Genomic DNA, 56388 nt, shown 5'->3' with positions numbered 1-56388 from the left:
CGGACATGATGACCTTTTGCGGCGCGCCCAGCTTGCCCAGCACGGTCTGCGCGACCACCTGGCCGAGCAGGTCGATGCGCTTGCTCATGGCCCGCAGGAAGCTGTTGGTGGTGCGGTCACGGTCATCGAGCTGGCGCAGCAGATGCTGGGATTCGAACTCGGCCACGTGCAGTTCGCTCAGCAGATCGAACAGCGTGGAGCTGTCGTTGTGCGCGTGTTCGTCCAGGGTACCGGAGGCTGGAATGCGTTGAATTTCCAGTGCGACGCTGTCCTCGATACGGTAGTATTCGCGGCGTTCTTCTTCATCTAGTGTCGGCATGGCGAACCCATGGTAGCGGCGGTTGTCAGAGTGATTGCGCTTGAATCGCGGCTCATTGATTCGAGTGTAAAGCCGCAGGCCCAGGCCCGCCACAAGGACGTTCCCATTCCTTTGAACAAGCCCTTACATGTTCAGACCTCTTTTTGTTTTCATCGGCACGCGTTACACCCGTGCAAAACGCCGTAACCATTTTGTCTCCTTCATTTCCCTGACGTCGATGATCGGGCTCGCCCTGGGCGTCGTGGTGATGATAGTCGTGTTATCGGTCATGAACGGCTTCGATCACGAGATGCGTACCCGGGTTCTCGGCATGGTTCCACACGCGACCATCGAATCCGGCGAGCCGATCAACGACTGGCAGAACCTCGCTGCGCGGGTCAAACAGAACCCGCAGGTCGAGGCCGTCGCGCCGTTCACCCAGATGCAGGGCCTGCTGACCAACAATGGCAACGTGCAGAAGATCCTGCTCAATGCCATCGACCCGGTTCAGGAACGCAAAGTTTCGATTATCGACGGCTTCATGAAACAGGGTCATCTTGACGATCTGGTGTCAGGCGGCTTCGGTGTGGTCATCGGCGACAAGGCTGCGGCCAAGCTCGGCGTGGGCATCGGCGACAAGGTGACGTTCGTGTCGCCCGAAGTCACGGTCACGCCTGCCGGGATGTTCCCGCGCATGAAGCGCTTCACCGTGGTCGGTATCTTCCACGTCGGCGCCGGGGAGCTGGACGGCTATCTGGGGGTGACCAACCTTCAGGACCTGGCGCGCCTGCATCGCTGGAAGCCCGATCAGGTGCAGGGCCTGCGCCTGAAGTTCACCGACCTGTTCAAGGCGCCGCGCACGGCCTACGAAATTGCCCAGAACCTGGGCGACCACCAGTACTACTCCCGTGACTGGACCCGCACCCACGGCAACCTGTACCAGGCCATCGGCATGGAGAAATCCATCATCGGCCTGCTGCTGTTGCTGATCGTGGCGGTGGCGGCGTTCAACATCATTTCGACCCTGGTGATGGTGGTCAACGACAAGCGCGGCGACATCGCGATCCTGCGCACCCTGGGTGCGACGCCGGGCCAGATCATGCGCATTTTCATGGTCCAGGGCACGGTGATCGGCGTGGTCGGCACGCTGGTCGGCGCTGGTGTCGGCATTCTTGCGGCGCTGAACGTCAGTTCCGCGATATCGGCGCTCGAAGGCCTGATCGGCCACAAGTTTCTCAACGCGGATGTCTATTTCATCGACTATCTGCCCTCGCAATTGATGACCGAAGACGTGCTGCTGGTGTGCGGCGCGGCGCTGGTCCTGAGTTTCCTCGCCACCCTGTATCCAGCCTGGCGTGCGGCGCGCACCCAGCCGGCAGAGGCGTTACGTTATGAGTGAGTCGGGCATGAGTGATAAAGCTGTTCTGAGTTGCCGCAACCTGGGCAAGTCCTACGAGGAAGGCCCTGAATCGGTAGTGGTGCTGTCCGGTCTGCAACTGGAACTGCATCCGGGCGAGCGCGTGGCGATCGTCGGCAGTTCGGGTTCGGGCAAGAGTACCTTGCTCAACCTGCTCGGCGGCCTGGACACACCCACCGAGGGCAGCGTCTGGCTGGCCGGTGAGGAGTTGTCGGCGCTGAATGAAAAGGCCCGGGGCCTGCTGCGTAACCGGGCGCTAGGTTTCGTCTACCAGTTCCACCACCTGCTGCCCGAGTTCACGGCGCTGGAAAACGTCTGCATGCCGCTGCTGATCGGCAAGACCTCGATCCCCGAAGCCCGCCAGCGCGCCACGGCGCTGCTGGAGCGTGTAGGGCTTGCGCACCGTCTGGCGCACAAGCCTTCGGAGCTGTCCGGTGGTGAACGCCAGCGTGTAGCGATTGCCCGCGCGCTGGTCAACCAGCCGGGCCTGGTGATGCTCGACGAGCCGACCGGCAACCTCGACTCCCACACCGCCCAAGGCATCCAGGACCTGATGCTGGAACTCAGCACCTCGTCGCGCACCGCGTTCCTGGTGGTGACCCACGACATGAATCTGGCGCGCCAGATGGACCGCGTCTGGCGTCTGGAAGAAGGCCGTCTGGTCGAGGCGTGATGTTTTCAGCCCCTTCGGGGGCTTCATTTTCAGCTACGGTGCTTCACCCATGTTCAGACCGTTATCCATCTTTATCGGCGCGCGCTACACCCGGGCCAAGCGGCGCAACCACTTCATCTCGTTCATTTCGATGACCTCGATGATCGGCCTTGCGCTGGGCGTCCTGGCCATGATCGTGGTGCTGTCCGTGATGAACGGTTTCCAGAAGGAAATGAGTTCACGCATCCTGGGCATGGTGCCCCACGCGGTGATCGATGGCGTCAAGCCGCTCGACGACTGGAAACCGGCCGCCGACGCCGCGTTGAAGAACCCGCAGGTCACCGCCGCCGTGCCATTCACGCAAATGGACGGCATGCTTTCCTACAAGGGTTCGATGCAGCCTATCGAGATCAATGGCGTAGACCCTGCGCTGGAATCCCAGGTGTCCATCGTCACCCAGCACATCGTTCAGGGCCGCCTGCAGGATTTGAAAGCAGGCGAGTACGGCGTGGTGATCGGTGAAATCACCGCGCGGCGCTTTCGCTTGAACGTTGGCGACAAGATCACCCTGATCGTGCCGGAAATCAGCAGCGATCCGGGTGGCATCACCCCTCGTCTGCAACGCCTGACGGTGGTTGGGGTATTCAAGGTCGGGGCCGAGCTGGACGGCTCCATGGCCCTGGTCAACGTGGCCGACGCCGCCACCATCAAGCGCTGGCAGCCCAACCAGGTGCAGGGCGTGCGCCTGGCCCTGACCGACCTGTACGCCGCGCCGCAAGTCTCGGCTGCTATCGCTGGCAACCTGGGCGCGGGCTACAAGGCCGATGACTGGACCCACACCCAAGGCAGCCTGTTCAGCGCCATGAAAATGGAAAAGACCATGATCGGCCTGCTGTTGCTGATGATCGTCGCGGTGGCGGCCTTCAACATCATCGCCACGCTGATCATGGTGGTGAACGACAAGGGCGCCGATATCGCGATCCTGCGCACCATTGGCGCTACGCCGCGGCAGATCATGGCCATCTTCATGGTGCAGGGCACCGTGATTGGCGTGGTAGGCACGCTGATCGGCGGCGTGCTGGGTGTGATTGCGGCGATCAACGTCAGCCAGTTGGTGGGTTGGGTCGAGCGCGTCACCGGACAGCACATCTTCACCTCGGACGTGTACTTCATCAGCAACCTGCCATCGCAACTGGAAGGCAGTGATGTGGTGATGATCTGCGCTGCGGGGCTGATTCTCAGCTTCCTGGCGACCATCTACCCGGCCTACCGCGCATCCCAAATCCAGCCGGCCCACGCGCTGCGCTACGAGTAAGCCTGCCGGTCAATGCCCCATCAGCCAGTGTTGATGGGGCCCCGGCAGCGTCCACAATCCGAACAGGATCACCAGCAGCCCGCCGGCCACCCGTACGCCACGCTTGCGCAGCAACGCAGTGGTGCGCTCGGCGGCAAGGCCGGTGGCCAACAGCACCGGCCAGGTGCCAATCCCGAACGCCAGCATCAGCAGTGCACTGTGCAGCGCATTGCCTTGGCTGGCCGCCCACAGCAGCGTGCTGTAGACGAGCCCGCACGGTAGCCAGCCCCACAGGGTGCCGAGCAGAAGGGCGCGGGGCATGCTCGACACCGGGAGCAAGCGGCTGGCGACGGGCTGGATGTAGCGCCAAAGCCAGCGTCCCAGGCCTTCGATGCGCGTCAGGCCGCTCCACCATCCCGCCAGGTACAGGCCCATGCAGATCAGCAGCAGGGCAGCGATGACTCGCAGCAGCATCGCGCCAGGGCTGTTGGCCACGGCCCAGCCGGCGAGGCCGATCAGCAGGCCCGCGCAGGCGTAGCTGAAAACCCGCCCCAGGTTGTAGGCCACCAGCAGGCGCAAGCGTCGGCTGCGTTGTTCGGCCGGGATCGCCATGGTCAGCGCACCCATCAGCCCGCCGCACATCCCCAGGCAATGCCCGCCACCCAGCAGGCCGAGGATCAGCGCGGAGAGGAGTTGGGGGAGGAGGTCAGGCATTGGGGTGGTCCAGGGTTTTGCGGGTGAATGTTCCGACGTCTTCGCGAGCAAGCTCGCTCCCACAGTGGATTTGCGTTGAGTCACAAAATTTTGCCGTGGCCGGGACCTGTGGGAGCGAGCTTGCTCGCGAAGGGGTAGGCGGGAGCGATGCGACAACCCAGTCCATCACCCGATTTTCTTCTCTTCCGGTTTGTGCATTTCCCTGCCCGACGCCTCATCCACCCCCGCCTTGTGCCCGGGGTCCTGGTCATCGAAAAGAATGCTATGGGCCGGGCTGTCCATGTCTTCGTACTGGCCGCTGTCCACGGCCCAGAAGAACACATAGATCGCCACTGCGACGATCAGCAGGGCCACCGGAATCATGATGTAGAGCGCGGGCATCGAACCTCCGGATCCTTCAGGCGGGCAGCGGGCGCGGGTGGGCGACCGGGGTGGGGGTGGCTTCTGTCAGCCCGACGCGGGTCAGGCGCAGCGCATTGAGCACCACGATCAGCGAGCTTGCCGACATGCCCGCTGCCGCCCACAGCGGCGTGACCCAGCCAAGTGCGGCGAACGGCAACATGAGGCCATTGTACAGCCCTGCCCACATCAGATTCTCGATGATGATGCGCCGTGTCCGCCGGGCCAGGGTGAAGGCCTGCACCAGCGCTGGCAGGCGGTTGGACAGCAGTACCGCATCGGCATTGGTTTTCGCAAGATCCGTGGCCGAGCCCATGGCCACGCTGATGTCCGCCGCAGCCAGCACCGGCACGTCGTTGACGCCATCACCGAGCATCAACACCTTGTGGCCCTGGGCCCGGAGTTGCTTGAGCCTCTGCAGTTTGTCATCGGGACGCAGGCTGCCTTGTGCGTCGTCGATCCCAAGCTGGGCCGCGACACTGGCGACCATGGGCGAGCTGTCACCCGACAGCAGCACAGTCCTCCAGCCTCGCTGTTTGCAGGCGTCGATCAGGGCGGCTGCGTCGTCGCGCAGGCGATCGTCCAGCACCAGCCACGCCAGTACCTGCTGATCGTCACCCAACAGCAGCCATTGGCCGGCTTGCTCAGGGGTTGGCGGAACCACACTGCCGCTCAGGGCACAGACAAAAGCCGGCTGGCCGATGCGCAGCAGGCGTCCGTCGACACGGCCTTCGAGCCCCAACCCCGGCGTATTGCTCACCGCCTCGGCGGTCAATGGCGTATGGCCGAACGCGCGGGCGATGGGGTGTTCGGACCGGCTTTCCAGCGCGGCCGCCAGTGACAGGCATTGATCGTTGTTCAGCGGCCCCAGACTGCGAATGGCCCGCAGTGTCAGGCGGCCCTCGGTCAGGGTGCCGGTCTTGTCGAAGATCACCGTGTCGATCTGATTCAACCCTTCAAGCACATGCCCCCGGGTCAGCAGCAAACCCTGGCCGTGCAGGGTGCCGGTGGCGGTGGTTAGCGCAACCGGCGTGGCCAGCGACAGCGCGCAGGGGCAGGTGGCGACCAGCATCGCCAGCACGATCCAGAATGCGCGGGCCGGGTCGATCTGCCACCAGATCAGCCCCACCACCACCGCAGCCACCAGCGATATCAACAGAAACCACTGCGCGGCCCGGTCGGCGATTTGCGCCAGCCGGGGTTTTTCCGACTGCGCCCGTTCCAGCAAGCGCACGATGGCCGATAGCCGCGTGCTTTCACCCAGGGCCAGGACTTCAACGGTCAGCACGCTGTCCACGTTCGAGGTGCCAGCCGTGACAACATCGCCCACGACGCGAGGCTGGGGCAGGTACTCGCCTGTCAGCACCGATTCGTCGATGCTCGACTGGCCGCTGATGATCCTGCCATCGGCGGGCAAGATCGCGCCCGGATGCACCAGCACCCGATCATTGAGGCGCAGTTCGCTGAGCAGGATGCGCTCGCTCTGTCCGCCTTCGTTCAAACGCAGGCAGGAGGCAGGCAGCAGGTTGACCAGTTGCCCGGTGGCCGCAGCGGTACGCTCCCGGGCGCGACGCTCCAGATAGCGCCCGGTCAGCAGGAACAGCGCAAACATGCCCACGGCATCGAAATACAACTCGCCAGTGCCGGTGATCGCGGTCCAGACGCCTGCGCCGTAGGCCAAGCCAATGGCCAGCGACACCGAGACGTCCATGGTCAACTGGCGGGTGCGCAAGTCACGCAGGGCGCCCTTGAAGAACGGAGCGCAGCTGTAAAGCACGATGGGGGTCGTCAGAAACATTGCGACCCAGCGCAGGATGGTGTGCATCTCGGGGCTGAGGTCGATATTGAATTCCGGCCAGGTGGCCATGGTTGCCATCATCGCCTGGAACCACAGCAGCCCGGCGACGCCCAACTGGCGCAGGCTACGGCGGTTTTCCCGGGCCAGACGTTCGGTGGCCTGGTCAGCCTGCCAGGGGTGGGCAGCATAGCCGATGCTGCGCAGCTCAAAGAGCACCTGACTCAGGGGTAGCTCGGCGTCGTTCCAGCGCAGATAAAGCCGATGGTTGGACAGGTTCAGCCGCGCTTCGACCACGGCGGGCAAGGTCCGCAAGTGTCGCTCGATCAGCCAGCCGCAGGCCGCGCAACTGATGCCTTCGATCAGCAGCGTGGTGTCGGCCAGGTCCTCGGCATGCCGAACGAAAGGCGCCTGCACATCGGGGCGGTCATAGAGCGCCTGTTCTTCGAGCAGTTGCGAAGGCAGGGCCTGAGGATTGACCGAGGCTTCGCTGCGATGGCTGTAGTAGCTTTCCAGGCCGCCCGCGACGATGGCCTCGGCCACCGCCTGGCAGCCCGGACAGCAGAACGGGCGGGACTCACCGAGTACGACGGCACTGAAACGATCACCGGGCGGAACGGGCAGGGCGCAATGAAAGCAGGGGGTTGGGGCGTTCACGTCATCACTTCTTTTCGGCACCCTGCAGCGGCTCGTCACCCAGGATCAGGTCCTTGTCACGGGTCACCGACTCTTCCTCGAACAGGCGCCATGTCTGGCTGTTCTCCACGCCCAGCAACTCGACGAAACGACGGCCTTCGACCCGGTCACTCATCTGCCCGACGTAGCGCCCCGGTTGTGCGGGGTTGCGGGCCAGGATGATCTTGCGATCCTTTTCCGGCTGGGTGGGGGAGATCAGGTTCAGCACCAGGGTCTCCGGCTGGCTGTTGCCGGTCAGGCGCAGGTCGGCCTCGCCGGTGAGGTCATCCAGGGTCACGGTGGCGCGCAGTTTCAGGGTTTGCGCCAGCAGTTCGCGGTCCAGGGAACGGTTGATGCCTTTGCCTGCTTCGTAATAGTTGTCGTTGACCAGGTTGTCCGGGTTGTCCACGGCGATGGTCACCATGGCCACGGTCAGGCCTACCGAACAGGTCAGCATGCCGATGATGATCCAGGGCCAACGATGTCGGTACCAGGGGTTTGCAGCAGTCGCTACGCTCATGTGTGACGTCTCTCAACGAACTTGTGGGCCGATGAATCGGCTCTTGGCTTGTACTTCGGTGCCGCTGTTTTCAATGTCCTTGAGGATGAAGTGGATCTCGTTGGTGCTGGACGGCAGTCGCTCTGGCGACACCGACAGCTCCACCGGCATGGTGAATATCTCGCCGGCGGCCACCTTGATTTCACGCCGGCCCTGCAGCTTGAGGTCTGAAAGCCCGGTAGCGTCGAGTACGTAGGTGTGGTCGATCTGATCCTTGTTCATGATCTTCAGGCTGTAGACGTTCTCGATTCGCCCTTCGGCGTTCTCACGGTACAGCACGCGGTCCTTGCTGACGTCGAAACCCACCAGCGAGCGCATGAAGAACGCCGCCGTCAGCACGCCGATCATCACCAGCAGCACCGCCGCATAGCCGATCAGGCGCGGGCGCAGCTTGTTGGTTTTCTGTCCGGACAGGTTGTGTTCGGTGGTGTAGCTGATCAGGCCGCGAGGGTAGTTCATCTTGTCCATGATGGTGTCGCAGGCATCGATGCACGCGGCACAGCCGATGCACTCGATCTGCAGGCCGTCGCGAATGTCGATGCCGGTGGGGCAGACCTGGACGCACATGGTGCAGTCGATGCAGTCACCCAGGCCCTGGGCCTTGTAGTCCTGGTCTTTCTTGCGCGGGCCACGTTGCTCGCCGCGGCGTGGGTCGTAGGACACGATCATGGTGTCCTTGTCGAACATCACGCTCTGGAACCGCGCGTACGGGCACATGTAGATGCACACCTGCTCGCGCAGCCAGCCGGCGTTGCCGTAGGTGGCGAGGGTGAAGAAGCCGACCCAGAAATACGACCAGCCATCGGCCTGGCCGGTGAAGAAATCGACGGTGAGTTCGCGGATCGGCGAGAAGTAGCCGACGAAGGTAAGCCCCGTGACCAGCCCGATCAGCAGCCACAGGCCGTGCTTGGCCGACTTGCGCACGAACTTGTCGGCGCTCATGGGCGCCTTGTCCAGTTTCATGCGCTGGTTGCGGTCGCCCTCGGTGACCTTCTCGCACCACATGAACACCCAGGTCCACACGCTTTGCGGGCAGGTGTACCCGCACCACACGCGCCCGGCGTACACCGTGATGAAAAACAGCCCGAAAGCGCTGACGATCAGGATGCCCGACAGCAGGATGAAGTCCTGCGGCCAGAAGGTGGCGCCGAAAATGTAGAACTTGCGCTCCGGCAGGTTCCACCAGACCGCCTGATGACCGCCCCAGTCGAGCCAGACCGTGCCGAAATACAGCAGGAACAGCACGATCCCGCCGCCAATTCGCAGGTTGCGGAAGATCCCGGTGAACGCCCGGGTGTAGATCTTCTCCCGGGAGGCATAGAGATCGACGGTGTCACTCTCTTGCTTGGTCGGCGGAGTGACGTTGTGAACCGGTATTTGCTCGCTCATTGCGGCGTGCTCATCAAACCATCACGTGGCTATGGAAAATGCCTTGGCCAGTACGTGCCGGCCAGGGTCATTGCTTGTTGTTGTGCCGTTCATGATACCCCTGTGACTCTAGTCCAAGGCAGCGGTGTCTGGTCGCTCGGGGCATGGACGGTGTTGCGCGTTGATGCAGGTCAAAAGTGGCAAGGTCATTCGGAATGCGGCGGGCACTCGAACTGCCGCTACGAAATTCCAACTCCGTAGGGAGCGCGCTCTTCGTTCAACTGACTGAGCCAGGGGTTCAGCACTGCAGCGCCGCTCCCCGAGAAGTCGGCGGTGTTGCGGGTGACCACCGTCATGCCATGCACCAGGGCTGTGGCGGCGATCATTGCATCGTATTCGCTGCGAGGATCAGGAACGTGCAGGCGGGCGCATCTGGTGGCGACGGACGCATCTACAGGCAGAATTCGCCCCGCGAAGGCTGGAAGCAAATGATGCTCCATCCAGCTCCTGAGCAATCCCGACTGAGCCGGGTCGCGTCTCTCAAGCCGAAGAATGCCGGTCTCAAGCTCAAGGACCGTGACCGCGCTGATGTACAGGCTGGGCGCCGGGATCTGCCGGGCCCATCTCAATACATTTGGCGCTGCCTTCTGATTCTTTCGCAGCTCGGAAACCACGTTGGTGTCGAGCAGGTACATCAGGACAGATCCACTTCACGCGGCAATATCGGCGCGCGTCGTGACTCGAAGTCGATGTCTTCGATGCCGGGCATTGCGAGCATGTCGACGATGCTGAGCGAGCCGCCGGCGAGTTTCTGGTAATCCTCGATGGTGAGCAGCACATGCGCCGGACGACCCCGGTCAGTGATAAAGACCGGGCCCTCTTTCGTCGCCTTCTTGGCGCCGCTGGTATCCTGATTGAACTCGCGACTTGAAATAGTGGTGATCACAGGCGATAGCTCCTTGCTGTTGTAGCAATGTTTCTACGTTTCGATTTTATGGATGTTATGCCTGTCACGACCATCTCTCAACAGCGAATGTGTAACCAAAGAAAAACCCCGTCAGTTGACCCTGACGGGGCCTCCAGATGCATCATTCCTACTCCTGCGCGTCCGCCGGCTTATTCCCATGGGACAGGCTATACACATACGCCGCCAGCAGATGCACCTTGTCATTGCCCTGCAGCAATTCCTGGGCAGGCATCTGGCCCTGGCGGCCGTAGCGGATGGTCTGCTGCAACTGCGCGAAGCTTGAACCGTAGATGAACGCGCCCGGGTGGGTCAGGTCAGGTGCGCCCATGGCGGGAGTACCCTTGCCTTCGGGGCCGTGGCAGGCGACGCAGTTGCCCGCGAAGATTTTCTGCCCGTTGACTGGGTCTGCCTTGGCGTCGTCTGGCAGTTTGCGCCCATCCAGTTTCGTCAGCACGAAGGCCGCGACGTCCCGCACACCCTGATCGCCGACCACTTCACCCCATGCCGGCATGACCGCATGACGGCCACCCATGATGGTGGTCTTGATGGTCTGCGGATCACCGCCCCAGCGCCAGTCGGCGTCGGTCAGGTTGGGGAAGCCGTAGGCGCCCTTGGCGTCCGAGCCGTGGCACACCGAACAGTTGGAGGCGAACAGCCGGCCACCCATTTTCAGGGCTTGCGGATCCTTGGCCACATCTTCGATGGGCATGGCCGCGAATTTCGCGAAGATCGGACCAAAACGCGCATCCGACCGAGCCATTTCCTTTTCCCATTCGTGCACGCCGGTCCAGCCCGGCTGGCCGTTGGAGAAGGCGATCTTCTTGTCGTTGTCGACGTAGTCGTAGCCCGGCAACAGGCCCTTCCAGTTGCCCAAGCCGGGGTAGAGCGCCAGGTAACCGAGGGCGAAGATGATGGTGCCGATGAACAGCATGAACCACCACTTGGGCAGCGGGTTGTCGTACTCCTCGATGCCGTCGAAGGAGTGGCCGACGGTCTCGTCGGTGGTGTCGGCGCGCTGGCCCTTGCGGGTCGCCAGCAGCAGCCAGGTCAGGCAGAAGATCGTGCCCAACGACAGTACGGTGACGTACAGGCTCCAAAACGTAGTCATTCTTTGTTGCTCCTGGAAGCTTGCGCTTGCTCGAGGTGCTTGATGGCCTCGGGGTCGTCGGCAAAGGGCAGCAGGGTCGCGTCGTCGAATTCAGCCTTGCGCCGGGGGCTGAACACCCACAGCGCCAGGCCAATGAAGGCCACCATCACCACGACGGTGCCCAGGCCTCGAATCATTCCGATATCCATGGCGATCACCGTTTGCTCTTGATGATGGTGCCCAGGCCCTGCAGGTAGGCCACCAGCGCATCCATCTCGGTCTTGCCCTTGACCGCGTCACCGGCCTTGGCGATGTCGTCGTCGGTGTAGGGCACGCCGAGGCTGCGCAGCACTTCCAGCTTGCGACCGGTCAACTTGCCGTCGAGCTTGTTTTCCACCAGGAACGGATAGGCCGGCATGATCGACTCCGGCACCACGTTGCGCGGGTTATACAGGTGTGCGCGGTGCCAGTCGTCGGAGTAGCGTCCGCCCACCCGCGCCAGGTCCGGCCCGGTGCGCTTGGAACCCCACAGGAAGGGGTGATCCCAGACGCTTTCGCCGGCCACCGAGTAGTGCCCGTAGCGTTCGGTTTCGGCGCGGAACGGCCGGATCATCTGCGAGTGGCAGCCCACACAGCCGTTGGCGATGAACACGTCGCGGCCTTCGACTTCCAGTGCCGGACGCGGCTTCATGCCTTCGACCGGCTTGTTGGTCACGTCCTGGAAGAACAGCGGGACGATCTGCGTCAGGCCGCCCACTGCTACCGCGATGACCATGAAGATCGACAGCAGGCCGATGTTCTTCTCAAGTGATTCGTGCTTGATCATCAGTGCGCTCCCACGACAGCGATCTGGGCGGCTTCTTCGGCTTCCTCGGTGTTCGACGCACGCACGGTACGGAACACGTTGTAGGCCATGAACAGCATGCCGCTGGCAAAGAACGCACCGCCCAGGGCGCGAACGATGTAACCCGGATGGCTGGCTTGCAGCGCTTCGACGAACGAGTAGGTGAGGGTGCCGTCATCGTTGATCGCACGCCACATCAGGCCTTGGGTGATGCCGTTGACCCACATCGAGGCGATGTAAAGCACGGTACCGATGGTCGCGAGCCAGAAGTGGGTGTTGATCAGCGCGATGCTGTGCATCTGCGGACGCCCGTAGAGGCGCGGGATCATGTGGTAGACCGCGCCGATGGAAATCATCGCCACCCAGCCCAGCGCACCGGCGTGAACGTGGCCGATGGTCCAGTCGGTGTAGTGCGAGAGCGAGTTGACGGTCTTGATCGCCATCATCGGCCCTTCGAACGTCGACATGCCGTAGAAGGCCAGCGACACCACCAGGAACCGCAGGATCGGGTCGGTCCGCAACTTATGCCAGGCGCCGGAGAGGGTCATCATGCCGTTGATCATGCCGCCCCAGCTCGGCGCCAGGAGGATGATCGACATCACCATGCCCAGCGACTGCGCCCAGTCCGGGAGCGCGGTGTAATGCAGGTGGTGGGGGCCGGCCCAGATATACAGGGTGATCAGCGCCCAGAAGTGCACGATGGAAAGGCGGTAGGAGTAAATCGGACGCTCGGCCTGTTTCGGCACGAAGTAGTACATCATTCCCAGGAAACCGGTCGTCAGGAAAAAGCCCACGGCGTTGTGCCCGTACCACCACTGGATCATCGCGTCAGTGGCGCCCGAGTAAGCCGAATAGGACTTGAACAGGCTCACCGGCAGCGACATGTGGTTGACGATGTGCAGCATCGCCGTGACCACGATGAAGGCCCCGTAGAACCAGTTGCCGACGTAGATGTGCTTGGTCTTGCGCTTGACGATGGTGCCGAAGAACACCGCCGCGTAGGTGATCCAGACGATGGCCAGCAGGATTGCGATTGGCCACTCCAGCTCGGCGTATTCCTTGGTGGTGGTGTAGCCCATCGGCAGGGTGATGATCGCGCCGATGATGACCGCCTGCCAGCCCCAGAAGTGAAACGCCGCCATGCCGTCGCTGATCAGGCGCGTCTGGCAGGTTCGCTGCACGACATAGTAGGAGGTGCCGAACAGCGCGCACCCGCCGAAGGCGAAGATCACGAGGTTGGTGTGCAGCGGGCGAAGGCGTCCGAACGTGGTCCATGGCAGACCAAGGTTCAAGTCAGGCCACACGAGTTGTGAGGCGATGAAGACACCGAGCCCCATGCCAAGGATCCCCCAGACCACCGTCATGATGGCGAACTGGCGGACTACCTTATAGTTATAAGCAGTCGGACTGATTGCTGTGCTCATTCTAAGGTTCCACGGTTTGGGTATTTTATTAGTGTGGTAACGGCCGCAACATCGAATAAAGCGTAGACGTTTTGCCGCGCAACAAGCGCAAGACGAGGTCGACGCAAACACGGGATGCGGTTTTTTCGCGACTCGCTGCGCTTGGTTGCGCCAGGCAGAGTTGCCGGAGTGGGCCGAAAGGGCGGGAAAACAGGGCGAGTGAGGCGGCGCGCGTGAATGCCGAAAATTGTATACAGCCCTTCGGGTGACATACCGGGCCGCGCGGTCTGCCTGCAAGAGGGTGTGGAGGTCGTGCACAATCCTTTCACTGATCCTGTGGCCAGCTGTTGCCGGACCACCGTGCACGCAAGCTTAGACGCGAACGGCTCGCGATGGAAGCCACAAGAGCAAGAAGTTTGACACCTCGCCGGGTGCAGGGGGGTAATCACCGCGCCACCTTGCGGGGCGCGGTGAGCATCGACTTCTGGCCTACGCTGAAACGTTTCTCTACCTGCTTTCCCTGTACTTCGGTAGAGTGTTTCTACGCCAAAAGTTGTATACAAATGCCGATGACAATTGCACTTTTTGACTGCCCAAAAATTTGGCCCGAGCTGGCAGGTCAGGCCGGCGATCGTCACGGTTGATCGACCGGCACCGGAAAAATCGATGCAATCCGACGATGAATCCGCCCGGTTGCGTGCGGGTTGGGGCGCCCATGGCGTCGGTGCTTTTTTCCGAAAGTCCTGGCAGGTTAGTTTCAGGAAGCTGAACCGCGGCTGTCGCCCAGGAAAGTCCGGCGCGGCTGTCTTTTGCCTGGAACGCTTGGGCATAATGGCGCCCTGCAATCAAGTCCATGGGTCGAGACAAGCATGAACAACGGACACGCGGCGAGTACTGACGCCGATCAATGTGCGCAACTGGCGCAGGTGCAGGGCTGGTTGTGGAATGCTCCGGCAGAGGTCGCCGGCAACCAACCGGCCACCCTGATCCTCGCCCATGGCGCGGGTGCTCCCATGGACAGCGAGTTCATGAACGACATCGCCCAGCGCCTGGCCGCACTGGGTGTCGGCGTGTTGCGCTTTGAATTTCCCTACATGGCGCAGCGCCGGATCGACGGCGGCAAGCGTCCGCCCAACCCCAAACCGAAGCTGCTGGAGAGCTGGCGCGAGGTCTACGGGGCCGTGCGACCGCTCATCAAGGGCCGCCTGGCCATCGGCGGCAAATCCATGGGCGGGCGCATGGCCAGCCTGCTGGCCGACGAGTTGCACGCCGATGCGCTGATCTGCCTGGGCTACCCGTTCTACGCCGTCGGCAAATCGGAGAAACCCCGGGTCGAGCACCTGGCCGAGCTGCACACACCGACCCTCATCGTCCAGGGCGAGCGCGACGCGCTGGGCAATCGTGAAGCGGTTGAAGGCTATTCGCTGTCACCGGCCATCGAAGTGCACTGGCTGCCCACCGCCAACCATGACCTCAAGCCATTGAAGGCAGCGGGCGTCAGTCATGCCGCCTGCCTGCAGGAAACCGCCGAGCGCATCGCCAGTCGTCTACTCGGCTGATGCCTCGGCTGCAGCGGCCTTCGTGCACCAGACATCGAACTGACCGTCGGCGATCAACAGCCCTGCCGACGGCATGTCGATGTGAAAGGTGCCGCGCAGGTGACCCGTCTGCACGTCGCATTCGAGCAGGGTGACCGAACCCTTCTCGAAGTCCTGCGAATGATAAAGCTGCGCAAACTGCCGGGGCGTGACGTGATAGATCGCCGACAAGCGCTCGTCCCGCACCAGGTCGTAAGTGCCGGGTTCCAGGCTCTGATCGATGAACATGCCCAGCACCGTGCGGCGGTGGGCCACCTTGCCCACCGCGTGAATCTTCCAGATCTTGTGGCTGCGCTTGCCCGTCAACTCCGGGCGCAGGCAGGAAAAGGCAGATAACTGCCTTGGGGTGAACGGCTTGCCGTTGATGGTGGCGCTGAGTTCGCAGGCTGTGTTGCTCGCGCTGTGAGTCGGTGTGCCGGTGGAGCCTTTCATGGGCGTCGCTCCCTTGTCGCTTTTATATAGGCGCCTGGCACTGCTGGCCAGGTCGTGTCGAAGAGGGCGCAATGCCGCAGGCACAAAAGGCCTGCGGCATTGCGCAAGGCCAGTCGTCAGCGAATGCCGATGGCCGAAATCACGCTGTAGGTGTAGCCATCCAACTCCATGCCGCTACCCAGGGCTTTCTGGTAATAGGTCTTGCCAAACGGCGACAGCTTGGCCAGGGTCGATGACCAGTACAGGTCCTTGACCAAGGGCCAGTTGGCCGCCCACATACCGTGAATCTCCCGCAGTTCCTGGATCGACGGCAGCCGGGCCTGATTGTTGCCAGCCTGTGCGCCTGCCTGACCGAAATTGCCCTTGCCCAACTCGATGCAGTGGATCACCCCCGTGACGGTCACCGCGTAGGACAGCGACTGCCCCGCAGCATCGGCCACGGTAATGGTGGTCGTGCCCTTGCCGCGGACGCTGACCAGCCCGGCTTCACTGACCTGGGCCACCCGCGGATCGGCCGAGGTGTAGGTATAGGGCGCCGTCCCGCCGCTCGCCTGGCGCTGAACCGTGGTGCCGCCTGGCATCGTCGGCAGCGCGTCGGGGCGCGAGGGCACCAGGTACACCTTGCCGCCCAGCGTCACCGGCGAGGTGTCCAGGCTCAGCGGGTTCTGCACCCGCAACGTGCGGCGCTCGGAGTCGCGTACGTTGCCGCCACGGCTGACCTGATAGCTCAATGTCGCCTGAGCGCCGGCACTGGCGGTAATCAGCGCCTTGGGCAACTGGAACACCAGTTCAGTGCCGCCCGTGGCCTCCTGCTCGGCGGTTTCAAAGCGCGAGGCACCTTCCCAGATCACCTTGACCCGATCACCGGCGCGTACCTCATAACGCGCCCGCACCGTCGCACCGGCCTCTGGAATCAGCCCCGGATTCACCACACCGTCCTCCTGCACGGTGTCCATGGTCGGCGCCGGAAGCACCGATGCGCTCATCACCCGCACCGAATAAACCTCCGAATCCTGCGAGGTGCCATTGGCCCGGATTACCTGATACGACACCGCCACCGTCTGGCCGTCATTGGCATCGACCAGCGCACGGGCGAACACCACCGACAGCGCCTTGCCGGCATCGTCCTGGGTAATGGACTTCTCTTTCTGGTCGCTGCCGTTGGGACCGTTCCAGCTCAGGTTGACGGTATCCCCCTGGCGCAGATTGGCTGAATCCGCGATCACCACCGTGGCGCCGTTGGGTGCGTTGGCGGGGTCAAGGATGTCGTTTTCGGCTTCGAGGATGGTGGGCAGGGGGAGGGGACCGCTCTGGTTGGCGCTGACGGGCAGCATCAACGAAGGCGAAGTGAAGAACGCACGGCTGAAGGTGTTGACGGTGTAGTGGATCGCCACCGAGCCACCCGTGAGCAGGCTGACCTTGTCGTCCGGAATGAAGAAGTCCATCGGCATGCCGGCAGCACCTGCGGCGACGGTCTTGAGTTCATCGAACATCACATTGGCGCCGCTTTCGGTCTTGCCCATCCAGTACAGATGAACGTCGTTGCCCTCTGCCATGAAGTAATACACAGGCACCTCGACGCGAACGTTGAGCGAGGCCGGATCCAGCACCCCGCCGTTCTGTTCGGCAACCGGCACCCTGGGCAGCGGCAACTCCATGGGCTGGCCGATGATTTTCAATTGCAGGCTCTTGGAGCGCAGCGTCACGCCGGCCGCCTTTGTCACCTTGTAATACAGGCGAGCCCGGCCTTGCGCGATTGGCTGGAACTGCGCATTGGGCACCACGAATTCGTAGAAGCTGCCTGCGCCGGGAATGGTCTTGCTCGCGGTGTAGGTCTCAAGTGCCATGCCCTCGGCCGTGCTGCGTTCCATCGACAGCACCAGCTCATCGCCAGGTCGAATGTCCGGATGGGCGATGACCAGCACCTGCACATCGGCACCGGCCAGTTGGTCGAGATCCAGTTCCATCCCCGGCGCTTGCGGGGTGATCGGCGCGGGCAACGTGGACTCTCCCGCCTCGACCGCCACATAGGTCGGCAGGGACCAGCGCGACCAGTTGTTGACGATGTCGCGGATTTCGTAGCGCACCTCCAGCATGTCCGAGTCGCCGGCGCGCTCGATGATCTCTTTGCTGACCGGGATGACCAGTGGCTGACCGACTTGCTGGGCGTCGGTGATCTCGGTGCGGATGATTTCGCCATGCCAGGACAGCGCGATCCGGTCACCCACGAACATGTTCATGTAGGCGGCAATTTCCACCGTCACGCCTTCAGGCGAGGTGATGATTCCTTCCGGAAAGACTTTCGGCGTGGCCAGTCGCTCGTTTTCCCAAGGGGTGGCCGGATTGGTGTCAGTGCCGCCCGGGATGGTCAGCTTGACTGGCACCACCGCAGGGGTGGACGTGTTCTTCTGCCCGCCGATGGGTTTGGTTACCTCATAGAAGAGGGTGATGTTCGTTTCGTGGATGAACTTCTGGTCCAGCGGCAGGACCACGAAATTGAAGAAACCGGGTGACAGGTCTTCTCGCTTCACCGTGTAGTTGAAGGCCAGTGCGTCATCACAAAAAAGGTCGATGATGTCGCCTTCGGCAATTTCAAGATAGGGCCCGACGCGCACGGAGAGTGGCACCTGGGGGTCGAGTGTGTCGGCATGACCGATACCGCTGGGGTCATGCAGGTTCTGCATCGCCGGAGCGGGCAGCAGTGCTCGAATCGCATCGTTCATGACAGTGTCCTTGTCTTCATGTAGACGGCGGGCCCGCAGGCCCGCCTGGGGTTTAGCGGCAGCCCTGCCCGGGAATGGACATGGTGATGATCACGTTGGTGGTGATCGAGTTCACGATCACCCCGTTCGGACCTTCGACGCGGTAGTAGGCCTCGCCGCGGCCTTCGCAGATCAGGCGCAACTGCTGGGCCGAGACGCGGAAGATGTAGCCCTGTTGCTGCTCCAGCTCATCCATGACATGGGTGAACTCAAGACTCGCGCCCGGCACCGGTGTATCGGGGTTGCCCCGGGCGTAGCCATGGAACACGATGCTCACGCGCGGGTACTTGTCGGCGTTCAGGTACGGGCGAATGAAGATCGGCGTGCCGTCAGGGCTGTTGACCGGGCTGATGGCATTGTTCTGATTGGCGTTGGTGAACACCGGGCCAGCCAGGCCACCGGGACCACCCGGCAGATCGCCCACGGAGCGCACGATCACCGGCTGCGTCGGTGAACGCGACGTGTTGGGGTTGCCGGCGTGGCTCACCGTGTAATAAACCCGGATCGCGTCGCCGGTGCCTTCGGCCGTCATCAACGCATTGGGGATGGTCAGCAGCAGGTCGCGGCCGACATCGCTGGAGCGCAGGGTGTAGGTCACAGGCGTTGCTTGCGAACCCCAGTACAGGCGGAACACATCGCTGATGGCGAACTCGTCGCACCAGCCGATCACGGCATTGGCTTCCAGCAGGAAGTCGTCCTCGTCGATGACGTTGTCCTGGTTGTCCGGGTTGTCGCTGGTGCCACGGATGATCGGCAGGGCCAGCGCCTCGTTTTCCGGGGTTTCAGGGTCCGGATCCTGAGGGCCGGGCAGGGTCAGGTTGACGTACACCGGCAAGCCCAGCGACGTACCCACCAGCCTGCCGCCGCGACGCACTTCGTAACGCAACTGCACATCGCCGTCGCCTGCCAGGGCGATATGGGCGTACGGCACGTTCAGGGTGAACACCGGGTCCGAGGTTTCATCGCCGGGTTGCAGCGGCACTTCCGGCAGGGCATTCGCACCCCAGTACAGGGTGATCCTGTCTCCAGGCTGCGGGCTCGGGTACTGCGGAATGTCCACCGCCACCTTGGCACGGGCATCGGCGTCGTCGATCACCCCATCCTCCGACTGGCGGCACAGCGGTGCCGGGTAGTCGTCGGGCACCTGCGTGAGGTACAGCTGGAAGGTCTTGGACAGGGAGTTGATCGAGACATTGCCGGCTCGGTCGGTCACGGTGTAATAAACCGGCTCTTCCACATCACCCAGGCTTTCCAGAAAAGCGCGGGTGAAGTTGAGCAGCACGTGATCCTCACCCACTTCCGTGACGGTTACCGTGTGCTCCGGACCCGCCACCGAGCCCCAGAAGGTGCGGATCTGGTCGCCCCAGGCCATGCCCAGATAGCCTGGCACGTCGGCCACCAGCACGTTGCCCATGCCGGTCAGTTCGTCGGAGGTCAGCATGCCGTCGTGGGTTTCCGGCGGAAACACCATCCCTGCCAGCAGAATGCCACCTGGTGCAGTGCGGTCGACGATTAGGGGGACTGTCGGGGAAGCTGAGTACTGCCCCCCGACATCGTTGATGGCCGCATAACCTGCGGTGTACAACCCGTCGTTGGCCAGCAGCGCCGCGGGAATTTCCAGGGTCAGAGGGTCGCCCGGCTGTTCGGTGTCGATGGGTTGTTTTGCACCGACCAACAGGCCGTTCCACATCAACTGGTATGAGTAGCCCTGAGCCGCTTCAGCCCAGGCAACGAAGTGCATGACCACCGGCTGTTGCAGATCTTCGAGGGTGAGCAAGCCGTCAACAGGGTCGGCAACCGGCACGGTGGGCTGGGGCAAGTCACGCGGCAAGTTGCGAGTGACGAGGGAACTTCTAGTTGAATGACACATGGTATTTCTCCAATTAACAGGCAGCCGGGATCCTTGTTTGAACGGGCTGCTGCAGGTTTATGAATAACCGAAGTTATCGGTTATTGAGTGGTGTAGCGATGAATCCGATCCGCGTATTAACTTGGTTTTACAAAGTTTCTCGTTGTGCGGAATTATTTTTAACTAATAGTAGTTGTGAGTGGCTGTCAATAGCTGTGTGCGGTAAATATCTATTGTTTTTTTATTTTTTTTATTGCAAGGTCAGGAGCAGCTGATTGGGGGTGAGCGCCGGTCTACATACACTTCACTGATCAATGAAGTGGCACTGCCGTAATCATTTCTGATGCGGTAACGGGTTTTCAAACGTCCGGTTGTAATCCGTTCCAGGAATATAGTCGGAATGTTTAAATGGATGCCGTTCATGAACTGTTGTTCATCTACGGTTGTTGAAAGTATCAACGCAGCGGATTCAATGGGCTGGCCTTCGATGAAGCTATCAAATCCTTGCAGGCTCAACTCGATTCGGTCGCCAATTCGCATATTTCGATAGGGCTGTATCAGTACCGTTGCGCCTTCGACGATGGCGGGAAGCCGCAAGGTGTGGGTTTCATCGGCCTCATTGAACAGCGCGCCTTGCAGCCCATTCTCGCCGCCGGGCAACTGCGCCTGGCGCACCACCCTGACCAGTTGCGTGGCGGAGTGTGAAAGGTTCGGGTTACCGGCATGGGTGACCGTGTAATGCACGGGGATGGCCCGCCCCACGCCTTCGCCGACGATCAGCCCGTTGGGCATGCAGATCACCAGGTCCGCTGCGGCCTCTATGTCGTTCTGGTCCAGGGTGCGCACCACCGGCAATGGCCAAGATCCCCAGTACAGCTGGATCCGGTCACAGGGCTGGAACCCTGTTTGCCAGGCGATGACCACAGCGGCGTCGAGCAGGTAGTCCTCTTCGTCGAGGAAGTTGGCCTGCCGATTGGGGTGGTCACTTTTGCCATGCACCTGAGGAGCCGCCAGCTGTTCATTGACCAGCGTTTCGGGCATCGGGTCCTGGGGGCCGGGCAGGGTGACGAACACGTTCACCGTTCGGCCGGGGGAGGTGGCGCGATTCTGCCCCTCGCGCCGCACCTCGTAGCGCACCTCGACGGCACCGTCACCAGCGGCCATGACCGTGGCGAACGAAACCGGAATCGAGGCCACCACCTCCAGCGCTGTTGCGGCCTCGCTCAACACCACGCCCGGCAGCGCCAGCCCGCCCCAGCTCAGCAGGATCACGTCACCGGCCTGGGCATTGCCATAGTGGGGAATCAGCACGTCCACACCGTGGCGAACTTCGTTATGCGTCAGCAATCCGTCGACCGCCTTGGGCACGAGCGGTGCCAGCAGATCATGGGGATGGTTGCGCAGTTGCAGCCGGAGGTGGGCAGGTTCCGAGACGATCGACAGGTTGCCCGCGCGGTCAGTGACGGTGTAGGTCACCGCGATATCGCCGTCGACCAGTTGCTCCAGAAAGCTGCGCTCGAAGTTGAAGGTAATGTCACTGCCACCCACTTCTTCGGCGGTGAGCACGCGCACCGGGCCCGGTTGATCGCCCCAGTAGGTGCGCACTACATCGCCCCATTTGGCGTCGAAGTAGCTGGCAAGGCGAGCGGTCAGGATATTGCCTGCGGCGGCCAGTGCTTCTTCGGTCAGAGGCAGTTGATGCGGGGCAAATAGGAGTGGAGCAAGGAGGTCGCCGCCGGGTGGGGTGCGATCGACAATGAGTGGTACAGTGATAGAAGCTGTCAAATCTCCCCCAATGTCATTGATGGCAGCGTAGCCAATCTGATAAACACCATCTTTCGCTAGGTATGAACTTGGTATTTCCAGCGTCAATGGGTCTCCAGGCTTTTCAGTCAAGATGTGGATTTTCATTCCCACAATCAAGCCGTTAACCATTAGTTGATAGGAGTGTTCTGGGACCGCTTCTATCCATGCAGGAAAATTTAGAGTGATCGGTCGAGTGAGTGTCTCAAGCGTCAGTAAACCATCGATGGGGTCTGCTTGAGGGATGGTGGGCGTGGCCAGTCCATAGTAGCGTGATCTTTCGTTCACGTTGTCGGTCGTTTCTTTTTTCATAAAATAATCCTCGTTAAATTGGTCAGGTCGCGTGGGAATGCCGAAATTTGATAACTCACTCTTTGTCTGAATGTTCTGTATGTATGTGCACCGCTTTTCATAAGCCGGTGGTACATATGTATATTCTTGCCGGGCCCAATACCAGAGGGTTTTAACGGTAGAGAAATGTCCTACGCCCCTATCGGACCGGCCATGGCTATTTGTAGGGCGGATGAAGCGTCTGTAGGAACCAGACCACTTTTTGGCGAGAGCAAGGGGGGGCGGGTGCCGGACTCTTCAGGTCGCCGTACCCTGTCCATGATTTCACCCTGCCCGCTCTTTTTAAGGGAGGGTTCTCTAGGTGAAAAACAGAAGCAGAAAACGCGGTGGCGTCGCAACGCATTGGCAACTGGCAGGAGTGCTGTGTGGAGTTTCGCTGGCGGCTCAGGGGATGGCTGACAGTAAAATCGTCGGTGCTTTGCCGGGGGCGATTGAGGTCCCTGCGAACACGGTGGTCAATATCGATCAGGCCACAGGGCTGGAGTATCACCTGATGGGCGGGCAGGCGACCCTTAACCTGCTGCCTGGGTCGAGTGTCAATAACGTGGTAACTCACCCTGGATCCACCCTTACCATACGCGGGGGTATCGTTGACCAGCAAATCGACGCTTCGAGCGTTGGAGCTGCTGTGTTTCTCAGGGGTAGCCGGCTCAATGCGGATGACGCCACGATCATAAGCCGGGTGAAGCCTGGCTTGCTTCTTCACGAAGGGATTGATGTGGGCTCTTTGGCGACGATCAAAAATAGCCTCATAGCTGGCGTAGGTGCAGGCGTCCATGTGGGCAACAGCGAATTGACGCTGGTGAATTCCGAAGTCTTCGGTATGGCTGATGGCAATGGATCCGGCGCGGGCATTGTGGCCGCAGCGGCCAAACTGGCCATCGCGGGTAGCAGTCATGTAGAAGGGGAATCGGTTGGCCTTTCCGTAGTTGGGCCAGGCAAGCTGCCTGGCGCGGGCACTGAGAGCGGGCCGAGCGTTATTGTGGTTGATGATTCCCGAGTGACCGGCGTAACTGGCCCTGCCATATCCCTTCAGGCCAACCGGACTTCCCAACCCAAAGCCACCATCACCCTGCAAAACAGCGCCGAACTGCGCTCCGGCAATGGCAACCTCGTCGAAGTCCACGACAAGGGCGAGCTTGACCTGATCGTCGACGACAGCCACCTCAAGGGCGATCTCTTCGCCGCCGAGGGCGCGCGGATGGATGTGGTGCTGCAAAACGAAGCGCGGCTTTCCGGCAATGTGCACAACCTCAACAGCCTGACCATCAACTCCGATGCCCGCTGGCGCCTGATGGACGACAACAGCGTGCCGACCTTGAAGCTTGGGGCTGGGCGGGTGAGTTTTCGCGGCGATGGCTTTAATACCCTGACCGTGGGCGAGCTGTCCGGGCGCGGGGTGTTCGACATGCGCATCAACCTGGACAACGCCACAGGTGATCTGCTCAACGTCACCGGCCAGGCCAGCGGTTTCCACCACGTCAACATCGCCAACACCGGCGCCGAGGTGGTGCCGGAAAACTTCGAGGCGTTGCGCATCATCCACACCGAAGGCGGCAACGCCGACTTCGAACTGGGTGGCGGGCGTGGCCGCGCCGACCTCGGCGTCTATTCCTACGCCCTGGAGCAGCAAGGCAACGACTGGTTCATTGTCGGTTCCGGCAAGACCATCAGCCCCTCGACCCAGAGCGCCCTGGCGTTGTTCAACGTCGGGCCTACGATCTGGAACAGCGAACTGACCACCCTGCGCAGCCGCATGGGCGAGGTGCGCGGGCGGGAGGAGGGCGGTGGCTGGATTCGCAGTTACGGCAACCGCTTCAAGGCGTCGCTGGATTCGGGCGTGGACTACCAGCAGAAGCAGCACGGGCTGTCGTTCGGTGCCGATGCGCCGGTGCCAGTGGGTGACGGGCAACTGCTGGTGGGTCTGATGGGCGGTTACAGCAAGTCCAGCCTGGACCTGAGCCGCGGTACGTCCGGCGAGGTGGACAGCTACTACCTCGGCGCTTATGGCACCTGGCTGTCTAACGATGGCTACTACCTGGACGGCGTGCTGAAGGTCAACCAGTTCCATAACAGCTCGAAAGTGGCGATGAGCGACGGCGAGAAGGCCAAGGGTGACTACAGCAACCGGGCTGTGGGTGGCTCGGTGGAATTCGGCAAGCACATCAAGCTGGCCGATGACTACTTCGTCGAGCCCTATGCGCAGTTGTCCGGCGTGTGGATCGACGGCAGCAGCTACACTCTGGACAACGGCCTGCAGGCCAGGACCAGCCAGACCCAATCGGTGCTGGGCAAGGTCGGTACTTCGGTCGGGCGGCAGTTCACGCTCAAGGACGGCGGCGTGCTGCAGCCTTACGTGCGGGTGGCGGCAGCCCATGAGTTCTCCCGCAACAATGACGTGAAGGTCAACGACCAGCGTTTCGACAACGATCTGTTTGGCTCGCGGGCCGAACTGGGCGCTGGCGTTTCGGTGTCGCTGTCCGAGCGTCTGCAGGTGCATGCCGACTTCGATTACATGAAGGGCAAGCATGTCGAGCAGCCGTGGGGCGCGAACGTCGGGTTGCGCCTGGCGTTCTGACCCCCTGATGGAGCGTTGAAGTGAGCCCCGGCGACAGCGATGTCGCCGGGGTTTTTGCTTTGCGGCTACTGGATGCGCTTGCGGCGGCGGATGGCGCGGGTGCGGTCCGGCGGGGGTGGGCCGATGTGGTGGTCGCCAACCAGCATCAGGATCAGGGTTTCGGACACGCCCACCAGTTTCGAGCGGCGCAGCACCTCATAGGAAACCTCCACCAGACCATTCTTGCTGCGACCCAGATGTGCGCCACTGAGGTAACGCGTCTCGCGGGGCCCGGTACGGCCCCTCGGTTCGCCGATGACGCTGTAGTAGGTGGTGTTGCCCCAGCGCAGCTTGAGCTGATCGCCTGCCCACAGCTTCGGTGAACGCGGGATATTGATGCGAATGCCTTCAAGCAGCGCACTGCGCGGCAGCATCTGGGATTTTGCCTCCGACACCAGGGGCGCGGCGAAGATGGGCTCGATGTTCAGCTCATCGGCACTCGGACAGTCCAGGCGTGGGACATTGGCCAGGAAGGAGGAGTAGCTGGCGATCACTTCCCGGGTGATCTGATCGATGGAGCGTACGGCTTGCAGTTCCTCGTACAGCGGGACGCAGGAGGGGTCGAGTGTCGATGGATCGAACGCCTGAGTGTCGATCGCCCTCATGTTTTCCATCCATTTATTATCGGTGTTGGCAGTGGCCGAAGGTAAACCTTTGGGCAGCAGAATGTCCTTTTCGTCTTCCATGGAAGCTCCTTTGAATAATGAGTGTGCTCAGCGTTTAAAACGTTCGGACGATACGGCTGAAGTTGTAGGAGTCGGCGTCTCGGGCGACTATGTTCAATTCGAAGAAAGCACTTGTCAATCTTGAGGGTTACAGAGGTTATACATAGCGTCGCGGGAAAATAGAGCCCTTGATTAATGGTCTTGAATGTGAAGGTTGTGGTTTTGAAGCAATTTTTGGCTGTGCATGACTATATATGTAGGGTCTGTTTGTGGGTGGTTTGTGGTAGCGTCTGACAGGCTTCTGAAAATGCTGTAGGAATAAGGGAAATAAGACGAATAAAATAAATTTTGCTAAACGATGGTTGTTTAAAATCCTGCAAGTTCTCAACGCATACGCATGGAGAACTTGCACTGGTGTATTCAAATGAATGGCAAATTATATGGTTACAATTTAAGTGTCATGGCTACCGACAGCGAGCCAACGGACTGATTGCCGGCTCGGTCTGTCACCTGGTACTCGATGAGCGCGATGTCAGCGTCGAGGGTCTTGAGGTATTCGCGTTCGAAAGCGATCTCGATCGGGCGCAGGGTCAGTTCGCCCGGTTCCACTTGATGGGTTGGGCCGAGGACCCCATTGCACAGGGTCTGGATGAGGTCGCCGGGCTCCATGCCGGCGTAGCCGGGGAGCATGCCGATGAGTTGATCCCCGAAGCTTGCGTTCGGGAAGATCATGGGCGCGAGTAGGGTCGCTCCCGGTGGAGTGAGGTCGACTTTTAGCACGATGGACGGAGAGTCCGCGCTGAGTTCGGTGTTCGGGCTCGTGATCCTGTAGCCCAGCCTATACGTGCCGTTGTCTGAGAATAGCGTGTTATCGATGTCAACCAAAATTACGTCCCCGACCTTATCGTCGGAGGTGATGGTGCGAATATCTCCCTTGGGATGTCCATTGAGCATCAATTGAAAATAATTACCAGGCTCGGCGGACCCCCATACCCTGACTCTGACTGGAATGGGAGCGCTCAGATCGGCTGTTTTCAACAGTCCATCCTCTGGGGCGGCAATATTAACTACAGGTGGGGTAAGTGGAATGACTTCCTGCAAATTTACGTTTTTCATGGCGTTCTCCATCTAGCACCCGAGAATGTCTGAGACAATCAGGTAAGTGCCTGCTTAACAGTGTCGTAGACAGACGCAAACACCTTTGTGGTGTTATTTATTTATCGCTTGTCTGAATTTCAACTAATAGTGATTCGTGGTTTCTGTCAACCCGTCGCATCGCCGTTAATCCATGAAAAACATCGCAGAAGTGCAACTTCAGAAACGTCCTACATTTTCGAACCCATAAAAAAAGCCCCGGCAGTGGGGCTGCCGGGGCTCGGGGTGTTGCTGTGCAGGCATTAGCGGTTGAAACGCTCCACCAGCGAGTACTGGCTCAGGGCGGTACCGGTCAGTTCGGCGCTCAGGTTGGCCGAGCGGCGGGCTTCGTCGGAGGTCTGGTCGGCCAGTACGGCAATGTTGCGGATGTTGCGGCTGACTTCTTCGGCGACCGAGCTTTGCTCTTCGGTGGCGGCGGCGATCTGGGTCGCCATGTCGGTGATGTTGGCCACCGCATCGCTGATGCCCACCAGCGCCTTGTCGGCTTCCAGCACCTGTTCGACGCCTTCTTCGGCCTGACGGCGACCGGTTTCCATGGTCTGCACGGCGTTGTTGGCGGTCTGCTGCAGTTTGGCGATCAGGGCGTGGATCTGGCCGGTGGATTCGGTGGTGCGTTGCGCCAGTTGGCGAACCTCGTCGGCGACCACCGCGAAGCCACGGCCCATCTCGCCGGCACGGGCGGCTTCGATGGCGGCGTTCAGGGCCAGCAGGTTGGTCTGGTCGGCAATGCCTTTGATGACATCGACCACGCCACCGATTTCGTCGCTGTCCTTGGCCAGTTGGGTGACGGTCAGGCCGGTGTCGCCTACGGAGGCCGAGAGCCGCTGAATGGCTTCGCGGGTTTCGCTGGCGATGTCACGGCCACGGCGGGTCAGTTCATTGGCCTGCTGGGTGGCGTCGGCGGTGCGTTGAACGTGGGTGGCCACTTCCTGGGTGGTGGAGGCCATCTGGTTGATGGCGGTGGCCACCTGATCGGTTTCCACGCGCTGACGCTCAAGGCCCATGGAGCTGGCCTGGGCGAGACTGTCGGACTGGCGCGCCTGGGCATTGAGGTGTTCGGCGGTGTCCTGCAGGCGGGTCAGGCAGGTTTTCAGGCGGGCTTCCTGGCTGAGGATGGACATTTCCAGACGCGCCTGCGGGCCGCGGCTGTCGGTGTACATCTGGGCGATCAGCGGGTCGGAGGTGGTCTGTTCGGCCAGACGCAGCAAGCGCTTGATGCCGCGCTGTTGCCAGCTCAGGCCCAGCAGGCCCAGCGGCACGGAGAGGGCGGCGGCCAGGGCGAAGCCCCATTGCGAGTTCAGCCACACGCCGATCAGGAAGCTCAACTGGCTGACCAGGATGAACGGCAACCAGTCCTGCAGCACCGGCAGCCATTTGTCGCGGCTGGGCACGGCGGTCTTGCCGTTGTTGAGGCGCTGATACAGGGCCTCTGCACGACGAACCTGTTCGGCGGTGGGCTTGATGCGCACCGACTCGAAGCCCACCACCTGTTTGTTTTCGAAGATCGGCGTCACGTAGGCGTTAACCCAGTAATGGTCGCCGTTCTTGCAGCGGTTCTTGACGATGCCCATCCACGGCTGGCCCTGTTTCAGGGTGCCCCACATGTGTTCGAACACGGCGGACGGCACGTCAGGGTGGCGCACGGTATTGTGCGGTGCCTTGACCAGTTCGTCGCGGGTGAAGCCGCTGATGTCGACGAAGGCGTCGTTGCAGTAGGTGATCACGCCGCGCGCATCGGTGGTCGAGATCAACCGTTGCTGCGCCGGGAAGGTCCGTTCGCGTTGGGTGATGGGCTGGTTATTGCGCATAAGCTATTCAATCCGGGAAGGCTTTGAACCCTTATCGGCGGCCTTTGCCGGAAATTAAGCGTTTTGTGAACTGCGTCATGGGACGCTTTGTCGCAGATCAACCGTCAGCGGTTGAACATCGGGTAGGTGAACAGGCCGAAATGCGCCAGGTTGAGCCCGAAATGAGTGATGACCGCCGCAGTCAGGCCGCCGAATCGATAGGCGATGCCGTAGCCGATGCCGGCCATGCCCGCCAGCAGCACCCATTCCCAGCCCGCGCCCATGTGCGCAAGGCCAAAGGCCAGCGACGCCAGCCCGATGGCCAGCGCCTGGTGGTAGGGAAGGCGATACAGCAGGCGAGCGAGGCCTTGCTGGAGGTACCCGCGAAACAGCAGCTCTTCGGTGATGGTGACCAGCAACAGGTTGTTGATCGCCCAGATCATGCCCTGCTCAGGCCATTTCGGTGCCCAGCCGACGATCCCCAGCGAGACTGCGCCTGTCAGGCAGATGACCGTGGTCACGGGCAGGGTGATGCTGGCGGTCAGCAGTGTGCGGCGAGGGCTGACGGCGAAAAATACCCAGGGGCAGGCCAATGCGATCCAGAAGCCGATCAGGGGTTTGTCCAGGTTCAGGAACATTGAAAACGGCGCCGCTTCCTGGGTGAAGCGCACGGCAGCGATGACCCGGGCATTGAAGAAACCGGGCAGCCAATGGCTGGCAAGCCCTGCGGCCAGGGCGATGAATAGACTGTGACCGAACAGGCGTATGCCCCGATGGCTGAACTGGCTAACGCAGATCCCCGCCATGATCAACAGCCCGAACGTCACCACCACAGGCAGGGTCAGTTGGCCGTAGGTCAGCGCAATGCAGTAACCCAGCGTAAGCAACGCGAGCGCGGTCCAGCGAAGCGCCGGCATGGTGTCGTCCTTGAACGTGAGATAAGGCTGCGGATTCTAGCGTTCATTAAACGGTTGTGCATGTAGGACGGGGCTGAAAGTCGCGGGGGAATGAGTGTCGTGGAAGGGTTAAACGTTTCCATGCCGATACGGAAATGCGACATCCATGTGAAGCGGTACGGCTTGCGGGCGGGGGGTGTTGAGGGCGCTGTCGCGGGCAAGCGCGCTCCTACAGGGGGGCAGGAGCGTAGCAGTCCGGCTTGCCGGCGTCGGCGGCCCTCAAATCGCCGACGCCGGCAAGCCGGACTGCTACGGGGTTGTGTCGTGCTTTCTGGCGGTGTTGACCTGCGTGGCGCCGTCGCGGATGAGCCGCCCTACGACTTGATCAACTGCCGCAGCACATAATGCAGAATCCCCCCAGCCTTGAAGTATTCCACCTCATTCAAGGTATCGATCCTGCAAAGCACCTCGACATCCTCCTGCTTGCCGCTCTCCCGGGTGATCTGCAACGTCAGGCTCATGCCCGGTTGCAGCGTGGCCCCGGTCAGGCCAGTGATGTTCAGCACCTCCTTGCCGGTCAGTTCAAGGGTCTTGCGGCTCTGGCCGTTCTTGAACTGCAGCGGCAACACGCCCATGCCCACCAGGTTCGAGCGGTGAATGCGCTCGAAACTCTCAGCGATCACCGCTTTGACGCCCAGCAGGTTGGTGCCCTTGGCTGCCCAGTCCCGGCTGGAACCGGTGCCGTATTCCTGCCCGGCAATGACCACCAGCGGCGTGCCTTCCTGCTGATAGCGCATGGCCGCATCGTAAATCGGCAGCTTTTCATCGGTGGGAACGTGCAGGGTGTAGCCACCTTCCTCGTTGCCCAGCATTTCGTTGCGAATGCGGATGTTGGCAAAGGTGCCGCGCATCATCACTTCGTGGTTGCCGCGCCGTGAGCCGTAGGAGTTGAAGTCCTTGGGTTCCACGCCCTTGCTGCGCAGGTAGCGGCCGGCGGGGCTGTCGGCCTTGATGTTGCCGGCAGGGGAGATGTGGTCAGTGGTCACCGAGTCGCCGAGCATCGCCAGCACGCGGGCCTGCTGCACATCGGCGATGACCGGCAACGGCCCGGCCACATCGTCGAAGAACGGCGGGTGCTGGATGTACGTGGAGTCGGCCTGCCAGACGTAGGTCGGGTCTTTCGACACCTCGATCGCCTGCCACTGCGCGTCACCGGCAAACACCTCCGCATATTCCTTGTGGAACATGCCGGTGCTGACCTTCATCACCGCATCGGCGATTTCCTGTTGCGTCGGCCAGATGTCGCGCAGATAGACCGGCTGCCCATCCTTGCCTTCACCCAGCGGCTCGCTGCTCAGGTCGATGCGTACGCTGCCTGCCAGTGCATAGGCGACCACCAGGGGCGGCGAGGCCAGCCAGTTGGTTTTCACCAGCGGATGCACCCGGCCCTCGAAGTTGCGGTTGCCCGACAGCACCGATGCCACGGTCAAATCCGACTGCTGGATGGCTTTTTCGATAGGGTCGCGCAACGGGCCCGAGTTACCGATGCAGGTGGTGCAGCCATAACCCACCAGATCGAACCCCAGGGTGTCGAGGTACTCGGTCAGCCCCGCGGCCTTGTAATAGTCGGTGACCACTTTGGAGCCCGGCGCCAGCGAACTCTTCACCCAGGGTTTGCGTTGCAGGCCTTTCTCGACGGCCTTTTTCGCCAACAGGCCGGCCGCCATCATCACGCTGGGGTTCGAGGTGTTGGTGCACGAGGTGATCGCGGCGATCACCACCGCGCCGTTTTTCAGGCGATAGCGATTGCCTTCGTATTCGTACTCCGCCTCGCCGACCTGCTCGGCGTTGCCCACCGCCACACCGCCACCGCCTTCACTTTCCAGACGGCCCTCTTCATGTTTGGTCGGTTTGAGCGCCAGGCCGAGAAAATCGCTGAACGCCTGGGAAACGTCGGGCAACGCCACGCGATCCTGCGGACGTTTCGGCCCGGCAAGGCTGGCGACAACCGATCCCATGTCCAGCTCCAGCGCGTCGCTGAACACCGGTTCCTGGCCCGGCAGGCGCCACAGGCCCTGGGCCTTGCAGTAAGCCTCGACCAGCTTGACGGTTTCAGCGGGGCGGCCGGACAGGCGCAGGTATTCCAGGGTCACGTCATCGACCGGGAAAAAGCCGCAGGTGGCGCCGTATTCCGGAGCCATGTTGGCGATGGTGGCACGGTCCGCCAGTGGCAGGTCGGCCAGGCCGTCGCCATAGAATTCGACGAATTTGCCCACCACGCCTTTCTTGCGCAGCATCTGGGTGACGGTCAGCACCAGGTCGGTGGCGGTGATGCCTTCCTTGAGCTTGCCGGTCAGCTTGAAGCCGATCACTTCCGGAATCAGCATCGAAACCGGCTGGCCAAGCATGGCCGCTTCCGCCTCGATACCGCCCACGCCCCAGCCCAGCACGCCCAGGCCGTTGATCATGGTGGTGTGGGAGTCGGTGCCCACCAGGGTGTCCGGGAAGGCATAGGTGCGGCCATCCTCTTCCTTGGTCCACACCGTGCGGCCCAGGTATTCGAGGTTGACCTGGTGACAGATGCCGGTACCCGGCGGCACCACGCTGAAGTTGTCGAACGCGCCCTGGCCCCAGCGCAGGAACGCATAGCGCTCGCCGTTGCGCTGCATTTCGATGTCGACGTTTTCGCTGAAGGCCTGCTGATCGCCGAACTTGTCGACCATCACCGAGTGGTCGATCACAAGGTCCACGGGGGACAGCGGGTTGATGCGCTGCGGATCGCCACCGGCCTTGGCCACGGCGGCGCGCATGGCGGCCAGGTCGACCACCGCCGGCACGCCGGTGAAGTCCTGCATCAGTACCCGGGCAGGGCGATACTGGATTTCCCGGTCCGACTTGCGCTCGGTCAGCCAGGCGGCCAGCGCCTTGAGGTCGTCGCCGCTGACGGTCTGGTTGTCTTCCCAGCGCAGCAGGTTTTCCAGCAGTACCTTGAGCGACATTGGCAGCCTGCTCAGGTCGCCCAGGGTTTTCGCAGCGTCGGGCAGGCTGAAGTAGTGGTAGGTCTTGTTATCGATGTCGAGTGTCTTGAGGCTTTTCAGGCTATCGAGGGAGGGCATGAACTATCTCCTTGACGAATCCGCACGGCCACGGACCGGTTGAATCACATGAATCGGTAAGACGTTGTGTTCGAGCCCTCTGAACGGCGGCTTTTAAATGGTCATTGAGTAGTACTGGACCTTTGGCCTGCGCCAGTGGTTCCTGATTCCGTTATCATGCGCCGGTTTCGAGTCACCGAGATGAAATCTCGGTCAGCGATGACTCATCCGCTTCTGGAGTACACCCGGTGAACACCCTTTTCATGCATTGCCGCCCCGGTTTCGAAGGCGAGGTCTGTTCCGAGATCAGCGAGCACGCTGCCCGGCTGAACGTGTCCGGCTACGCCAAGGCCAAGCCTGGCACGGCCTGCGCCGAATTCGTCTGCACCGAGCCCGATGGCGCCGAGCGGCTGATGAACGGCGTGCGTTTCATGGACCTGATCTTCCCGCGGCAGTGGGCGCGCGGGGTGTTCGTCAGCCTGCCGGAAACGGACCGCATCAGCGTGATCCAGCAGCACATGGCCGATTTCCCGGTCTGCGGCAGCCTGTGGCTGGAAGTGGTCGACACCAACGACGGCAAGGAGCTCTCGACCTTCTGCCGCAAGTTCGAGGCACCGCTGCGCAAGGCGCTGGAGAAGGCCGGCAAACTGGTGGACAACCCGAGTCTGCCGCGCCTGCTGCTGACCTTCAAGAGTGGTCGCGAGGTGTTTCTCGGCCTGGCAGATGCCAGCAACTCGGCAATGTGGCCGATGGGCATCCCGCGTCTGAAATTCCCCCGGGAAGCGCCCAGCCGCTCGACCTTGAAACTGGAAGAGGCCTGGCATCACTTCATTCCTCGCGAGCATTGGGACGAGCGTCTGTCCGGCGACATGACCGGCGTTGACCTGGGTGCCGCGCCGGGTGGCTGGACCTATCAACTGGTCAGGCGCGGCATGCTGGTGACCGCCATCGACAACGGCCCGATGGCTGAAAGCCTGATGGACACCGGCCTGGTGCAGCATCTGATGGCCGACGGTTTTACCTACAAGCCGCGCCAGACGGTGGACTGGATGGTCTGCGACATCGTCGAAAAACCTGCGCGCAACGCCGCCTTGCTCGAAACCTGGCTGGGCGAGGGGTTGTGCCGCGAGGCGGTGGTCAACCTCAAGCTGCCGATGAAACAGCGCTACGCCGAAGTGCGGCGCTTGCTAGACCGCATTGAAGAAGGCTTCAAGGCCCGGGGCGTCAAGGTGTCGATCGGTTGCAAACAGCTCTACCACGACCGCGAAGAAGTGACGTGTCACCTGCGGCGCCTGGACATGAAGCCCAGGGTGTGAGTTATCGATGATCTCGGGATCGCCCCGCAACCTGGGGGAGCCGCCTTGGTGGCGAAGGCGCCCCTGAGATCGCCCCGCCGGCAAGCCGTGCTGCTACGGGGCCGGGGTCGCCACGAATCCCGGGGGATATTGCCGAAGACCCTGTGGGAGCGGGCTTGCCCGCGAAGAGGCCGGGCCAGGCGCTAGAAATCTTGCGCCGGTACCTGCGCTTTCGCGGGCGAGCCCGCTCCCACAAAGGGCACCATCAGTGCCAAGGCTGGTGCTCTTGCACACAAAGGGCAATATAGTGCGCAGGATGCGAAGGGGATCTGTTCGATGGAAAAAGAATCACTGCCAAGGGCCTCCGTACTGCAACACGTCAGCCTCAATGTGCGGCGCTTGCGGCATGGGGCGGGGTTGAGCCAGACGGCGCTGGCGCAACGCTCCGGCGTCAGCCGGCGGATGCTGGTGGCCATCGAGGCCGGGGAGAAGAATGTCAGCCTGGCCACGCTGGACCGGGTGGCCGAGGCCCTTGATGTGGCCTTCAGCGATCTGATCCAGGCGCCGGACCTGCGCGACTCCAGCCGCATCAACGAGGTGGCGTGGGCCGGCACACAGCCAGGCAGCAAGGCCGTGCTGCTGGCCAGGGCGGCGGCGCGCCAGGGCGTGGAATTATGGGAATTCAGCCTGGCGCCGGGGGAGTCCTACGGGTCGCAGTCTGACCCCGAGGGCTGGAGCGAGCAGGTCTACGTGATCGACGGCTGCCTGACCGTCGCCTTGCCGGACCAGATCCACGAGGTCGCCACCGGTGAGTTCTTCATGTTTCCCAGCGACCGGCCCCATGCCTACCGCAACGACGGCGACACCCTGCTGCGCTTCGTCAGAAACGTGGTGTCGTAAGGGCCAAGGTGTTGATTCGGCAACAGCGGATCAACACTCTGCGCACATTTCACCCACCCAGAGCCGCTCTATCCCGGCACGGGCCGTGCCTTGCATCCTTCGTACCGCAACGGGCCTACCAACGTCCTGTTTGAATCCATCGGCGCGCTCTGCATAATCTGGGCGTGCGGGCCCATCGGGCGAAGAAAAAAGGCGAAACAACAATGACCGCAGACAACAGTCGACCGGACGCAGACATTCTCATCGTCGGCGGTGGCCTGAGTGGCACCATGCTCGCGGTGCAGCTGCTGCGCCTCGCGGGGCAACGTCGCATCACAATCGTGGAATCGCGCAGCGAACTGGGGCGGGGCGAGGCCTACAGCGCCACCGAGCTTGGGCACACCCTCAACGGCAACGCGGCGCGCATGAGCGTCGACCCGGACAACGCCGACGACCTGACCCAGTGGCTCGCCGATTTCATTGCCGCAGGCGGCTGGCCGGAATCGGACGATGAACACGTACCGGTGGCCGAGCTGTTCCCGCCCCGGGGGATTTTCGGCCTCTATGTTCAGCAACGCCTGGCAGAGGCGCAAGCGCTCGGGGCGCGGCACGGCTCCAGCGTCGAGCACGTGCGTGGCGAAGTCAGTGACCTTGAACACAGCGCCTCGGGCGTTCGCTTGACCCTGGCCGACGGCGCCGAACTGACCGGCCGCTTCGCGGTGCTGGCCACCGGCATGTTCGCCGCCGCCCGCACCCCGCAACGGGATTCCAACGCCCTCAACGCAGCCGCCGTAGACCCTTGGGATGTGCAAGCCATGTCCCGCCTCGACCCCCAGGGCCGCGTGTTGATCATCGGTTCGGGCCTGACCATGGTCGATGCCGTGGTGTCGCTGGAGCAGGCCGGGCATCGTGGGCCCATCGATGTGTTCTCCCGCCATGGTTTGCTGCCCCATGTGCGTCGGCAACCGCCGGCATGGCCGGATTTTCTTGGCGCCGATCACAGCATTCGCAGCACCCGGCAACTGGTTCGCGCACTGCGTGAACAGTGTGCCCGGGCGATTGCCCAGGGTATTGACTGGCAGGCACCGCTGGACACCGTTCGCGTGCACATCGGTCGCTTGTGGAGCCAGGCGACCGACGTCCAGCGGCGCCAGTTCGTGCGCCACGTGCGGCCCTGGTGGGAGAGCCACCACCACCGCTCGCCACCGCCCAGCGCGAGGTTGCTCGAGCGTCTGGTGCAGGAGGGGCGGCTGAACATTCATGCCGCCTCCTTGCTGGGTGTCGACAGCGCCGAGGCGGGGAAGGTGAGCATTCAGGTGCGCCGTCGTGGCGAGGAGCGGGCGAGCCAGGTCAGCGGCGATGCCTTGATCAACTCCACCGGCATCCAGTACGACTGGCGCCGCGTCGACCGCGCTCTGCCGCGCAATCTGTTGGAGCGAGGCCTGGTTCAGCCGGGTCCGCTCGCACTGGGAATCGCTGCCGATGCCGGCGGCGCGGTGCTGGATGCCCAGGGGCAGGTGTCGGACCGGCTGTTCGCCATGGGCCCGCCGTTGCGTGGATTGTGGTGGGAGAGCACGGCGGTGACCGATGTGGCCTTGCAGGCCAAGGCGTTGGCGATTCGATTGGCGGAATTCGGCTGACCGGGGAATTGTGTCGACTCCGACACAATTCCTGCGCCTTACCCTAAAGCACTATCCGAACGGGCCGAGAACCTTGCAGGACCCGCTCGATCCGTCTGGACATCGTGGGTGATTCAAAGCTATGGAGGCGTTCACCCATGTTGAGTCTGAATTTCAGGAACCCGGCCGATGCGGCCGTGCTGTTGCCGCAGACAGCGACCAAGGCTCAGCCATCGAACGATGACAGCGCCGAGCTGCCCAGTGCCGCCGAGCAGATGCGCCAGAGCGTGGAAGTGCTGCTGTCGCCCGAAGCCCAGAAGGCGGCCAGGAGCGGCGACAAGAACGCCGATATCGATGCCACGAACCTGCCGGACCGGATCAAGGATCAGTTGAAGATGATTCGCGCGCTCCAGGAACGCATTGCCAAGCGCATGCAGGACATGCAGGCCTTCATGAGTGACCGTTCACTGTCCAGGCAGGTGCGCGAGGCCAAGATGCGGCAGTTGCAGATGGAAATCATGGCCATGAACAGCTCGCTGCTGCAGGCCACCAACCAGCTCAATCAGGCCATGCAACAGATGCAGCTCTCGAACGGTGACCGGGTGCTGGCGGCCACGCTGGTGGGCCCGCAACACATTCAGTCCTGATCCAGCAGCACGGGGCCCACGCCACTCTCACCCAGGTTATCGCCCTGGTTGCGCAGCGGGCAGGCTTCCATCGACAGACAGCCGCAGCCGATGCAGCCATTGAGTTGGTCGCGCAGGGCGGTGAGGCGATTGATGCGCTCGTTCAGATCGGCTTTCCAGCAGTTCGACAGGGTGTTCCAGTCCTGCAGCGTGGGCGGATGGTCCTGGGGCAGGTTCTGGAACGCCACCTGAATGCTGGCCAGCGGAATGCCCAGGCGCTGGGCGGTCTTGATCAACGCCACGCGCCGCAGCACGTCCCGTGCGTACCGGCGCTGGTTGCCGGCATTGCGCTGGCTGCTGATCAGGCCCTTGGATTCATAGAACCGCAGCGCGGTAATGGCCACGCCGCTGCGGGCAGCCAACTGGCCGACGGTGAGTTCGCGGGGAAGGTGAATGGAATCGCTGGCGCGCATATTTATACCAAATGCTTCTTGACCTCTAGTTAAGTGGAGGTTTTACCCTTCGCAGCGTTGAATCGCAACCGGCCTGTTTGCGTCGAGGCCCGGCGCAAGAAACGTAGTTCGCAACACCCGGCTGTGGAGCATTGTGCTCAGTAACACCTGTCATCAGTGGAGAGCGTTCATGACGTCACAAGACTCAAACCTTCCGTTCAGCCAGTTCATCGAGTTCACCGTCAATCCGCCGCACCAGACCGGGCTGGTCAATGCCTTGAATGAGCATTTCGAGCGCTTCACCCGCACCTATCCAGGCTTCATCCGCGCCAGCGTGCACGTCAGCGAAGACCAGCGCCGGGTCCTCAGCCATGTGCTGTGGCAATCCAGGTCCGACTGTGAAAAGGCCTTTGCCAACGCAGAGAAAGGAGAGGGCGACCTGTGGAACCTGATTCGTGCCTACCGGACCACGGCGATGGCATTCAATGCCTACGAACAGGTGGGGGAGATTGTCGGGCCGCGCTGAACAGGCGGCCTGTGGCGGCATCGATCACACGGACAATTGCACCATTCGGTCACCCTGCAACTGCTCGCCGGGGCGACGCTTGTTCACCGCCAGCTCACCGATCCTGATCAGGCGCGCACGAATCACGTTGCGGCTCAGGCCTAGCAACTGCGCGGTATGCACCTGGTTGTAGTGGCTGAACCGATAGGCCGCCCGCAGCAGGCTGTCTTCCACCTTCTCATGCAGCGCGCCTGCCTGCTCCTCGAACAACCTCTGGAACGCTCGGCTGAGCAAGGCTTCGGTGGAGTCGTCGATGGCGACCGTAGCTTCTTCCTGACGCTCCAGGCGCAGGTTGGACAATCGCAGGTCGCTGGGCTGGATCACGCCGTTGCGGCAGATCAGCAGCGTGTGATGAATGACGTTTTCCAGCTCGCGAATATTGCCCGGCCAGCCGTAGGTGCGCAGCTTGTGCTCGGCGTCGTCGCTGATCTGGATCGGCCCGCAGCCCAGGCGCTGGCTGTAGACCTCGATGAAGTGGCGGGTCAGCGGCATGATGTCGCCAGGGCGTTCGCGCAGTGTGCTCAACACCAGGTTGACCACGTTCAGGCGATAGAACAGGTCTTCGCGAAAATGCCCGGCGTTGATCGCCTGTTCCAGTTGCACGTTGGTGGCCGCCAGTACGCGCACGTTGATCGGCGTGCTCTTGCGCGAACCCAGGCGCACCACTTCGCGCTCCTGCAACACGCGCAGCAACTTGACCTGAATCGCCATCGGCAGATCACCGATTTCGTCCAGGAACAGGGTGCCGCCGTTGGCTTCCTCGAACCAGCCGGCCTTGGCGGTGAGGGCGCCGGTGAAGGCGCCTTTCTCATGGCCGAACAACTCGGCTTCCACCAGGGATTCGGAAAACGCGCCGCAGTTCACCGCCACGAACGGCTGGTGGCGGCGGGCCGAGAGGTTGTGAATGTGACGCGCCACCAGCTCCTTGCCGGTGCCGGTCTCGCCGATGATCAGCACGCTGGCATCACTGGGCGCGACCTGTTGCACATGGGCCAGCAGCGCCCGCGACTTGGGGTCTTCGAACACCTGCGCGGTGGCGCGGATCGAGGTGGCCAGGGCCGGGGAGGGCGGTAGGGTCAGTAGCTGCATGTTGATTCCTTTTCAGCAGACGCCTGCACTGTAGGAGCGCGCTTGCCCGCGACTGCGATCTGTCTGCACCTACATGTGCAACTGACACACCGCCGTCGCGGGCAAGCGCGCTCCTACAGGCGAGGGGCTTTCTTGATGCTCGTTATTTCTGCGGCGGCAGGTCGTTGGCGATCATCTCGCCGAAGGGCCCGGTCAGGTTGGTGATGCCGCGTCCGGCCAGGCTGCGGTACGGTTCTGGCAGCAGCGGGAAGACCAGCTCGGCGAAGCGGTAGGCCTCTTCCAGGTGCGGGTAGCCGGAGAAGATGAAGCTCTCGATGCCCAGGTCCGCGTATTCCTTGATCCGTGCGGCGACTTCCTCGGGATTGCCCACCAGCGCCGTGCCCGCGCCGCCACGAACCAGGCCGACGCCGGCCCACAGGTTCGGTGCGATTTCCAGGTTGTCGCGACGCCCGTCATGCAGCGCGGCCATGCGGCGCTGACCTTCGGAATCGAAGCGCGAGAAGGATTTCTGCGCAGCGGCGATGGTTTCGTCGCTGATGTGTTCGATCAGGGTGTTGGCGGCTTTCCACGCCTCCTCGCTGGTCTGGCGCACGATCACGTGCAGGCGGATACCGAATTTCACGGTGCGGCCATTGCGGGCGGCGCGCTCGCGGATGTCGGCCAGTTTCTCGGCCACTGCCGCTGGCGGCTCGCCCCAGGTCAGGTACACGTCCACCTGTTCGGCGGCCAGTTCATGGGCCGCCTCGGACGATCCGCCGAAATACAGCGGCGGGTAGGGCTTCTGGATCGGCGGGTACAGGGCCTTGGCGTTCTGCACTTTCAAATGCTTGCCTTCGAAATCCACCGCTTCGCCTTGCAGCACCCGGCGCCAGATCTTGAGGAATTCGTCGGTGACTTCATAACGCTCGCTGTGATCGAGGAAGCTGCCGTCGCCACGGTTCTCGTCAGGGTCGCCACCGGTCACCACGTTGATCAGCAAGCGCCCGCCGGACAGCCGGTCCAGGGTCGCGGCCATGCGCGCGGAAACGGTCGGCGAGATGATGCCCGGACGGATCGCCACCAGATACCGCAGGCGCTCGGTCAGCGGCACCAGCGCCGAGGCGATCACCCAGGAGTCTTCGCAGGAGCGGCCGGTGGGAATCAGCACACCGTGGTAGCCCAGGTCGTCAGCGGCCTGCGCCACTTGCTTCAGGTAATTGAGCGTAACCGGGCGCGCGCCCTTGGTGGTGCCCAGGTAGTGGCCATCGCCGTGGGTCGGTAGAAACCAGAAAACATCCATGAGAAGTCCTTCGAGCAGAATCAGTGGCTTTTGGAATAAGTGGGGCTATTTATAGAGGCTGCGATTTATTCCGTAAAAGAACTGAATTCCATATTTTTAGAACTATTGGAGATATGCCTTGCGTTACATCTCGAAACGTACGGCCCACGAGGAGTGGTATTGTTGGACGCGATCCAGATTGTAGGAGCGCGCTTGCCCGCGATTGCGATCGGCCTGTGATGTTGTTCGCCTGACACGACGCCGTCGTCCGATTGCGGCCCAGACCAAGCGCGCTCCTACAGGGGTTGTTTTCAGATCCTGACAAAAAGAACCCGCATGACCACAAAAAAAGAAGCAGCACCCCTGCCCGAAGACCTGCGGGTATTCCTCACCGTGATTCGCAAGTCCGGGTTCGCCGCCGCCGCCGAAGAACTCGGCCTGTCACCGGCCTATGTCAGCAAGCGCATCCAGATTCTGGAGACGACCCTGGCCACGCGCCTGCTGCATCGCACCAGCCGCAAGATCGCCCTCACTGAAGACGGCGAGCGGGTGCAGCGCTGGGCGGTGCGGATCCTTGAAGATTTCCAGTTGCTGCATGACGAACTGTCCGAGGCCCATCAGGCGCCACGGGGCAAACTGCACCTGTGCAGCTCCCTGGGCTTTGGCCGCAACCACGTCGCCCCGGCGATCTCGAAGCTGGCCCGGGCCTACCCGGACCTGGAGGTGCGCCTGGACCTGTTCGACCGCGTGGTGGACATCGTCAGCGAAGGCTTCGACCTGGAAATCCGCGTCGGCGACGACATCCCCGGCCAGCACATCGGCCGGCAGCTGGCGAGCAACCACCGCGTGCTGTGCGCAGCCCCCGACTACCTGGCCCGACGTGGCACACCCACGCAACTGGCCGATCTCGAACAGCACGATTGCCTGGTTATCAAGGAGCGCGACAACGCCTTTGGCATCTGGCATGTGGAGCGCGACGGGGTGCCGGAGACGGTGCGGGTCAGCGGGCCGCTGTCATCCAACAGCGGCGAGATCGTCCTGCAATGGGCGCTGGACGGGCGCGGGGTGCTGCACCGTTCGCTGTGGGATGTGAAGCCCTTTCTGGAGCAGGGCAGGCTGGTGCAGGTACTTCCCGAATACACCGAAACCGCCAACGTCTGGGCGGTGTACCCGACGCGGCTGGCCAGTTCCGGAAAGCTGCGGGTGTGTGTGGAGTTTTTGCAGGCGCATTTTCAGGGGTTGTCGATCTGACACCCCGTTCCCGTAGCAGCACGGCTTGCCGGTAGGAGCGATGCAGCAGGCAAAAAAACAGGCGCCTGAGCGCCTGTGAAGGAGAGCACGGAAGCTCTGCAAATCAGAAAATCTGGGTGAACAGCCAGTACAGCCCGCCCGACAGCAGGATCGCCGCAGGCAGGGTCAGGACCCAGGCCATGGCCAAGTTGCGCAGGGTGCGCATCTGCAGGCCCGAACCGTTGGCGGTCATGCTGCCAGCCACGCCCGAAGACAACACGTGGGTCGTCGACACCGGCAGGCCGTACATGTCGGCCGCACCGATGGTCAGCATCGCGACCACTTCGGCAGAGGCGCCCTGGGCGTAGGTCATGTGGGTCTTGCCGATCTTCTCACCGACGGTGACTACGATGCGCTTCCAGCCGACCATGGTGCCCAGGCCAAGCGCGATGGCGACAGCGATCTTGACCCACAGCGGGATGAAGCGGGTGGCGCTGTCGATCTGCTGCTTGAACAGCTGCACCTTGCCTTGGGTGTCGGCGTCGAAGTTGCCGACCTTGTTCTTGTCCATGATGCGAATGGCTTCGGACGTCAGGTACATGTCGTTACGCACGTTGGCCGTGGCCTCGGCAGGCACTTTGGCCAGCGAGCCGTAGCTTGCGACCTGGTCGCCGATCTTGCCGGCCATCACCGCCAGCGCAGGCACCAGCTCGGGAGTGGCCTGTTTGTCGCGGATGTACTCGGACAGCGTCTTGCGCGAGTCGGCCGGGGCTGGCAACGGCGCAGCCTTGGTCAGCGCCTGCTGGGTGACTTGCGCCACGGCGGCGAACTGCACCGACTGGTCGGCCGGCATGGTGCGGTTCAGCGCGTAGGCCATCGGCAGGGTGCCGACCAGGATCAGCATGATCAGGCCCATGCCTTTCTGGCCATCGTTGGAGCCGTGGGCGAAGGACACGCCGGTGCAGGTCACGATCAGCAGGCCGCGAATCCACAGCGGCGGCGGGGTGTTGCCTTCCGGCGCCTTGTACAGCGCGCGATTCTTCACGAAGGCGCGCAGGGCCAGAAGCAGCAGCGCGGCGCAGGTGAAGCCCACCAGTGGCGAGAGCAGCAGCGAGTAGCCGATCTTGGTCGCCTGGGTCCAGTCCACGCCGCTGGTGCCGTCACGGCCGTGCATCAGCGCGTTGGCCACGCCCACGCCGATGATCGAACCGATCAGGGTGTGCGACGACGATGCTGGCAGGCCCAGCCACCAGGTGCCCAGGTTCCACAGGATGGCGGCGATCAACAGGGCGAAGATCATCGCGTAGCCGGCCGACGAGCCGACCTGCAGGATCAGTTCCACCGGCAACAGCGCGATGATGCCGAACGCCACGGCGCCGCTGGAAAATAGCACGCCCAGGAAGTTGAACGCACCGGACCACACCACCGCGAAGTTCGGCGGCAGGGAGTGGGTGTAGATGACCGTTGCCACCGCGTTGGCGGTGTCATGGAAGCCGTTGACGAACTCGAAGCCCAGGGCGATCAGCAGCGCGACGCCCAGCAGCAGGAACGGCACCCAGGTGGTGACGACCGTGCCCAGCTCATCCATGTCCGATTTCAGGCTGTAGGCCGTGTAGAGCAGGCCCAGGCCGAGGACGGCGAAGAAGATCACCATCGTCAGGATGCCGGGCTTGCGGCCGAATTGGGAGCTAAGGCTCGGTGAGCCTTGAGCCATAGAGGGGGTCGCCATGATTCACAATCCTGTTGAGATGGGATGGTGAATATCTTCATTACAAAATGTGACAGAGATACGACGCAAGTCAGCAAGACTGCGTATTTATTGGCTGTAAGCGATTAACGGGCTTCAAAAAAATGGCGTCAAAGGGCCATTTTTCTTTCAGGAAGACTCAATGTGAGTGGGCGCTTGTCGCCAGGTCAATAATCCCGACTCTTGCGAAATGCCCAGCGCCCGGCGATGAAGGTGAACGACGCCACCAGTGCCACCAGCACCCAGAAGCCATGGGGATCGGTGGCCAGCGGAATGCCGCCGACGTTCATGCCGAAGAAGCCCGCCACGATGTTGATCGGCAGGGCCAGCACCGTGACCACCGTCAGGGTGAACAGCGTGCGGCTGCTCTGTTCGTTGAGGTTGGCGGCGATTTCTTCCTGCAACAGCTTGATCCGCTCGCCCAGGGCGGTGAGGTCGCTGATGACCAGCGCCGACTCTTCGGTTGACTGGCGCAGCTCCTGCAAGTCTTCCTCCAGCAGCCATTGCGGCGGTCGGTGCAGCAAGCGCATCAGTGAGCCAGGCTCCAGCGCCAGCAGGCGTTGCAGGCGCACCAGCACCCGGCGCATGGTGCCAAGTTCGGTGCGGTTGTTGCTCAGGCGCTGGGACAGGAGCTGGTCTTCGATCTTGTCGACGCTGATGCTGGTCTTGCGCATGAACTGCGCCAGCACTTCGCTCTGGTCGCGCAGCAGGTGCGCCAGCAGTTCCAGCGGCGAGCGGAAGGTCTCACCGCGCTTGACCGAGGAGCGCAGCTTGTCCACCGAGCGCAGCGGCTGATGGCGAGCGGAAATCATCAGGTTGCCGCGCACGCAGACCCACATCGTGGCGATGTCGGTCGAGACCCGGTTGAAGTCGAACACCACGTCGTTGACCACCGCCAGCAGCGCCGAGTCGACGTGCTCGATGCGGGTCGAGCGCGAGCCTTCATGCAGCGCTTCGAGAAATTCGTCGGGTAAATCCAGATTCGTCTTGAGCCAGCGCTCGCAGCTGGCGTGGGCCAGGTTCAGGTGCAGCCAGATGAATTCCCCGGGCTCGGCGGGGTTGCGCAGAAATTCCAGCGCAGTGGCCGAATCAATCTCGCGCCCCGGCTCATCGATACGGAAACGGAATCCATACAGCAGACCGAAGATGTCAGAGTCCTGATGCCGGGCAATGCTTTGATTCATGAGGGCTCGCAGGCGATGCGTGCCGCTGGGGCACGGGGCTGAAAGCGGCATCATCGCAAGCGGTTTTGACAGTTTTGTGACGGTTTGTATCGCAAGGTTACGATTTCATTTACCGGCGACGTATTACACCATCGCCAGGCGCTTTTTACGAATCGGTGCCGGCCACGAGGTGTTGATCAGCAGCTCGTCCTCGATGCTCAGTTCGATCCTTGCAGCATCGGCGTTGAGCTGGATGTGCAGGGGATCCACCGCCTTGGGGATGGCGATCACACCCTCCTGACGGATCACCCAGGCCAGGCTGATCTGCGCGGGAGTGGCGTTGTGCTGCTCGGCGATCTGCATCAGCGCCGGGTTCATCAGCAGGTCACCCGCCTGGCCGATGGGGCAGTAGGCCATGAGTGGCATCAAGGCGTTTTGCATCCAGGGGATGAGGTCGTATTCGATGCCGCGTTCGGCGGGGTTGTACAGCACCTGGTTGGTGGCGCAGGGCGTGCCCGAGGCGATGGTGTCCAGTTCCAGCAGGTCCGAGACGTCGAAGTTCGATACGCCCCAACGACCGATCTTGCCTGCCACGCGCAGGCCTTCGAAGGCTTCTACGGTTTCTTCCAGTGGGTAGGAGCCTGGCCAGTGCAGCAGGTAGAGGTCGATGTGGTCGGTTTTCATGCGCTGCAGGCTGCGTTCGCAGGCGGCGATCACGCCTTTGCTGCTGGCGTTGTGCGGGTAGACCTTGCTCACCAGGGTGACCTGATCGCGCCTGCCGGCGATAGCCTGGCCGACCACTTCTTCGGCACCGCCTTCGCCGTACATTTCGGCGGTGTCGATCAGGGTCAGGCCCTGTTCGATGCCGTGTTGCAGGGCGGCTACTTCGGCCTGTCGCTGGGCGCGATCTTCGCCCATGTGCCAGGTGCCCTGGCCGATGACGGGGACGGTTTTGTCTGCCAGTTGCAACGTGCGCATGGGGTGCCTCCTGCCGGGTGGGTATAGAGAGATGAGGCAGTGTAGGCGGGCGAGGGTTCAATTGCATATGCGCGGCACGGTGATGATCGTTCCCACGCTCCGCGTGGTAACGGCTTTAGTGACGCTCCGCGTCTTGGGATGACGCTAGGGTAGGGTGTATATCCGTTTCTTTGGGTGGTGCTGATTGCGCTTTCCGCCCTTACGGCGGGTCACTTTTTCCAAGAGCTGAAAAAGTAACCAAAAAAGCCCTGCGACAGGCTGGGGTCCTTCGGACTTCCCTCGACTCCGGCGCCGTTCCGGGGGCACGCCATGATGGGCCGTCCCTGGCCCGCACGGCTTTCGCGGCTTCCTGCCGCTCATCCCCCTCCACGGCACCTGCGCTCGGCCTGGCGCCTTGACGTCGCGCCCTGCGGCGCCTGTGCCATCGCGCACCAAGATCAAAAGCCTTGGTTGTACACCGCCCCGTAGCAGCACGGCTTGCCGGCGGGAGCGATCTCAAGAACGCCATCGCGAGCAAGCTCACTCCTACAGGGTGAGGTGAACACGCCCGTAGCAGTCCGGCTTGCCGGCGGGAGCGATCTCAAGGGCGCCGTCGCGGGCAAGCGCGCTCCTACGGGGTTGAGGTGACGACATCCGTAGCAGTCCGGCTTGCCGGCGTCGGCGATTTTGAGGGCGCCGTTGCAAGCAAGCCATGCCGCTACCGGTGGCTGCCTTCCCAACCCCCGCCCAGAGCCAGGAACAGGTCGATCTGTCCCATCGCTACCTGGGTGTTGGCCGCTGACAGCTGGGCGGTGACGTCGGTGTAGGTGCGGGTGGCCTGCAGGTCGGCCAGGAAGGATTCGCGGCCGGCCACAAAGAAGCGGTGGGTCTGGTCGGCGGCTTGTTTGGCGGACTGTTCGGCGTCGGCCAGGGCGTCGCGGCGTTCGAGCAGGGCGGTGTATTGCGACAGGCTGGTCTGGGCTTCGCGGATCGCGTTGAGCACCACGCCGTCGAAGTGCGCCAGGGCCGCCTGGTTCGAAGCTTCGGCCATGTGGATGCGGGCGCGGGCGCCGTTGGACGGGATGGTCCAGTTGATCACGCCGCCAAAGCCCCAGCGGTTGGTCGAGGGCTCGCCCAACTCCTTGAGGATGCCGACGGTGCCGACGGTGGCGCCGATGCTGATGTCCGGATACAGCTCGCCGGTGGCCACGCCAATCGCGGCGCTGGACACTGCCAGGCGGCGCTCGGCCTGACGCACGTCCGGGCGGCGTTTGAGCAGCGCGGCGCCGTCACCAACTGGCATCACCTGGGCGATATGCGGCAGCTCGGCGCAGTCGGCCACGCCCTTGGGCAATTGCTCCAGCGGCTTGGCCAGCAGCATCGACAGGCGGTACAACCCGGCCTTTTGCGCCGCGTCATAGCGAGGCAGTTCGGCGCGCAGGGATTTGAACTGGGTCTGCGTGCGGGTCACCTGCGTTTCGTCGCCACGCCCGGCATCGCGCAGGCGCTGGGTCAGGTCGACGCTCTGTTTTTGCAGGTCCAGCGAGTGCAAGGCGATGTTGCGTTCTTCATTGGCCGCGCAGATTTGCGTGTAGGAACGCACGACATCGGCCACCAGAGTGATTCGCGCCGTGTCCGCCGCCGCCTGGGCCGCATCGGTGTTGGCCTGGGCCGCTTCGATACCGCGTTGCAGCACGCCGAACAGGTCGAACTGGTAAGAAGTGGTCAGGCCGACGTCGGCGACGTTGGCGACCGGGACTTTTTCCGGCAACAGAAACGCCTGCCCGGCCTCCTGCAGGCGCTGGACTCCGGCCTTGGCGGTGTTGGTAAAACCACCGGCGGCATCGGCTTCGTCGGTCTGGTAGCGGGCTCGCTGCAGGTTGGCCGCCGCGACGCGCAGGTCGGTGCTGGACACCAGCGCCTGACGCACCAGTTCGTCGAGTTTCGGATCGTGATACAGGCGCCACCAGTCCGCTGGCACCGGCGCCGACACCACGTTCGACGACGATCCGGCAATCTCGCCCTGCAGGTCCGCACGGTTCACGGCGGCGTCCTTGGGCAGCTTGTAATCAGGGCCAACCACAGTGCACGCCGACAGGAGCATGCCTAAACCGACGGTCAGCAGGCGCGCGCTGTGTTTCATTGCGCGGCTCCTTTGTCGTTGGCCTTGGCCTTGGCCTCGTCGATGATCGACACCGTGGCGGTACGCCCGGCGATCATGCGGAAATCCTGCGGCACTTCGTCAAAGGCGATGCGCACCGGAATCCGCTGGGCCAGGCGCACCCAGCTGAACGCCGGGTTGACGTTGGGCAGCAGGTTCGAGCCGCTGCTGCGGTCGCGGTCTTCGATACCGGCGACGATGCTCACCACGTGGCCGCGCAGGCGGGCGTTGTCGCCGATCACGCGGATGTCCACGGGCGAGCCGATGTGGATACCGTCCAGCTTGGTTTCTTCGAAGTAGCCGTCGATGTGGTACGAGGCGCTGTCGACCACCGACAGCACCGGCCGCCCGGCACTGACGAACTCGCGGTCCCGTGGCGCGCGGTCGTTGAGGTAGCCGTCCACCGGGCTGCGGATCACCGAGCGATCCAGGTTCAATTGCGCGGCATCCACCGCCACCTGGGCCTCGTTCAACGCCGACAGCGCGCGGGCTTCCTTGGACTGGCTCTCTTCCAGTTGCTCGCGGGCGACCAGGTTGCCCAGGCCACGGTTGCGCTTGTTCTCGCGCTGGGCCTGTTCCCAGGTCTCCTTGCGCTCGGCCACGGTCGCCTGGGCCTGGCGCAGGGCCAGACGGAAGCGGTCCTGGTCGATGGTGAACAGCACCTGGCCCTTGGTGATGGCCTGGTTGTCGGTGACCGAGACTTTCTCGATCAGGCCGGACACGTCCGGGGCGATCTGGATCACGTCGGCACGGATATGGCCGTCGCGGGTCCAGGGCGCGTACATGTAATACATCACCATGCGCCAGACGACGATGGCGGCGAGGATGACGACCAGCAGTGTCAGGACCACACGGCCCAGAGTCAGTAGAGGTTTTTTCATTTCAGCTCATCAGGTAGCGACTGAGGGTATCCACAACGCCGAGCAGCAGGGCGTACAGACCGACGTTGAACAAAGCCCGGTGCCAGACCAGGCGGTAGAAGTGGACACGCGACAGCACGGCGTGGACCACCAGGAAAATCACATAGGCGATGCCCATCAGCACCAGAAAGGTCGGCAGGAAAATCCCGCTGATATCCAGATCACCAATCACAGTGGCGCTCCATCGATGCCATACGGCGGTTGTTCTTCTTGCTCGGCGAGCACGTCGACGATCTCCACTCCCGGCAATAGCGCCAGGCGCAGGCCGCTCAGGGCGTGCAGCAGGTGCAGGCGCGACTGGTCGTCGCCCATCCAGTCGAAGGTCAGCGAGCGGCGCGCGCGGTCCATGGTCATCAACAGGCCCTTGGGCGCAGGCAGGCGCTCGTGGGCCTTGAGGCAGGCGCGGAAGTAGCTGCCCACTTCATCGATGACCTGGCGCAGCAGTTGATGCGGCACCGCTTGCACCCGCGGCAGGTACGCCAGCAGGTCGAGCATGTTCAGCGCCACGCGCACCTCGCGCACGGCGATGCTGGTGTCCTGGGCGGTAATGGTCAGGCGCGGCAGGTGCTGCATCAGCCGGTCAAGCATGCGCACGCCCATGCGCCGGTGTTCGGCCAGGGTTGCGTCTTCGCACAGGGTGACGATGTCGCGCCAGGCCGAGCGGGTCAGGCGCTTGGCGGCCACTTCGGTGCCGAAGGGCCGCACGATGAGGGTCCAGACAAACGCAAACGCCAGACCCGCAGGGCCTGCCAGGTTCGAGTTGAGGAAGTTCAGGAAGTCCGCGTCGTAGGCGCTCTGGATGCTGATGAAGGACGAGGTGTTGACGATGGTCAGCAGCGTGCCCAGGTAGAACTTCGGCTGCACGGTCAGGGTGCCGACCACGATGAACGGCACGGCGAAGGCCAGCACCAGCATCGGGAAATCGTGCAGGTTGGGCAGCACCACGAACAGGTAGAGACTGGCGAAGATCACCGACATCAGGGTCCAGAAGAAGAACCGGTAGATCTGCGGCGCCGGATCGTCCATCGCCGCGAAGAAGCTGCAGGACACGGCCGCAAGAGCCACGGCACTGGCGCCGTCCTGCCAGCCAAGGAGAATCCACAGCACGGAAGCGACGATGATCGCGCTGACCGAAGTGGCCACCGAATACAGCATCATGCCCTTGTCCAGGAATGGCGACAGGCGGCCCAGCCGCCAGTGGCGATACACGGGACGCCATGGCGAATGGTCGTCGGTTTCGATGGCGCATTGCAGGGTGCGGCAGTCCTGCCACAGGTCGATGAACTCGCGCAGGCGATAGAGCACGGTGGACAACAGCAACTGGCGGCGGTCATCGACCTGGGCGGCGGTCGGTTGCAAGCGGTCGAGCTCGTCGTGCAGGGCCTGCCAGTATTTCTCGGGGGCGCTGGAAGCGGTTTTCTCCAGCCAGTCGCGGCACTCGATGACCAGCGGCGCCACATCGGCCACCAGTTCCGGAGTGCGGCGTTCGAGCGCCCACAGGGCATCGTCCAGCGCATCGATCACCGGCAGCAGATGAATCATGCGCCCGCGCAGTTCGCGGATGTTGCGCATGGTCTGCGGGTGCGCGCCCTCGTGAGGCAACTGGCCGATCATCAGCTCCAGGGTATTGAAGGTGCCGACCATGGACGTGCGCAGCCCACCAATGGCCTCGGGTGTCGCGTTGCGCGCCAGGAACAGGTCGCTGTAGGTCGAGGCGTCCTTGAACCATTTGCTCATCGAGTCGACCAGCACCGGGGCCAGGCGGCGCGGCCAGAACATCGCCCCGACCACGGCGGCGCAGACGATGCCCAGGAAGATCTCTTCGGTACGCGACACGGCGATGTCGAACACGGCTTGCGGGTTGTCCACCACCGGGAAGGAAATCAGCGGCATGGTGTAGCCAGCCAGCATCAGCGCGTAGCTGTTGGCGGTGCGCAGGTGCAGGGACAGGAAGAGCAGGGTGCCGGTCCACAGGGCAATCACCACCGCCAGCAGAAAGGGCGTCTGCACGAACATCGGCACCACCAGCACCGACGCGGCAGCCCCCAGCAGCGTGCCGGCGGCGCGGTACAGGGCTTTGGAACTGGTGGGCGCGACGAAGGGGCTGGAGACGATGTAGACCGTGGCCATCGCCCAGTAGGGGCGGGGCAGTTCGAAGATCAGCGCCAGGTACAGGGCCAGCATGGAGGCGGCGAAGGTGCGCACCCCGTAGAACCAGTCCCGGGATGGCGGTACGCCCTGGAAGAAGCCTTTGAACAGCGCGCTCAAGAGGACGACTCCGGGGTGATCGACGTGGCCCGGGCGATGGCCTTGAACACCCGTTGGGTGGCTTCAAGATCGGCAGGGTCGATGTCGGCGAAGACTTCGCGGCGCAGGCGAATCAGCTCGGCCTCGATGGAGTTGGCCAGGGCGCGACCTTCGGCGGTCAGGCTCAGGGCCTTGGCGCGGCGGTCGGTGGGGTCTTCGGTGCGCTGCACCAGGTTGGCCTTGCCCAGTTGATCCAGCAGGCGCACCAGCGAAGGGCTCTCCAGCCCGCACGCCTGGGCCACGGTGACCTGGCGCACACCTTCACCCAGGCGCGCGATCATCAGCAGGGGGCCTGCGCAGGCCTCCGACACGCCGCTGTTCATCAGCGTGGTCTGACACACCCGGCGCCATTGACGGGAAGCCGCGACCACGCCGCCGGTGATGTGCATTTGCAGTGAGTCTAGAGTCATCGAAGGTGCCACTGGTTGATCGATTGAGAAGAGCTTTTGGTTAGGCTGTGAATGATTAGTCGCTGTATTATTAGCTTGCTAACTATTAATATCCAGTAACAAAGTTGTTCAGTCAAATGATAATTGGATGAATGGTGATGACTGCCGCTGTAGGAGCGCGCTTTCCCGCGACGGCGGTATGTCTGAGCTGCAGGTATCGACTGGCGCGCCGCCGTCGCGGGCAAGCGCGCTCCTACGGGGTGATGAAAACCCTGACCGTCTGTCGGAGGCGTCGGGTATTTTTGCTGATCCCTCCTGGCAACCCTCCAAAAAACTGACACCGACCATCTGCCCGGTTTTCGCCAGTCTGAACAAAAAACGCACAAATATCCGTTTGAATAGTGTGATGTCTTGATGATGGCCATGGCCAATATCAGGGGTATTCCGGCGGTTTCTTGACTGAGGCCGAGGCTAAAGATCAACCGTTTCAGCCGATAGCAAAGGCGACAGGAAACCGGCGCACAACCCCGGTCCAGACACATCCCTTTGCTGGTGCGCAATGCGCACCCACGAGCGCAACATGATCGATCTCGCCACCTGGAATCTCTCGGTACCCGTCGGTACACCCGCCGTCACTGTCGACACCGCCAAACTGGTCGGCGGTTATCAGGATGGGTATTTCCGTTCCGGAGACACGCTGTTTTTCTGGGCACCGGTGACCGGCTCAAAAACCGACAACGCCATCTACCCGCGTACCGAACTGCGCGAGACCTATGCCAACGGCGCGGTCCACAACTGGACCTACACGCAGGCCGACAATTTCCTGCGTGCGGCGCTGACCGTGGACCAGGTGCCGTCGTCGGGCAAGATCGTCATCGGCCAGATCCACTGCTATGGCAGCACCGAGCCGCTGATCAAACTTGAGTACCAGTACAAGGAAAAAACCGCGACCGGCAACATCGTCGCCAAGTTTCGCCTGACCCCGACTTCGGAGCCCGAAGTGATCCAGATCGCCACCGGCGTGCGGCTCAAGGAACGCTTCACCTACACCATCCACCTGACGCCCAGCGGCGACCTGACCGTCAACGCCCACGAAATGCAATGGGGCACCCGACTGGACCAGACCTGGAATGGCAAGCAGCTGTATTTCAAGGCAGGCGTCTACACCCAGGACAACACCGGGTATGCGACCGAAGGCGGCGCGGCAACGTTTTACAAGTTACAAATTTCCCACGACAAAAAAGCGTGAGCTTGATCCCGTAGCAGCACGGCTTGCCGGCGGGAGCGGTGTGTCATCTAGAAATTTTTACCTGACACACCGCTCCCGCCGGCAAGCCGTGCTGCTACGGGGCGTAGGGATTCAGGATTTGGGGAAGATCAGGGAAAAGCAGATCCGCCCTGACGCGGGCTGGTTCACTGTGACCTCGCCGCCATGCAACTGCATGATCGCCGCGACGATGGCCAGGCCCAGGCCGTTTGAGTCGGAGCTCTGGTGACGCGAGGCGTCGGCGCGGTAGAAGCGGTCGAAGAGTTTGCTCAACGCCGACTCACTCAGCACCGGCCCCTGGTTTTCCACCTCGATATGGCAGCCATCAGCCGCATTGACCACCCGAACGTCAATCCGGCTGCCTTCGTCGGCGTAGCGAATGGCGTTGGCCACCAGGTTGCTCAGCGCCCGGCGCAACAGCAGGGGGTCGGCATCCAGTCGGCCGTCGCCTGCGATGTTCAGGGTCATCTGCCGCTCTTCGGCAAGACCCTCGAAATACCCGGTCACGCGCTGCAACTCATCCTCCAGCTCCAGCGGCTGACGGTTCAGCGCCGCCTGGGCGTCGTCGGCGCGAGCCAGGAACAGGATGCTCTCGACCATGCGTGAGATGCGTTCCAGTTCTTCAAGGTTGGAGGCCAGCAGCGCCTGATACTCATCGGCACTGCGCGGCTGGCGCAGCGCGACCTGACAATGCCCCATCAACGAACCCACCGGGGTGCGGATTTCATGGGCCAGGTCCGCCGAGAACTGGGTCAGGCGCTGATAGCCGTCGGCCAGGCGGTCGAGCATGGCGTTGTAGGCGTCGCTCAACTGTTGCAACTCGACCGGGGTGTCGCGGCTTTCCATGCGGCTGTCCAGCCGGGCCGGGGTGATGGCGGTGGCGTGGGCAGCCATCCGCCGCAACGGGCGCAGGCCACGGCGCAGCAGGAGGTAGCCGAGCAGGGCGGTCACGACGAAGGCCAGCGCGACGGCGAACAGGATGCGGTTGCGAAAGTTGGCCAGGGTGGCCATTTCCTTGACTGCCAGGTGCGCTGCAGTGAGGTTCACCACCTTGCCGTCGGATAGGGCCTGGGCGGTGGCAGCACGCATGGGAATCTCGTCCGGCCCCACGGCGGCGCCGCGCATGTCGTCGGTGCTCAAAGGCTGACCGACGCCGACCACCGGCATCTCGGGCAGGGCAGCCTTGAGCGGATTGACCATGATGACCGGGGACTTTCCGGGCTCGGCGATGATGAAGATGTCGTCCTCGCTGTCGAGCATGTTCTCGAACAGTTGCGGGCTGCTCCGCAGGGTTTCCAGGCTCAGGTCGTACTGCAACAGTTTGCGAAAGTGATCCAGGCGCGCCAGCACCGCGTGATCGCTGCGGGTCATGACCGAGGCTTTCATGGTTTCGTACAGGTACATCCCGGCACTGGCCACGGCGAGCATCGCCACCACCGCAAACGCCAGGGTGGAGCGCAGGGTCAGGGATGGCTGGCGTCGGGCTCGCATGGCCGCACCTCGCACACATAACCGATGCCGCGCACGGTGTGGATCAACTTGACCGGGAAGGGCAGGTCGACCTTGCTGCGCAGGCGCTTGATCGCCACGTCGACCACGTTGGTGTCGCTGTCGAAGTTCATGTCCCACACCTCCGAGGCGATCTGCGCCCGGGACAGCACGTCGCCTTCGCGGCGCAGCAACAGGTGCAGCAGGGCGAATTCCTTGTTGGTCAGGGTGATGACCTGTTGCTGGCGCGTGACGCGGCGCCGCAGCAGGTCAAGCTCCAGATCGGCCAGATGAAAGTGATCGGCCTCGCGCACCACCCCCCGGCGCAGGATGGTGCGGATGCGCAGCAGCAGTTCGGTGAAGGAAAACGGTTTGACCAGGTAATCGTCGGCGCCCAGTTCCAGGCCGCGAATTCGGTCGTGAAGCTGGTCCCGGGCGGTGAGAAACAGCACCGGCACATCCTGCTTGCCGCGCAGAATCTCGATGATCTGCCAGCCGTCGATGCCCGGCAGCATCACGTCCAGCACCAGCAGGTCGTAGCGGTTTTCCAGGGCCATGTGCAGGCCGTCGGTGCCGTGCTGGGTCCAGTCGACCTTGTAGCCGGACTCGCTCAGGCCCTTCTTGAGGTACTCGCCGGTCTTGGTGTCGTCTTCGATCAGCAGGATGTGCATGTAGAGGTGACGCTCGCAGAATTTGGCCGGGGCCGTACGGCTGGATGCCCCGTGGAATGCGGAGTGTAACCAACTGGCGGGGCGAGGTCGGTTACATTTTTGTCATGGGCGCAGGCGTCGGGCGAATGACAAAAATGTCATTGGCCGGTCATGGTCCAGTACCGGTTGGCGATCAACTATGGTTATCAGTTACGCAGCTACAACCCATTCCCATTCGTTCTGAAACCTGCCTCAAGGAATGCACCGATGAAGATCAAGACTGCACTGTCCACCACCTTTGGCATGCTGATGCTCAGCGCCGCGGTCATGGCCTCCGCCGCCGACATGCCGGTGGTCAAGCCACTGCGCGGCACGGTCGACAGCGTCGAAAACAACACCCTGAACTTCACCACCCGCGCAGGCGCCCATCAAAGCATCGGGCTGACCGACAAGACCGGCGTGCGTCTGGTGTCCAAGGCCGACATCGCCTCGATCAAGTCCGACAGCTTCATCGGCTCGGCGGCCACGCCGCAGGCTGACGGCACGCTCAAGGCGCTGGAAGTGACGGTGTTCGAAGCGAGCCTCAAAGGTAGCGGTGAAGGCCACTACGGCTGGCAGAACGCCGATGGCAGCACCGGCACCATGACCAACGGCACTGTCGGCAAGCTGACCAACGCCAACGGCCGTACCCTGAGCGTAAGCTACAAGGGTGGCGAGAAGCAGCTGGTGGTGCCGGAAGACGTGCCGATTGCCTATGTCCAGGCAGGCAAGGTCGATGAGTTGGTCAAGGGCGCCAAGGTCGTGGTGTTCCCGGCCGAAGACGGCAAGACCGCCCGTGGTGTAGCGGTCGGCAAGGATGGGTTCCAGCCACCGATGTAAGCGTGTCGCGGTGTGACTGTCGCACCGCGTTGCCCCATTCGTGAGCAAGCTCACTCCCACAGGTTATGTGCAATACCTGTGGGAGTGAGCTTGCTCACGAAGACTGACTGTCAGGCAGCACTACACTTCAGGGTCACAGGTTGTCTTGAGCCCTCCGTGACGAGGCTTGAAAATGAAAAAAACCAGAATTCATCCTTGGCCCGTTCGCCTCACGCACTGGATCAACGCCTTCGGCATGGTCTGCATGTTCATGAGCGGCTGGGCGATCTATAACGCCTCACCCCTGTTTGCCTTCTCATTCCCCCGGGATTTCACCCTGGGCGGCTGGCTTGGCGGGGCGCTGGCCTGGCATTTCGCGGTGATGTGGCTGTTGGTGTTCAACGGCCTGGCCTACGTGCTGTATGGCCTGTTCAGCCGCCACTTCAAACGCGACTTGTTGCCCGTCTCGCCGACAGCGGTCAAACGCGACCTGCTCGATGCCCTGCGCTTTCGCCTCAAGCATGAGAAGGGCGTGTACAACGCCGTGCAGCGGCTGATGTATTGGCTGGTGCTGGCGGCGGGCGTGCTGATCGTGGTGTCGGGCCTGGCGATCTGGAAGCCCATCCAATTGCAGGAACTGACAGCGCTGTTCGGCGGCTATGACTTCGCCCGCTTCGTGCATTTCGGTGCGATGGCGGCCATCGGTGCGTTCGTCGTGGTGCATCTGGCGCTGGTGTTGCTGGTGCCCAAGACCCTGTTGCCGATGATTACCGGCGGGGTGCGGCCAGTGGAAAACGGGAAGACTGAACATGATTGAGCCCAAGAAACGCGCGATCCAGCGCATTCGCCTGGAGCCTGCGCAGCAGACGCAACTGGAAAATCTGCAACGGCGGCATTTCCTCAAAGGCGGCCTGACCGTCGGCGCCATGGCCATGCTCAGCGGCTGCAACCTGCAGGACGGCGATCAGGTGGACAAGGTGCTGTGG

The 56388-nt window shown here is 62.5% G+C and carries 51 protein-coding genes (2 of these 51 running past the window's edge); 16 read left to right on the top strand and 35 right to left on the bottom strand.

Annotated elements, in window-relative coordinates; translation table 11 throughout:
• On the bottom strand, positions 1-319 hold the 5' portion of the coding sequence (locus ACIPOO_RS00470; RefSeq protein ID WP_274131916.1) for a PilZ domain-containing protein. 269 nt of this gene lie to the left of the window's left edge; 319 of the gene's 588 nt are visible here — the first part of the coding sequence; its start codon is at positions 317-319; the stop codon falls past the left edge of the window.
• A 127-nt stretch (positions 320-446) separates the two neighbouring features.
• Here ACIPOO_RS00470 and ACIPOO_RS00465 point away from each other — a divergent pair, with 127 nt between their 5' ends.
• From ACIPOO_RS00465 to ACIPOO_RS00455, 3 genes are read left to right on the top strand one after another with little or no spacing between them, the layout of a single operon-like run.
• The gene (locus ACIPOO_RS00465; protein WP_274131917.1) at positions 447-1697 is read left to right on the top strand and encodes a lipoprotein-releasing ABC transporter permease subunit; all 1251 of its coding nucleotides are present in this window, start codon (positions 447-449) and stop codon (positions 1695-1697) included.
• 7 nt (positions 1698-1704) lie between these two features.
• Positions 1705-2388 carry a lipoprotein-releasing ABC transporter ATP-binding protein LolD gene (gene lolD / locus ACIPOO_RS00460; protein WP_400603621.1) on the top strand — a complete coding sequence of 228 codons (684 nt, stop codon included), beginning with the start codon at positions 1705-1707 and terminating at the stop codon, positions 2386-2388.
• Between the two features lie 49 nt (positions 2389-2437).
• Positions 2438-3682, top strand: a complete 1245-nt coding sequence (locus ACIPOO_RS00455; RefSeq protein WP_400603619.1) for a lipoprotein-releasing ABC transporter permease subunit — start codon at positions 2438-2440, stop codon at positions 3680-3682.
• A gap of 9 nt (positions 3683-3691) precedes the next feature.
• On the opposite strand, the gene ACIPOO_RS00450 is transcribed toward ACIPOO_RS00455, so the two are convergent.
• The 11 genes from ACIPOO_RS00450 to ccoN form a co-directional block, all read right to left on the bottom strand.
• Complete coding sequence (locus tag ACIPOO_RS00450; protein ID WP_400603617.1) at positions 3692-4375, bottom strand: sulfite exporter TauE/SafE family protein; 684 nt, start codon at positions 4373-4375, stop codon at positions 3692-3694.
• Between the two features lie 165 nt (positions 4376-4540).
• Positions 4541-4756: a cbb3-type cytochrome oxidase assembly protein CcoS gene (gene ccoS, locus ACIPOO_RS00445; protein WP_400603615.1), complete on the bottom strand. Its 216-nt coding sequence runs from the start codon at positions 4754-4756 to the stop codon at positions 4541-4543.
• A gap of 16 nt (positions 4757-4772) precedes the next feature.
• Complete coding sequence (locus ACIPOO_RS00440; protein WP_400603613.1) at positions 4773-7226, bottom strand: heavy metal translocating P-type ATPase; 2454 nt, start codon at positions 7224-7226, stop codon at positions 4773-4775.
• 4 nt (positions 7227-7230) lie between these two features.
• On the bottom strand, positions 7231-7764 hold the full coding sequence (locus ACIPOO_RS00435) for a FixH family protein (RefSeq protein ID WP_400603611.1): 534 nt from the start codon (positions 7762-7764) through the stop codon (positions 7231-7233).
• A gap of 12 nt (positions 7765-7776) precedes the next feature.
• Positions 7777-9192: a cytochrome c oxidase accessory protein CcoG gene (gene ccoG, locus ACIPOO_RS00430; RefSeq protein WP_400603609.1), complete on the bottom strand. Its 1416-nt coding sequence runs from the start codon at positions 9190-9192 to the stop codon at positions 7777-7779.
• Positions 9193-9410: 218 nt separating this feature from the next.
• A complete protein-coding gene (locus ACIPOO_RS00425; protein ID WP_274131925.1) occupies positions 9411-9866 on the bottom strand; it encodes a type II toxin-antitoxin system VapC family toxin in 456 nt (151 codons plus the stop codon).
• Positions 9866-10117, bottom strand: a complete 252-nt coding sequence (locus ACIPOO_RS00420; protein WP_274131927.1) for a type II toxin-antitoxin system Phd/YefM family antitoxin — start codon at positions 10115-10117, stop codon at positions 9866-9868. The genes ACIPOO_RS00425 and ACIPOO_RS00420 overlap by 1 nt, the downstream gene beginning before the upstream one ends.
• Before the next feature lie 148 nt (positions 10118-10265).
• The gene (ccoP, locus tag ACIPOO_RS00415; RefSeq protein ID WP_400603607.1) at positions 10266-11246 is read right to left on the bottom strand and encodes a cytochrome-c oxidase, cbb3-type subunit III; all 981 of its coding nucleotides are present in this window, start codon (positions 11244-11246) and stop codon (positions 10266-10268) included.
• A complete protein-coding gene (locus tag ACIPOO_RS00410; protein WP_081569091.1) occupies positions 11243-11434 on the bottom strand; it encodes a cbb3-type cytochrome c oxidase subunit 3 in 192 nt (63 codons plus the stop codon). The genes ccoP and ACIPOO_RS00410 overlap by 4 nt, the downstream gene beginning before the upstream one ends.
• 5 nt (positions 11435-11439) lie before the next feature.
• On the bottom strand, positions 11440-12051 hold the full coding sequence (gene ccoO, locus ACIPOO_RS00405; RefSeq protein ID WP_274131932.1) for a cytochrome-c oxidase, cbb3-type subunit II: 612 nt from the start codon (positions 12049-12051) through the stop codon (positions 11440-11442).
• Positions 12051-13493: a cytochrome-c oxidase, cbb3-type subunit I gene (gene ccoN / locus ACIPOO_RS00400; protein ID WP_274131934.1), complete on the bottom strand. Its 1443-nt coding sequence runs from the start codon at positions 13491-13493 to the stop codon at positions 12051-12053. Before ccoN ends, ccoO begins: the two co-directional genes overlap by 1 nt.
• 848 nt (positions 13494-14341) lie before the next feature.
• Here ccoN and ACIPOO_RS00395 point away from each other — a divergent pair.
• Positions 14342-15031: an alpha/beta family hydrolase gene (locus tag ACIPOO_RS00395; RefSeq protein WP_400603603.1), complete on the top strand. Its 690-nt coding sequence runs from the start codon at positions 14342-14344 to the stop codon at positions 15029-15031.
• Here ACIPOO_RS00395 and ACIPOO_RS00390 read toward each other — a convergent pair.
• The 5 genes from ACIPOO_RS00390 to ACIPOO_RS00370 all read right to left on the bottom strand — a co-directional run bounded on the left by ACIPOO_RS00390 (position 15020) and on the right by ACIPOO_RS00370 (position 23165).
• Positions 15020-15502, bottom strand: coding sequence for a hypothetical protein (locus tag ACIPOO_RS00390; RefSeq protein ID WP_400603601.1), 483 nt, complete (start codon positions 15500-15502; stop codon positions 15020-15022). The genes ACIPOO_RS00395 and ACIPOO_RS00390 overlap by 12 nt on opposite strands.
• A 116-nt stretch (positions 15503-15618) precedes the next feature.
• Positions 15619-18225, bottom strand: coding sequence for an Ig-like domain-containing protein (locus ACIPOO_RS00385; protein ID WP_400603599.1), 2607 nt, complete (start codon positions 18223-18225; stop codon positions 15619-15621).
• Positions 18226-18277: 52 nt separating this feature from the next.
• Positions 18278-20134, bottom strand: a complete 1857-nt coding sequence (locus tag ACIPOO_RS00380) for a hypothetical protein (protein ID WP_400603597.1) — start codon at positions 20132-20134, stop codon at positions 18278-18280.
• Positions 20135-20374: 240 nt separating this feature from the next.
• Positions 20375-22228 (bottom strand): hypothetical protein, encoded by a 1854-nt coding sequence (locus ACIPOO_RS00375; protein WP_400603595.1) that lies wholly within the window; start codon positions 22226-22228, stop codon positions 20375-20377.
• A gap of 196 nt (positions 22229-22424) precedes the next feature.
• A complete protein-coding gene (locus tag ACIPOO_RS00370; RefSeq protein WP_400603593.1) occupies positions 22425-23165 on the bottom strand; it encodes a hypothetical protein in 741 nt (246 codons plus the stop codon).
• Between the two features lie 102 nt (positions 23166-23267).
• Between ACIPOO_RS00370 and ACIPOO_RS00365 the strand changes: the two genes are divergently transcribed.
• Positions 23268-24845 carry an autotransporter outer membrane beta-barrel domain-containing protein gene (locus ACIPOO_RS00365; protein ID WP_400603591.1) on the top strand — a complete coding sequence of 526 codons (1578 nt, stop codon included), beginning with the start codon at positions 23268-23270 and terminating at the stop codon, positions 24843-24845.
• A gap of 65 nt (positions 24846-24910) precedes the next feature.
• Here ACIPOO_RS00365 and ACIPOO_RS00360 read toward each other — a convergent pair whose 3' ends face one another.
• The 5 genes from ACIPOO_RS00360 to acnA all read right to left on the bottom strand — a co-directional run bounded on the left by ACIPOO_RS00360 (position 24911) and on the right by acnA (position 32503).
• A complete protein-coding gene (locus ACIPOO_RS00360; RefSeq protein ID WP_274131947.1) occupies positions 24911-25570 on the bottom strand; it encodes a hypothetical protein in 660 nt (219 codons plus the stop codon).
• Between the two features lie 423 nt (positions 25571-25993).
• Positions 25994-26665 (bottom strand): hypothetical protein, encoded by a 672-nt coding sequence (locus tag ACIPOO_RS00355; protein WP_400603589.1) that lies wholly within the window; start codon positions 26663-26665, stop codon positions 25994-25996.
• A 281-nt stretch (positions 26666-26946) separates the two neighbouring features.
• Positions 26947-28512, bottom strand: coding sequence for a PAS domain-containing methyl-accepting chemotaxis protein (locus tag ACIPOO_RS00350; protein WP_274131949.1), 1566 nt, complete (start codon positions 28510-28512; stop codon positions 26947-26949).
• A gap of 104 nt (positions 28513-28616) precedes the next feature.
• On the bottom strand, positions 28617-29408 hold the full coding sequence (locus ACIPOO_RS00345; RefSeq protein ID WP_400603587.1) for a lysostaphin resistance A-like protein: 792 nt from the start codon (positions 29406-29408) through the stop codon (positions 28617-28619).
• Positions 29409-29761: 353 nt separating this feature from the next.
• Positions 29762-32503, bottom strand: a complete 2742-nt coding sequence (acnA, locus tag ACIPOO_RS00340) for an aconitate hydratase AcnA (RefSeq protein WP_400603584.1) — start codon at positions 32501-32503, stop codon at positions 29762-29764.
• Between the two features lie 227 nt (positions 32504-32730).
• On the opposite strand from acnA, the gene rlmM reads away from it, so the two are divergent.
• The 4 genes from rlmM (at position 32731) to ACIPOO_RS00320 (ending at position 36922) form a co-directional block, all read left to right on the top strand.
• Positions 32731-33798, top strand: a complete 1068-nt coding sequence (rlmM, locus tag ACIPOO_RS00335; protein ID WP_400603582.1) for a 23S rRNA (cytidine(2498)-2'-O)-methyltransferase RlmM — start codon at positions 32731-32733, stop codon at positions 33796-33798.
• A gap of 315 nt (positions 33799-34113) precedes the next feature.
• Complete coding sequence (locus tag ACIPOO_RS00330; RefSeq protein ID WP_400603580.1) at positions 34114-34677, top strand: helix-turn-helix domain-containing protein; 564 nt, start codon at positions 34114-34116, stop codon at positions 34675-34677.
• 203 nt (positions 34678-34880) lie between these two features.
• The gene (locus ACIPOO_RS00325) at positions 34881-36296 is read left to right on the top strand and encodes an FAD/NAD(P)-binding protein (RefSeq protein ID WP_400603578.1); all 1416 of its coding nucleotides are present in this window, start codon (positions 34881-34883) and stop codon (positions 36294-36296) included.
• Positions 36297-36433: 137 nt separating this feature from the next.
• Positions 36434-36922 carry a hypothetical protein gene (locus ACIPOO_RS00320; protein WP_400603576.1) on the top strand — a complete coding sequence of 163 codons (489 nt, stop codon included), beginning with the start codon at positions 36434-36436 and terminating at the stop codon, positions 36920-36922.
• Here ACIPOO_RS00320 and soxR read toward each other — a convergent pair.
• Positions 36913-37374, bottom strand: a complete 462-nt coding sequence (soxR, locus tag ACIPOO_RS00315; RefSeq protein ID WP_274131957.1) for a redox-sensitive transcriptional activator SoxR — start codon at positions 37372-37374, stop codon at positions 36913-36915. The two genes, ACIPOO_RS00320 and soxR, sit on opposite strands and share 10 nt — an antisense overlap.
• Positions 37375-37543: 169 nt before the next feature.
• Here soxR and ACIPOO_RS00310 point away from each other — a divergent pair, with 169 nt between their 5' ends.
• On the top strand, positions 37544-37879 hold the full coding sequence (locus tag ACIPOO_RS00310) for an antibiotic biosynthesis monooxygenase (RefSeq protein ID WP_274131958.1): 336 nt from the start codon (positions 37544-37546) through the stop codon (positions 37877-37879).
• A gap of 24 nt (positions 37880-37903) precedes the next feature.
• Here the strand turns inward: ACIPOO_RS00310 and ACIPOO_RS00305 are convergent, their stop codons facing one another.
• Together ACIPOO_RS00305 and ssuD are read right to left on the bottom strand one after the other, a co-directional pair.
• Positions 37904-39007 (bottom strand): sigma-54 interaction domain-containing protein, encoded by a 1104-nt coding sequence (locus tag ACIPOO_RS00305; RefSeq protein ID WP_400603573.1) that lies wholly within the window; start codon positions 39005-39007, stop codon positions 37904-37906.
• Positions 39008-39149: 142 nt separating this feature from the next.
• Positions 39150-40286, bottom strand: a complete 1137-nt coding sequence (gene ssuD / locus ACIPOO_RS00300) for an FMNH2-dependent alkanesulfonate monooxygenase (RefSeq protein WP_274131959.1) — start codon at positions 40284-40286, stop codon at positions 39150-39152.
• Positions 40287-40601: 315 nt separating this feature from the next.
• Between ssuD and ACIPOO_RS00295 the strand changes: the two genes are divergently transcribed.
• Positions 40602-41516: a LysR substrate-binding domain-containing protein gene (locus ACIPOO_RS00295; RefSeq protein ID WP_274131960.1), complete on the top strand. Its 915-nt coding sequence runs from the start codon at positions 40602-40604 to the stop codon at positions 41514-41516.
• A 103-nt stretch (positions 41517-41619) separates the two neighbouring features.
• Here ACIPOO_RS00295 and ACIPOO_RS00290 read toward each other — a convergent pair whose 3' ends face one another.
• The 8 genes from ACIPOO_RS00290 to ACIPOO_RS00255 all read right to left on the bottom strand — a co-directional run bounded on the left by ACIPOO_RS00290 (position 41620) and on the right by ACIPOO_RS00255 (position 51160).
• Positions 41620-43224, bottom strand: a complete 1605-nt coding sequence (locus ACIPOO_RS00290) for an inorganic phosphate transporter (RefSeq protein ID WP_274131961.1) — start codon at positions 43222-43224, stop codon at positions 41620-41622.
• Positions 43225-43409: 185 nt separating this feature from the next.
• The gene (locus ACIPOO_RS00285) at positions 43410-44426 is read right to left on the bottom strand and encodes a transporter (RefSeq protein ID WP_274131963.1); all 1017 of its coding nucleotides are present in this window, start codon (positions 44424-44426) and stop codon (positions 43410-43412) included.
• 123 nt (positions 44427-44549) lie between these two features.
• Complete coding sequence (locus tag ACIPOO_RS00280) at positions 44550-45383, bottom strand: aldo/keto reductase (protein ID WP_400603569.1); 834 nt, start codon at positions 45381-45383, stop codon at positions 44550-44552.
• Positions 45384-46080: 697 nt separating this feature from the next.
• Entirely contained in the window at positions 46081-47505 is a 1425-nt protein-coding gene (locus ACIPOO_RS00275) for an efflux transporter outer membrane subunit (protein ID WP_400603567.1), read from the bottom strand.
• Entirely contained in the window at positions 47502-48404 is a 903-nt protein-coding gene (locus ACIPOO_RS00270) for an efflux RND transporter periplasmic adaptor subunit (protein WP_400603565.1), read from the bottom strand. The genes ACIPOO_RS00275 and ACIPOO_RS00270 overlap by 4 nt, the downstream gene beginning before the upstream one ends.
• 1 nt (position 48405) lies before the next feature.
• Positions 48406-48615: a DUF1656 domain-containing protein gene (locus ACIPOO_RS00265; protein ID WP_274131970.1), complete on the bottom strand. Its 210-nt coding sequence runs from the start codon at positions 48613-48615 to the stop codon at positions 48406-48408.
• Positions 48612-50702, bottom strand: coding sequence for an FUSC family protein (locus ACIPOO_RS00260; RefSeq protein ID WP_400605137.1), 2091 nt, complete (start codon positions 50700-50702; stop codon positions 48612-48614). Before ACIPOO_RS00260 ends, ACIPOO_RS00265 begins: the two co-directional genes overlap by 4 nt.
• A 5-nt stretch (positions 50703-50707) precedes the next feature.
• The gene (locus ACIPOO_RS00255) at positions 50708-51160 is read right to left on the bottom strand and encodes a MarR family winged helix-turn-helix transcriptional regulator (RefSeq protein WP_274131972.1); all 453 of its coding nucleotides are present in this window, start codon (positions 51158-51160) and stop codon (positions 50708-50710) included.
• Positions 51161-51287: 127 nt separating this feature from the next.
• Here ACIPOO_RS00255 and ACIPOO_RS00250 point away from each other — a divergent pair, with 127 nt between their 5' ends.
• The gene (locus ACIPOO_RS00250) at positions 51288-51554 is read left to right on the top strand and encodes a hypothetical protein (protein WP_400603562.1); all 267 of its coding nucleotides are present in this window, start codon (positions 51288-51290) and stop codon (positions 51552-51554) included.
• A gap of 165 nt (positions 51555-51719) precedes the next feature.
• Positions 51720-52388: a polysaccharide lyase family 7 protein gene (locus ACIPOO_RS00245; RefSeq protein ID WP_274131974.1), complete on the top strand. Its 669-nt coding sequence runs from the start codon at positions 51720-51722 to the stop codon at positions 52386-52388.
• 111 nt (positions 52389-52499) lie between these two features.
• On the opposite strand, the gene ACIPOO_RS00240 is transcribed toward ACIPOO_RS00245, so the two are convergent.
• Together ACIPOO_RS00240 and ACIPOO_RS00235 are read right to left on the bottom strand one after the other, a co-directional pair.
• Entirely contained in the window at positions 52500-53897 is a 1398-nt protein-coding gene (locus ACIPOO_RS00240; RefSeq protein WP_400603560.1) for a heavy metal sensor histidine kinase, read from the bottom strand.
• The gene (locus tag ACIPOO_RS00235; protein ID WP_274131979.1) at positions 53870-54565 is read right to left on the bottom strand and encodes a heavy metal response regulator transcription factor; all 696 of its coding nucleotides are present in this window, start codon (positions 54563-54565) and stop codon (positions 53870-53872) included. The genes ACIPOO_RS00240 and ACIPOO_RS00235 overlap by 28 nt, the downstream gene beginning before the upstream one ends.
• Positions 54566-54817: 252 nt before the next feature.
• On the opposite strand from ACIPOO_RS00235, the gene ACIPOO_RS00230 reads away from it, so the two are divergent.
• The 3 genes from ACIPOO_RS00230 to ACIPOO_RS00220 all read left to right on the top strand — a co-directional run.
• The gene (locus ACIPOO_RS00230; protein ID WP_400605135.1) at positions 54818-55423 is read left to right on the top strand and encodes a hypothetical protein; all 606 of its coding nucleotides are present in this window, start codon (positions 54818-54820) and stop codon (positions 55421-55423) included.
• Positions 55424-55595: 172 nt separating this feature from the next.
• Positions 55596-56219 (top strand): cytochrome b/b6 domain-containing protein, encoded by a 624-nt coding sequence (locus ACIPOO_RS00225; protein ID WP_274131981.1) that lies wholly within the window; start codon positions 55596-55598, stop codon positions 56217-56219.
• A protein-coding gene (locus ACIPOO_RS00220; RefSeq protein ID WP_274131983.1) for a molybdopterin-dependent oxidoreductase crosses the window boundary here: on the top strand, positions 56212-56388 show its 5' end (the start). 594 nt of this gene lie beyond the right edge of the window; 177 of the gene's 771 nt are visible here — the first part of the coding sequence; its start codon is at positions 56212-56214; its stop codon lies beyond the right edge, outside the window. Before ACIPOO_RS00225 ends, ACIPOO_RS00220 begins: the two co-directional genes overlap by 8 nt.

Source organism: Pseudomonas sp. NPDC090201 (genome assembly GCF_044746825.1).
Classification (GTDB): domain Bacteria; phylum Pseudomonadota; class Gammaproteobacteria; order Pseudomonadales; family Pseudomonadaceae; genus Aquipseudomonas; species Aquipseudomonas putida_AD.
The sequence above is the reverse complement of the archived record's forward strand: the minus strand, read 5'-3'. Positions and strand labels throughout refer to the sequence as shown.

What these genes read in the sequence shown, in the direction of transcription:
- ACIPOO_RS00325 (WP_400603578.1), top strand. Translation starts at nt 34,881, where the DNA reads ATGACCGCAGACAACAGTCGACCGGACGCAGACATTCTCATCGTCGGC.
- ACIPOO_RS00425 (WP_274131925.1), bottom strand. Translation starts at nt 9,866, where the DNA reads ATGTACCTGCTCGACACCAACGTGGTTTCCGAGCTGCGAAAGAATCAG.
- ACIPOO_RS00240 (WP_400603560.1), bottom strand. Translation starts at nt 53,897, where the DNA reads ATGCGAGCCCGACGCCAGCCATCCCTGACCCTGCGCTCCACCCTGGCG.
- ACIPOO_RS00375 (WP_400603595.1), bottom strand. Translation starts at nt 22,228, where the DNA reads ATGAAAAAAGAAACGACCGACAACGTGAACGAAAGATCACGCTACTAT.
- ACIPOO_RS00355 (WP_400603589.1), bottom strand. Translation starts at nt 26,665, where the DNA reads ATGAAAAACGTAAATTTGCAGGAAGTCATTCCACTTACCCCACCTGTA.
- ACIPOO_RS00330 (WP_400603580.1), top strand. Translation starts at nt 34,114, where the DNA reads ATGGAAAAAGAATCACTGCCAAGGGCCTCCGTACTGCAACACGTCAGC.
- ACIPOO_RS00380 (WP_400603597.1), bottom strand. Translation starts at nt 20,134, where the DNA reads ATGTGTCATTCAACTAGAAGTTCCCTCGTCACTCGCAACTTGCCGCGT.
- ACIPOO_RS00250 (WP_400603562.1), top strand. Translation starts at nt 51,288, where the DNA reads ATGAATGGTGATGACTGCCGCTGTAGGAGCGCGCTTTCCCGCGACGGC.
- ACIPOO_RS00285 (WP_274131963.1), bottom strand. Translation starts at nt 44,426, where the DNA reads ATGAATCAAAGCATTGCCCGGCATCAGGACTCTGACATCTTCGGTCTG.
- ssuD (WP_274131959.1), bottom strand. Translation starts at nt 40,286, where the DNA reads ATGGATGTTTTCTGGTTTCTACCGACCCACGGCGATGGCCACTACCTG.
- ACIPOO_RS00465 (WP_274131917.1), top strand. Translation starts at nt 447, where the DNA reads ATGTTCAGACCTCTTTTTGTTTTCATCGGCACGCGTTACACCCGTGCA.
- ACIPOO_RS00410 (WP_081569091.1), bottom strand. Translation starts at nt 11,434, where the DNA reads ATGGATATCGGAATGATTCGAGGCCTGGGCACCGTCGTGGTGATGGTG.
- ACIPOO_RS00310 (WP_274131958.1), top strand. Translation starts at nt 37,544, where the DNA reads ATGACGTCACAAGACTCAAACCTTCCGTTCAGCCAGTTCATCGAGTTC.
- ACIPOO_RS00255 (WP_274131972.1), bottom strand. Translation starts at nt 51,160, where the DNA reads ATGACTCTAGACTCACTGCAAATGCACATCACCGGCGGCGTGGTCGCG.
- ACIPOO_RS00395 (WP_400603603.1), top strand. Translation starts at nt 14,342, where the DNA reads ATGAACAACGGACACGCGGCGAGTACTGACGCCGATCAATGTGCGCAA.
- ccoP (WP_400603607.1), bottom strand. Translation starts at nt 11,246, where the DNA reads ATGACTACGTTTTGGAGCCTGTACGTCACCGTACTGTCGTTGGGCACG.
- ACIPOO_RS00295 (WP_274131960.1), top strand. Translation starts at nt 40,602, where the DNA reads ATGACCACAAAAAAAGAAGCAGCACCCCTGCCCGAAGACCTGCGGGTA.
- ACIPOO_RS00350 (WP_274131949.1), bottom strand. Translation starts at nt 28,512, where the DNA reads ATGCGCAATAACCAGCCCATCACCCAACGCGAACGGACCTTCCCGGCG.
- ccoN (WP_274131934.1), bottom strand. Translation starts at nt 13,493, where the DNA reads ATGAGCACAGCAATCAGTCCGACTGCTTATAACTATAAGGTAGTCCGC.
- ACIPOO_RS00360 (WP_274131947.1), bottom strand. Translation starts at nt 25,570, where the DNA reads ATGGAAGACGAAAAGGACATTCTGCTGCCCAAAGGTTTACCTTCGGCC.
- ACIPOO_RS00305 (WP_400603573.1), bottom strand. Translation starts at nt 39,007, where the DNA reads ATGCAGCTACTGACCCTACCGCCCTCCCCGGCCCTGGCCACCTCGATC.
- ccoS (WP_400603615.1), bottom strand. Translation starts at nt 4,756, where the DNA reads ATGCCCGCGCTCTACATCATGATTCCGGTGGCCCTGCTGATCGTCGCA.
- soxR (WP_274131957.1), bottom strand. Translation starts at nt 37,374, where the DNA reads ATGCGCGCCAGCGATTCCATTCACCTTCCCCGCGAACTCACCGTCGGC.
- lolD (WP_400603621.1), top strand. Translation starts at nt 1,705, where the DNA reads ATGAGTGATAAAGCTGTTCTGAGTTGCCGCAACCTGGGCAAGTCCTAC.
- ACIPOO_RS00450 (WP_400603617.1), bottom strand. Translation starts at nt 4,375, where the DNA reads ATGCCTGACCTCCTCCCCCAACTCCTCTCCGCGCTGATCCTCGGCCTG.
- ACIPOO_RS00270 (WP_400603565.1), bottom strand. Translation starts at nt 48,404, where the DNA reads ATGAAAAAACCTCTACTGACTCTGGGCCGTGTGGTCCTGACACTGCTG.
- ACIPOO_RS00275 (WP_400603567.1), bottom strand. Translation starts at nt 47,505, where the DNA reads ATGAAACACAGCGCGCGCCTGCTGACCGTCGGTTTAGGCATGCTCCTG.
- ccoG (WP_400603609.1), bottom strand. Translation starts at nt 9,192, where the DNA reads ATGAGCGAGCAAATACCGGTTCACAACGTCACTCCGCCGACCAAGCAA.
- acnA (WP_400603584.1), bottom strand. Translation starts at nt 32,503, where the DNA reads ATGCCCTCCCTCGATAGCCTGAAAAGCCTCAAGACACTCGACATCGAT.
- ACIPOO_RS00385 (WP_400603599.1), bottom strand. Translation starts at nt 18,225, where the DNA reads ATGAACGATGCGATTCGAGCACTGCTGCCCGCTCCGGCGATGCAGAAC.
- ACIPOO_RS00435 (WP_400603611.1), bottom strand. Translation starts at nt 7,764, where the DNA reads ATGAGCGTAGCGACTGCTGCAAACCCCTGGTACCGACATCGTTGGCCC.
- ACIPOO_RS00235 (WP_274131979.1), bottom strand. Translation starts at nt 54,565, where the DNA reads ATGCACATCCTGCTGATCGAAGACGACACCAAGACCGGCGAGTACCTC.
- ACIPOO_RS00280 (WP_400603569.1), bottom strand. Translation starts at nt 45,383, where the DNA reads ATGCGCACGTTGCAACTGGCAGACAAAACCGTCCCCGTCATCGGCCAG.
- ACIPOO_RS00320 (WP_400603576.1), top strand. Translation starts at nt 36,434, where the DNA reads ATGTTGAGTCTGAATTTCAGGAACCCGGCCGATGCGGCCGTGCTGTTG.
- ACIPOO_RS00370 (WP_400603593.1), bottom strand. Translation starts at nt 23,165, where the DNA reads ATGACTGCTACCCGCGATGGCCAGTTTGGCCGCTGCGGCCACAATGCC.
- ACIPOO_RS00455 (WP_400603619.1), top strand. Translation starts at nt 2,438, where the DNA reads ATGTTCAGACCGTTATCCATCTTTATCGGCGCGCGCTACACCCGGGCC.
- ACIPOO_RS00290 (WP_274131961.1), bottom strand. Translation starts at nt 43,224, where the DNA reads ATGGCGACCCCCTCTATGGCTCAAGGCTCACCGAGCCTTAGCTCCCAA.
- ACIPOO_RS00345 (WP_400603587.1), bottom strand. Translation starts at nt 29,408, where the DNA reads ATGCCGGCGCTTCGCTGGACCGCGCTCGCGTTGCTTACGCTGGGTTAC.
- ccoO (WP_274131932.1), bottom strand. Translation starts at nt 12,051, where the DNA reads ATGATCAAGCACGAATCACTTGAGAAGAACATCGGCCTGCTGTCGATC.
- ACIPOO_RS00225 (WP_274131981.1), top strand. Translation starts at nt 55,596, where the DNA reads ATGAAAAAAACCAGAATTCATCCTTGGCCCGTTCGCCTCACGCACTGG.
- ACIPOO_RS00390 (WP_400603601.1), bottom strand. Translation starts at nt 15,502, where the DNA reads ATGAAAGGCTCCACCGGCACACCGACTCACAGCGCGAGCAACACAGCC.
- ACIPOO_RS00245 (WP_274131974.1), top strand. Translation starts at nt 51,720, where the DNA reads ATGATCGATCTCGCCACCTGGAATCTCTCGGTACCCGTCGGTACACCC.